The organism is Granulicella mallensis (assembly GCF_014203225.1).
Taxonomy (GTDB): domain Bacteria; phylum Acidobacteriota; class Terriglobia; order Terriglobales; family Acidobacteriaceae; genus Granulicella; species Granulicella mallensis_A.
In genome coordinates this window covers 1-57671 of the sequence record NZ_JACHIO010000013.1, presented here as the reverse complement: position 1 = coordinate 57671, position 57671 = coordinate 1, and the positions used below count along the sequence as shown (strand labels likewise).

Here is a 57671-nt window from a genome sequence, read left to right as displayed (position 1 = left end):
TCGTCCTGCTTGGCATCGCCAGCCTGCACGGCCAAGGCCAGAGCCTCGTCTACTCTGCCGCCAACAGACTGTGAGACGAACTCAATGAGGTCGTTGCGGTAGAGCTCGCTCTTCGCCAGTTGGGGAGCACAGGAAAGAAAGAGCTCGACCGCACGCTGGAAGGTAGGACCGGCGTCCACCGAGGCGGCGATGGGATGCACACTCGGCTCTGCCTGCCAGGCCTGCTGGGTGATCCAGATGTGCGAGCTGTAAGCACTCTTGAGCAGCAACTCCCAGGCCTGCTGCATTGCAGGAGGACAGTCGCCATAGCGCGAGCGGCAGTAGGCCGAAATCCACGTCGCAAGGTCGATAGCTTCCGACTGCCATCCGGCGTCGGTCATCAACTCGTAGACCACCTCATTGTTTTCGATGCCTTCGGGGCACATGCCCCAGCCGACGAGATTGCCGCGCTCCGAACTGGCAAGGACGGTCGAAGGCTCCGTCGCCATCAGCTTCAGGTTGCCCTTGATATTGTTGTTGCCGCCGAAGGTGTGGGCCATACCGTTGATCCACGGCTTGCCGAAGAACGCCTTCTGGAGCTTCCACTGACCGGGCAGATACTTCCCCTGAACCGACGGCGCAAGATCGTTGGCATAGTCGATGATCAGCATGCGGTCGTTCGGAATGCCGCGCAGCAGGGCCTCGACCGACTCGTTATTCCAGAATTCGGAGTCGTACACGAAGAGCCAACCCTGCATCACCCAGGTTCCCTTGGGATCGCCGGCCTGGATACTCTCGAAGACGGTTCGGCCAAAGCGCTCAAGGTCTTCGTAGCGATGATCCTCCCGCACCGGGACCTCGAGCTCATTGAAGGTGTCGGCCAGGTAGTACTCGACCTCGCCGTACTCCGCTTTGTACTCCTCGATAAACTTCTTCCCGATCTGGCGGTATAGCTCCTGCTGGCCCGGGTGGAGGATGAAGGTACGCGTACTGCGCGGGATGGTCTTGAACTCCTTGCGCAGCCAGAGCAGGGTGAAGGTCTCAACCTCCGGGTGGAGGCGCTTGAAGCCCTGCGGCACAAAGCCCGCGAAGGCAGGCGCTACCGGCTTCATGCCGAGCTCCCGCATCCGGTTCAGAACCTGGCGCTGGAGAATCCGCTTCTCTTCCATGAAATGCTGCGGCAGAGGACCGGCGAAATGATTGATATTGCCCATGCGATGCCACGGCAGCTGCGCCGGGCCCACGGAGAAGGTGTCGATCTCTGCCTCGGTAAGGCCGAGCGAGAGCCATACCCGGTTCCAGATGACCTCCTGGCCCTCCAGGGCCAGCGGCATCGTAATGCCGTGCAGCGCCATCCAGTCGAGCTCGCGTTCCCAGCGCGGCCAGTCCCAGAAGGCCATCGTGTACCCGTAGGTGCACGGGTTCAGATACTGGACGAACTTGTACGGGCAGACGACACGATGGTGCTCCACATCCGGGAGCCGGGCGGGCAGATCAAGGTGGTGACCGCTCCAGGAGATCATTGCCTGGCAATGCTCCCGCAGATAGGTATAGATCCCGCGACACAGGCTGACGCCGCTGCTGCCCGCAACGGTCACCCTGCCGCCGCTGGCGGAGAGCTCATAGACCTCGTGGCCGTCCACGGCGGGGAGCAGATGCAGGTCGAACTCCGCCGCTCGGGAACCAAGCTGGCGCTGCAGGACACCCCGGCAGGCTTCGATCGCCGTCTCAGCCGACGGTCTGGCCGCTCCTCTTGGAGGCTCCACGTTAGGAGGAGACGAGGGGGCCGGGGTCTCGCCAACCGCGGCAAGCCCTCCATGAGCCAGCGCGGCCCCTGCACACGAAAGCTCAATAAACTTACGCCGCGTCCACATTAGCTTCTCCGATTGCGAAACACTCGCACCCCGTGATGTGAAAGCTCAAGCGTTTTCACCGTACCGGCCCCGTTTTCACCGTGAAACGCGATATTTCCGCACATTCTAAAAGGGTTACGCCTCCTGGTCGAGGGAGCCAATGAACACAGTTCTGGCTGCTTTATGCGCGGAAAATGGCTTTTATGGTTAGGGTCGCTATGGTTTAGAAGGGCTCCCTTTGAGGGGTTTTCCAAATCCACCACAAAATTGTCATCTCGACCGGAGGCGGCGTTTTTTGCCGCCGCAGTGGAGAGACCTGCAGGCTGCTCGGGTTTGCAACAGACGCTCTAAACGCATCCGTCCGGTCAAGGACGGATGATTCTATACGCCACAACCCGAGCCTCGGGGGCGTTGCCACCGACGCTCGAGGTTTCGAGCAGCACTTCAAAGTACGGCATCTTGTCATGGGTGGCCCCGATCCGCTGGGCGAAGTCTCTAAACTCCGTCAGGCTGAAGGGGAAATCCGCGGCAGACTCCGTACCGGCCATCCCTGTTCCCTGGAACAGAAGAGCGTCGCCGTTCCCTTCGATCCCCGGCAGAAATGCCAGGACCCCGTAGCTGCGTCTCGCCCCGTCCGTGACGGTGTCCCGGTACAGCACAGATTCACCTGATTGGGGATGCTTATTGACGACATAGCCCTCCGAGGCCTTCCAGTCCCAGTTGACGTCGAAGTTGAGGCGGTCCTTGAACAGCCCGACCCAGGGATTTGCCGCGACGCCGCCAATCAGGATGACATTACGGCTCTTCAAATCGTCGATCCGGAGCACGCGAGCGTTACGGGTCTCAACATCAGCCTTGACCGCCTGTGGCAGTCTGGCCAACCGCAGCGCCAGGTTGAGGTCCGCCGAGCTCGTCAACTGGTGCGACGCAAACCACTCGGCACTGAGCGAGATTCCATTGACGCTCGGCAGGTTCGCCTTGCTCAAATAAGTGCCGCTGAGATACTCGTCCAACTGCACGGGACTCTTCGTAAAGTCCTGAAAGAGAACGAGTGCGTCGTCCGAAGGAACGATTAATGTTGGACTGGCCGAGGTGAAGAGCTCCGCCCAAAGGGCATCGGCGGCGGCTCCAGGCTGAGGGCTGCGTGGACGCAGGAAAAAGCCAACCACCCCAATCGCCACAGCAAGTGCCGTGAGCCCTGCCAAAAGGATCACGCGCCGCGGACCGCGCTTCTGCGCAGGAGCAGTGGCGGCCGGAGCGGCAGCCGAAGATTCAGCCGAAGCTGCTTCCGCATTTGGCTTCGGCTGGACGACTACCCCCTGCACCACCTCCCGGGGTTCGAAGACAGGCACATAGCCGCCCTTGGGAATCGTGACGATCAGCGCGCTGTGAGGACACTCGTGCTCGAAGTACTCTTCGAGGCGCTGGCGCAACAGGCGAGCCTGGCTCCGGACAATGCTGTCATCCGAGGCACTATAGGCAACCGACCGTCCAAAGACGTGGATCCCGATCTGCTGTTCGTTGATCTCCCGGGCGCGGCCTTCAAACAGCCACAGGCAGATGAATTCGAGGAACTTCGTAAGCCGGGGGGACTTGGCAAACGTCCGAGATGCGGCGATCTGCCGCAGTAACAGCATCCGCTCGTCGTCTTGATACCGTGAACGTTCGCCTGCCGACAAGGACTCAGGCTTCGAAGTGGAGTTGGTTACAATGTCTTAAATTTACCATCCGCCTCTAGCCGCAGGGGAGTTCGGCTATGTGCGAAGCGCAGCCCAACTTACTCCCTGTTTAAGGATTCACCACATAGAATGAATAGATTGCGGAATAAGGAACCCGCACCTCTGCGCTCTCGCGGCAGCTTCCGGAGGGCGCATTTCCACCGTGCGTCTCCGTGCGCTGGATGTATCGAACCGCCGCCAGGCTACCCTCACCACCGACAGATTCAAGCAACAGCCACGGCACAGACTTCGCCTCCGGCGAATCTTGCTTGACGACTGCTTTGCCTTTGACCCAACTGCCATCGTTGAGCTTCCAGGTAGGACCTGTAAAGTGTCGCCCGATCACCTCACCCGTCGGGTTCAGGAGGTTCGCATCCGGGCCCTGCAGCGTCCACGTCCCTGCAAGGCAGCTATAGACCTGCGCACCGACCCCTTTGGCCCTCAACACGAGCGAAGGGTGTCCAGGAACATCCACCGAATCTCCCGGGGTCTGAGCACCGGCCCCAGGTACAAAGCACAGCACAGCTCCAACGAGGAGAGAGAAACAACCTGTCCGCAGACTTGAGACAGAACAACATCGCTTGATTAAGCCAGACGACATCTGAAACCTCCATAGGCATCCGCAGGCTCTGCACTTCATCGCGGGAAGCCGGCAATTTGGATGCTCACCTGACACAACACCGCCCTTAGTCATTTATTCCGGGGATTAGCGAAAAATGACGAACGAAATATAGGCGACTGCCTTTAGGCGACCAACGTCACCCACACCTGCGTTTCTTCATGAGAAATCGCGTTGTTGCCTGCTGCCTGAGGGAATAATCGGGCCTCCGGTGTGTTTCATCACTGGAACCATGTGAGTGCCTCAGAGAGTGCAACCTGCGCACACACCTTCCCAGGAGATATTCCCCATGAAGTCAACCCTCTTTGTTCTTTGCTCCTCAGCCGTCCTCTGGGCCTTGCCCGTCGCCTCCGTGCCCTCCTCTGCCGCCACAGCCTCCGCAGCGGATAAGGTATTCGCCGCCAAAGTATCCCAGGGTGGCATGTATGAGGTCGTAGCCAGCAAAGTAGCCCAACAGAAGGCCACCACCCAGGACGTGCGTGATCTCGCCATCATGGAAGTCCATGACCACGATCTTGTAAACCGTGAGCTAAGAGAGATTGCAACCGCCGCGGGAATCAACCTGCCTCAGCCTTTGAATGACACCTTCCGGCAGCGCCTGCAAAAGCTGGAGGACCTCTCCGGCCCCGACTTCGATGAGGCCTATATCAGCGACATGGCACAGATCCACGACATGGACGAAAAGCTGTTTGCAAAAGAAGCCGTTGAAGGATCAGAGAAGTTCAAAGTATTTGCCGCAGGTACCGACAAGATCGTAAAGCGTCACATCGGTGCGATCCACGGAACCGATGAAAAAGAGGTATCTGGCATCAGCAATAACTCGAAATTTTACTCACTCCTGTAAACCTAAAAAAAGAAATAAATTGCCGTCTCTTGTTTGAAATAAATTGCCATCTCCCGTGTTTCTCAGACAGCAGTTTGATGTAACCCAAGGAGCACTTCCAATGGCAGGTAAGACACAGGCACCGGAGTTCGAGCAGATAACAGTCGAGCAGGCAAAAGCGATCCGCGCTGAGCGGACCCTAAACCGCAGAAGATTTATGACCGGGCTTAGTCTTGCTGGCGCTGCGGGAAGTATGGCACTTCTGGGCGGATGCGGCAACTCGCACTCGAACGGTTCCTCCACCGTGATGGCGGCCGGCCCTTCAGAGACCGACGTTCTGAACTTCGCACTGAATCTCGAGTACCTTGAGGCAACGTTCTATTCCTTTGCGACTCAAGGTACCGATCTCCCCTCCAACCTTACCGCGGGCAGCGGAGCCATCACTGGAGCTCCAAGCGCAAAGATTGCATTTCCTAACCAGCAGATCACCGATATCTTCAACGAGATCTTCTTCAACGAGATGTCTCATGTCGCCGATCTGCAATCGCTGATCGGCAGCGGCCATGTCTCACGACCGGCCCTGGACCTATCGGCGGCCGGAGCCGTCACCTCGGCCAACATCATCACCATCGCGCGCCAATTTGAGGATGTAGGCACAACAGCCTATGCGGGAGCCACCGCTCTGCTGACCGGAACGAACCTCGCCTATGCGGCGCAGATTCTGGCGGTAGAAGGCTTCCAGGCAGGCGCATTGCGTCTGATCTCCATCCAGCAGTCAGCCCCCTTTGCCGCAGCCGACTCTCTGGATGTTCCTACCAGCGATCCCGGCGCGGAGGTACTGGCAACTCAGGGTCCAACCGCAGCCGGTGGCTTCTTCGCTACCTCCGGCACAGCTACAGCAACTACCTCCGTGCCACTCGCGACTGCTTTCACACGTAGCACCTCGCAAGTGCTTCAGATCGTATATAACGCCGCTGGCAAGACCGGCGTATCCAAAGGCGGCTTCTTCCCCGCAGGCCTGAATGGGAATATTGCGACCAGCTAGTTATTTCCTCTTTATAGTTTTGCCTATCTCTATTAAAAATCGGTAATGGGCCACAGCGTAGCTACTCGGAGCTACGCTGTTTTTTTGCTAACTTGCGCTAGATGGAAAAACTCCCCGTAGCATTCTGGACCGCCACTGTACTAGTGTGGTGAGTGTTTAGTTCGTTGAAGAACCAGCGTTACCCACAGCGCGAAGAGCAAACCGTGACGCTTTAGCGTCGCGGGGCGGATGGAGCCGTAGCCTTTAGGCTACGGAACAAGGGTTAGGCAAGAATTGGGCTTCAGCCCCGGGCCTTTTGTTCGCAGCCGAAAGAAGGCCCGGGCCTAAAGGCCACATCTTTGCTAAGCCTCTATTTCCGTAGCCTAAAGGCTACGGCTCCCTCCGTCGCCCTGATGCTGAAGCATCAAGACGATGCGCTTCGCGCTGTGTCGAGATTGACCATTGTTCTTCAATGAACTAATGACTCACTACGCTAGAACGATTCCCATAGAGAACGGCTTTTGTCATTAGTTAAAAACTTAGCGGGAGGAATCCAAAGGATTCCTCCCGCTAAGATCACGTTATTTTTACTTAGTCGACAGTAAGTGCAACGGGGATCGTATGCGTTGTGCTTCCCGCCGTGGCATTGATCGTGATGTTGGTCGTCACGGGCGCAGCCGGGGGAGGCAGGCTCTGGTCCTTGCTCGAAGAACCACAGCCAATTACACCTGCGGACATCAGAACAAGTGCAAACGCCAGTGCTGTACCGCGCAGAAGCATCGAGCGACGGCGAATGCCGAGAAGCGCCAGTAGTCCCAGCGGCCCCATAAAGGCAAGCGTCAGGCCATAGCCAGTTCCATGCTGATTGAGCTGCGCCGTGCCGGTGCTCGTAGTAGCGGCTGTGGCTATGGATACTGCTACGGCTGTCGCCGTAGTGCCGGAGACAGAGACCGTCGCAGGGGTGAAGGTGCAGCTATCACCCGTCGGCAGACCGGAGCAGGAGAACGTCACCGGGCCACTAAACCCGTTTATTCCCGCCAGCGATACATTGACAGTGCCGCTCTTTCCATTCGAAACAGTCAGTGCCGTCGTGCCGGACTGGAACGTGAAATCCGGAGTTCCTACCGGAGGCCCTGAGAGCGAAATCTCTCCGAAGAGGCCATCCTTGGTGCCGTTGATGCCAGCCGAGAAGAACAAAGTATTCGGGTCGCCCACATTCTTGGCTCCGAAAACAATCTCCCAAAGACCGCTGTTCGTAATTGCATTACCATCCGCATCCTGCAACTGGCCCTTTAAGGCAAAGCTGCTTGGATCGAAGGCATTAATCGTTCCATCTCCGAAGTTACCCACAAGGAGATCGCCGCTGAAGCTGCCGAAACCAGCAGGAGCAATCGCCATGCCCCAAGGAGCATTCAGATTTCCCGCACTGATCGCTCTCTGAATAAGGTTTCCGTTGACGTCGAATACATCGACAAAACCAAGTCCCGCACCCACTACTCTCTTACCCGTGGCGGGATTGACCTCTGTGTAGTCGACATATACATTCCCCGCAAGGATGTGCACAGAGAAAGGAGAGAAATTGGCCGGCAACGTAGAATCCGCAAAGCTTCCTGCAAGATGGGCTGGAGCGAAGTTCTTATCGAATACATCGATCCCTCCCCCTGGGATCTGATTAGCGGCCAGCAGGAAGGTGCCCGTCGGATTCGTATCGATGGCAATGCCCGTATAGACGGCCTTTGCAGCCGAGTTATTGACGACTGTCACAGCCGCCGGCGTAGTCGAGTTCCAGGCAGCAATCGTACCGTCCAAGGTGGCAAAGATAAATTGCGCAGCCGTATTGCTGGGAATTTGAAATACAGTCGTATCGCCGTTGAAGACTACGCCCGTCGGCTCTCCATGGGTCGAAGAGGCAATAGCCGGAGGAACAGCGACCGTAAACTGCTGGTTGCCCTGAGAGTCATCGATCAAAGAGAGACCGCTTGTAGGTGAATCGATCCAGAAAGCCTTGCCAATGGCAATACCCCACGGATTGATAAGATTCGGATCCGTCTTATTGGCTGCAACAGCGCCGTCGGAGACGATATTAGTTTGCGTGTAAGTGCTCGTCTGCGCGAAAGAGCCGAGAGGGCACAATGCGGCGACCGCCGAGAACAACAAAGATAGGGCAAAACGAGTGGGGGATTTCGTTGCCACACTCGAAAAGGTGCGAAGGCGACGGCCTGTTAGCCGCAGCACTTCATTGCTATAGGTCATGAAAGCTCCTGAAGAGTAACTCGATTGTTTTGAAATAGAGCCACCCGGAAACTCACCGGTCGGCGTCTCGTATGTAGAAACAACGCAGCGAGTTATTTATTCCACTAAAAATCAGGAGCGGATTTCAAATAGATGAAGCTACCGTTTTATCTTGGCATAGAAGCGTCATCCCGAGGCTGACTCGCAGGGACGTTGCTTTTGCCTTTCTTGTTTGTCATTCCGAGCGCAGCGAGTGAATCTGCTTCCTCCCGTTCTTCGTTCGTACCACCTATAAAACGTGTGGTACGAACTAAAACGTATGGTTCTCGCTGAACGGTAAGATTTGTGGAGACACAGGCAAAAAGCGGGAGGAAGCAGATTCACTCGCTGCGCTCGGAATGACAAACAAGAAAGGCAAGAGCAGAGGCGGCAGGGGCCACCGGACAATAGAAGCCTCAGTTACGGCACCGCTACACGGGCGATCTATCGGGTGCTTCAATAGTCGCCCGGCGTTACAACACAACCTTTAGCTATCGGGGAATACCGATCGTCCGGCTCCCCAGAGACTTCGGCGTCATGGCCCTTACTCCGGAAACGGGCTCGAAATGCAGAGAGCTCTTCCTGCCCGAGGGGAGAATGAGATAGCTGGTCAAGGCCTGAGGCGAAAACTGCAGCACCCTGGCCGAGCTCGCGGGCACGACTACCGCTGACGTGCTTGCATTGATCACTTCGACACTCTCGCCAGGCCAGGGATTGCGAACCTTTAGCGGCGATGCGGAACCCGCATCGATCCCAACGGTAACAAGCTCGCCGTCATAAATCTGTACATGCACTCTATTGCGGTGCTGAACGAAAACCGTTCCGTCCGCATTCCAATCCTTCGGCCAAGCAGGAGCAATCCGGATCAGCCCATCGTAATCCTGGACGAGAGCCGTCTGAATGGCATCGGCGACCACACCGATCTGCTCCACGTAGAACTCAGGCCCCACAAGCGTCGCCAATCCTGAGGGGTAGATCTGGTATCTCTCCGTCAAGGCCAGCGCACTCGATTTGAATTCCTCCGCAAGCCCCAGGCGCGCAGCCTGAACAGGATCGGCGCTCCAATCGGCTTCATTCTTCTGGGGACGGTTGAGAAAGGTGCGCACGCCGAGAGCATGCAGTGGCCCTTCGTCTCCAATCAACCCATACGGCCACACCGGCTCCAGCCCGATATTTTCAGAGTTATGGCTCGGGGCTGCCGGATCGCCGCTGGCGGCAATCACAATGTCTTTTCCGTCTGCATCCGGCGCTGCCAGCACATTAGGAGAAGCCAAGCTGATCCTTGCGAGCGGCGACAGCTTAGGAACATCCTTCTTCAACTGTTCCACCACTGCATCGTCAATCTTCAACAAACCTGCCGCTTCGATGACCGCAGGGAAAAGAGCCTGCATCGCCGAGACGTCGGTCGTGGGGTCATGGACATCCCACTTCGTCTCATGCGCATTGGAGGGGAAGGTATGGAGAGACCCATCAGCGCTGTGCGTTCCATAGGCAAGATAAAAGCGCGCTGCCTCTCGCATCACAGGATAGTTCTCGCGCAGGAAATTCAAATCGTCCGTAAACAGGAATTGCTGCCAGATCCACAGCGATACCTCGGCGCCCGTCGAGATCGTGCGTGCGTTGTAGTACGGCTTGGAGTCTTCGCCGCAGTTGATCGCGGCGGCAGGAATCCAGGTCTCATTCTCAAAGCCCTGACCGTTAAACCGCATCGTTTCAGGCACGCAGATTCCAGCCCTGCCGCCCATATGCTTCTTCGTCCAGGCCAGCACTGCGTTGAGATTTTCCCGGTAGAGGTTGAAATAAGGATCGTTCAGATCAAGAACACCCGCGCCGAGATTCGCACTTACCTGCATGCGCAGATTCCAGTGCCAGTACGCAGAAGGCCCCCACTGGTGCTCATCGCGAATGGAAGAGAACAGATCTCCGATGCCAGCCTGCGCACCAGGCAGCTTGTCGCGGCTCTCGGCCGCAGCCGTATAGAGGTCGATCGTGCGCAGGTTGTTGAGGTACTCCGCAGTGTGATCGTGCGAGGAAACCTGGATCAACCCCACCCGCTCCCAGTACTGGTTCCACCAGGTACGATGCTCGCTCGGTGAAAGCTTTTCAACACCTGTAAGCAACTCCGACGCCGTGCTGAGCGCATCGCCGCCGCGCCAATGCGGCGCGCCTGCAAGAACACGAAATGATCCGTCCGCTCGCGGATGAAAGCTTACTTTAATCGCAAGACCATCCTGCTCGACGTGAAGGTCAATCCCATCGACAGTCACCGCCGACAAGGAGCCAAAGGTCTCGCCGCTGGCTCCAGCCTCCTCATTGTCCACCCAGGTCTCCGCGAGCACGCCGATGTTGCCCTTCCGCAGGACCTGCGGCTTACGCGGCGACCACAGCTTGAGCTCCACCGTCTGCAAGCTCTTGGGATCTGCGCCTTTCACCTCGACCACCAGCGCATCGAGCTTCTCCGTCACATACGTGACAGCGCTCATGCCTCCGCCCTGCTCCTGGAACTCTCCGTCATAGAGATCCAAACGTGCTGAGTAGTCGCTGGCCTGCGTCAGTCTCTGCAGCCCCGGAATCACAAGCTGTCCGGGAGACAGGCGATGCGGAAAGGTATCGCCTCGATTGAGCTGAGCGGTATAGCCGTCCTGCGCCCACACCGCAGCGCCGAGCCGCCCATTGCCCAGCGGCATCAACTCTCGAGGCAACAGATTCGGCCGCTGAAGAATGATGTCCGAGCTTCCGACAACGCTCTTCGTATCGACATGAAAACGACCGTCCTGCCACGCGGTTGTCGCCTCTTTCGTCTGTCCTGTAAGAGGAGCCGCAGTAAGAGCGGCCAAAGAAGAGACAAGGACCATGTGTCCGACAGCTCTCGGCAGTAGATCAAAAGACCACGAAAAGCGTCTGGAACTAGATTCTTTCAAGACGAGGCGGAACATGGACATGTCGAGCACAGTTGGATCTCCTTGTACCTTTTCAATCGTTGCTTCCTGATGCGAAAAGCCTGTGCCCTACCGTTTAGAGGCATCACTTATCGATACAGGCTTCCAGTCCGCAGCCCATCGTGAAGGCGTTGGCCCCATCACCATCTTCACCGAAACCCCAGCCTCGATATCGTCAAACCGAAGCACTGGCGTGGTCAATGGCTTACCGTTCAGAGTGACCGACTGGATATATACATTCTTCGCTGAATTGTTCTCGGTCGAAACCGAAAAGGTCTTTCCGTTTGCCAGCCGCAACGACATGCGCCGAAAGAGCGGGCTGCCGATCATGTAGTCGCCCGACGCGGGATTGACCGGATAAAAACCAAACGCGGTGAAGATATACCAGGCAGACATCTGCCCACAGTCATCGTCGCCGTCGATTCCTCCCGGAAGATTCGCGTACTCCGCCGCGGCAATCTCACGCACCTTCGCCTGCGTCTTCCAGGGCTGTCCGCTGTAGTCATAGAGATAGCCGTAGTGATGGCTTGGCTCGTTGCTGTGCACGTTGTGGTTTCCTGCAAAGTGCTCGTCCAGCCTGGCGTTATAGTTATCTCTTCCACCCATAAGATCGATCAGGCCAGGGATGTCGTGCATCACGGCCCAGGTGTAGACCCACGTATTTCCCTCCGTCCAGCCTTCGTCCGCGTTCGCCCACGACCCATCGGACCTCTTGCCCTGCATAAAGCCGGTCGTCTTATTAAAGAGGTTCTGGTAGTTTAAAGAACGGTGCAGGAAGTAGTCATACTCCTTGTTCTTTCCTAAAGCTTTGGCTAGCTGCGCCACGCACCAGTCGTCATAGGAATCCTCCAGAGTGCTCGACGCCGCCTCTGCCGTCTTATCGGTCGGAATATATCCCAGGGTCTTCAGATAGGTAAGTCCGGCCCGCGCCTCGTATGGAGTGTGCGGTTCCCTGTCGGCCCACCGCCTCGTCGTGTCTCCATCGGGCGGTGTCATCGCGTCTTTGTACACCGCGTCCCAGGCAAGCTGATAGTCGAAACCGTGAAAGTGCTTCTGCACTGCCTCTGCGACCAGCGAGTCGGCATGCGTGCCGATCATGATGTTGGTGTAGGAAGGGTTGGGCCACTTCGGCATCCATCCGCCCTCCTTGTAGTCCTGCAGAAGCGCCTGAATCATACCGTCAATTCGCTCAGGCGCGATCAGGGTCAGCAGGCTGTGCTCTGCCCGAAAGGTATCCCAGATGGAGTATGCGGTATACGACTCCCCGGCATGAACCGTGTCGTCGAATGCACTGTAGTAGTGGCCATGCTCCGAGAAGAGCCGCGGATAAAGCAGTGCGTGGTAAAGATCGGAGTAGATGATCTTTCGCTGATCTTCCGTGGCGCCTTCGATAGAAACACGCGCCAGCTTCTCATTCCACGTCTGTCGCAGTTTGAGTTGCACGGCCTTGAAATCCCAGTCCGGAATCTCGAGCTTCAGATTCTCACGTGCCTGCTCGACGCTGATGAAGGAGGTGCCCACCCGGGCTTCGACGATCTCCCCTTCTGCCGTTCTAAACTTCGCGTAAGCGCCGATCGCGGAACCCACCTGCCCGGGTTCCATCCCATAGGTGCCGGAGCCCTGAAACGCTTTGCGAAACTGCACAACAAAGTACCCTTTAAAGTGAGGCAGCTTCAAAGGCCCCAGATGCGCGTCCATTCGGTCGGGATTGTAGCCCGTGATCTCATTCGCAGCAGCATCTACATGGGCAAAACCGAGCACGCCAGGACGTGCCGCCTCCACCATGACGAGGGAAGATTCATTGGCCGGGAAGGTAAACCGCAGATAGGCGCAGTGGTCCGTGGCCGTCATCTCCGTGCGAATTCTTCGTGACTTCCCGGCCTGCATCGATACCGAGTAGTAGTCCGGATGAGCGATCTCATCCGCGTGAGTGAAGGGCAGCTTGCGCGCCTCAGGGCTGGTCTTTAACTCATCCAGTTCCGGCATCAACGTAACATAGCCATAGTCCCCCATCCAGATGGCAGGCTGGTGGGTTCCCATGAAACCGGAGATCGCCGGATCGCTATATTCGTAGGAGGTGACGCTGATCTTGTTCTGACGTGTCTGCGGAGTCCAATCCGTCATGCCGAAGGGCGGCGTGACAAAAGGCATCGTGCCTCCATAGCCGATAGCGCCCTTGCCGGTGCCAACGTAGACATTCACCTCATCGATCGCTGTCTTTTGCGCTCTCACCGAGAGAGCAGGCAGAAGCACGAACATCGCGACGAGCGCTTTCCGGACCGGAGACCGGAGAAGAAAAGAAGCTCTCTGCTGGAGGCGCATGAAATCACTTGCCGCTGCTGACAGTCTCATTGAACCCTTTCAATGCGGAAGGTTGTTCCCGAAATCACTCGACACATTGACAGCCCCGCAAGTGGCTTATAAGGTTTATCACGACGTAAGCGGTTACTAATTGCGATTCCGAGAGTAGCACAGGAGATTTCGACACATGGCTTTTCTGCGAAGCACCAGGACCGTCCTTACCGACAGCCATTTTCTCGTGCCGTTCGTCGTGCTTCTGGCCGGAATCGTTCTTTTGGTGGTACTGCACTAAGCACTCGTGCCTAAGCATAAATCTATCCATCCCACGAGGTCGAACGAGTGGCAGCTGAGATCCGGAAAGTGCGAAACGAAATCCACTCCCTGCATATCCTGGGAGTGATCTGCGGCCTGGTGGCCGGCGTCTGGCTCGGAGCCGCGGAAGCCCCAGTGAAGCTGGTGACCGCAGGATACTCTCCCTTTGCCATCTCCCTCTGCATGGTGGCCGGGGTCTTCACTGCCCGGTGGACCTTTCCTACCCTGCTCAAGGGAACCGGCTATGTCTTCGCCGACCTGATGGAGAAGAAACACCTCATCGTGTGGGCAATCCTGGCGGGTGCGCTCTGGGCGGTCGCCAACACCTTGACGGTCTTTGCGGTCCGCGATGTAGGCCTTGCCGTGGCCTTCCCTCTCTGGAATACGAACTCCCTCTTCGGGCTGCTATGGGGCCGGCTTCTCTTTCGTGAGTTGGAAGGAGCAAGCAACAGGAACACCGGCAAAGTCGTCCTCGGCGCGGTCGCCATCGTGATTGCAGCCATCATGCTGGGCTTCAGCACCCTTCACGGATCGGGGCCGCAGGCCGCGCACAGCATCCGGGGATTCGTTGCAGCTATCGGCGCAAGCCTCATGTGGGGGACGATGTATGTTCCCTATCGCAAAGCCTATCTCAGCGGCATGAATCCCCTGTCCTTCGTCACAGCCTTCACCATCGGCGAACTGGGAACCGTCCTCATCCTCACGCTCGCTCTCGATGGCGGAACGCACTCGACGGCCTTTCAGCTCTTTCATATTCGAGGCGTACTGTTCTGGCTCTTCCTTGGCGGCTTCGTCTGGGTCATCGGTGATCTCTTCCAACAGTTCGCAGCGAAGTATCTCGGCATCAGCCGTGGAATCCCTCTCTCCAACACGAATCAACTTTGGGGACTCGCATGGGGTGCTCTGGTCTTCGGAGAGTTGGCGACCGCCAACAGCGCCCATAAGCTTTTAGTGCTGGCCGGATCGGTGATCATGATCCTGGGAGCGCTCTCCATCAGCACCGCCGTATCCTCGGGACGGGAACACACCTCGCGGCACGAGGCCGTGATGCGCGAATGCGATCGCTACGGCCTGGATTACTACCGCACCCTGGCGGCGCTCGGAGGAGAGGAGTTTGGCAGAGAAGGTGACGAGCGGAAGCGCTGGTGGGATTACCTGATCGTCCTCGTGGCCACCGGCATCTTCGTCTGGCTGGGCCTTAGAGCCGTGGTGCCGCCCCTGAAGATGGACTTCGCGTGGGTCATAGGATTAAGCGTGATACTCTTGGCGTCGCTTGTTGTGGGAACCTGGAGTCTGTGGCGCTGGACACGCTTTTCCTAGAGGACGACTCGCGGCTTTGTCTCGCCCGTACAATCTAGTACTTTGGATGATTCGATATTTAGAACAAGGGGGCTGGGCATGGCTGTTCGACTGAAAGATATTGCGCAGGAGCTTGGCGTCTCCGTTGTAACCGTATCGAAGGTCCTGCGTGGCAACTCCGACATCGGCGATGCGACACGCAAGCGTGTGCTGAAGCGGATGAAGGAGCTGAACTATCGCCCCAACATGCTGGCTCGAGGGCTGGCTAACGGCCGCACCTACACGGTTGGCCTGGTCGTTCCCGATCTCGTCCACCCCTTCTTTGCCGAGTGCGCCAAAGCTCTGGGCGGCGTCCTCCGCAACAGCAATCGGGCATTGATTCTTGCCTCGTCGGAGGACGATCCCGAGATCGAGAAGCAGGAGATTCGGGCGCTGATCAGCCGTGGCGTCGATGTCCTGATCATCGCCTCCTGCCAGTCCGATCTGCGGAACTTTCGTCAATTGGGAGATGAAGTTACACCTTGCATCTTGTTCGACCGCAACTTCCCTCACCTGAAGGCCCACTTCGTCGGTTCCGATGACACGCGCGTAGGCGAACTAGCGACGGAACACCTCATCAAGATCGGACGCAAGCGCATTGCGCACATCGGAGCGAAGGATACGAGCCCCGCTCTCGATCGGCTTCGCGGATACCGAAACGCTCTGGCGAAGCACGACCTGCCCTCTCCTTCTAAATACGTGGTGATTCGCGATCGCCTGGAGGAGACGGGAGATATAGTCGGCTTTGAGGCCATGCAGCAACTGCTGCAGCTCAAGTCGGTACCGGATGCCGTCTTTTGCTACAACGATCTGACGGCGGTGGGAGCCACCGATGCGATTTTGCAGGCTGGCCTGCGCGTTCCTGAAGATATCGCGTTGATCGGATGCGGAAACTTTCGCTACGCCAAATACCTGCGCGTTCCGCTCAGCTCTATCGATCACGGCACCGCGGAGCTAGGCCGGATCACGGGAGAACTGGCACTTGACCTCTCTGAAAAGAAGGAAAGAAAGCCAAAGAGCATTCTTGTTCCGCCGACGCTGGTCGCACGGCACTCGACCGTGGGAGACGCGGCGCGCCCTAAGACAAAGAAGTAATAGCCAGGGCAATCGCAGTTGCCTTTGCTTTTGCCTTTCTGGTTGTCATTCCGAGCGGAGCGAGTGAATCTGCTTCCTCCCGTTCTTTGTTCGTGTCGTCTAGAAAACATATGAGATAGAACTGGAGCCAGGTTTGATCTGATGCACAACGTTCGTGGTGACATTTGGCAAAGAACGGGAGACAGCAGGTTCCTCGCTCCGCTCGGAATGACAACCAGAAAAGCAAAGGCAAAAACAACTGCCACATGAGGTCTCACTCTCCAGTTGCCAACATTTGCCCGTTCCCCCTATAGTTACCGGTAACGCAGTTTGCGAGGCGTCCAAGGGGGACACGATGGAAACGGTTGCCGATACAAAAATTTTTACCGATGCTCCATTGAAGGACATCGACGAATGGGATGAGTTTCTTGTCGGCCGTTACCAGGAAGGCAAGACGGAAGAGCAGTTCCGCCAGTACGACGCGCAGGCTAACCCCGGCGTCGCCGAGTTTTACCGTCTGAACCACCAACATCAAACGCTCGACTATGTCCTGGCCAAAGAGAAGCAGTACTTCGGCCTCGATAAGGGGATGAAGAGCATCTGGGAAGCCGCCGAGTTTCTCAACACCCTCGTGGATGACAGCGACCCGGACACGGACCTCACCCAGATCGAGCATCTCCTGCAGACCTCGGAAGCCATCCGCAAAGATGGCCATCCGCGCTGGTTTGTACTGACGGGATTCATCCACGATCTCGGCAAGGTGCTCTGCCTGTGGGGCGAACCGCAATGGGGCGTTGTGGGCGATACCTTCCCCGTCGGTTGCGCCTACTCGGATCAGATCGTCTATCCGGAGTACTTCAAGGCCAATCCTGACTTTCACAAGCCCGAGTACCAGACGAAGTACGGAATCTACGAACCGAACTGTGGACTCGAAAACGTACACATGTCGTTCGGTCACGACGGCTACATCGGCGAAGTGATGAAGAACTACATGCCCGAAGAGTCTCTCTACATGCTGCGCTATCACTCGTTCTACTCGGCGCATCGGCACGGCGCCTACAGGCACCTTATGAGCCAGCACGATATCGAGATGCTGGAGTGGGTGAATAAATTCAACGTGTACGACCTCTACTCCAAAGGTCACACAAAGCCTGACATAGCGGCGATCAAGCCTTACTACGACGACCTGTTCGCCGAGTTCTTTCCAGCCAAAATCGCCTGGTAGTCATAAAGGCCGCAGGGGCGTCTCCTATACGGGACGTCCCTGCGGCCTTATCTTGATTGATAGTCTCTTCTCTATAGGTCGACATCCTTTTATGCGCAGACGTGACTTCATCAAGACCAGCGGTGCTGTGCTTACCGCAGCCGCTTTCAAAAGTTCTTCCCTCCTGGCCTCTGAACCTTCCCAGTCCTCACGTGCGATTCTGCCTATCAACCGTGGCTGGCGCTACAAGGCCGCTGCGATTGACGGAGCGGAGTCTATTGGCTTTGACGACGCAGGCTTTGAACGCATCGTCGTTCCGCACACTACGGTACGGCTGCCCTGGCACAACTTCGATGACCGGGCCTACGAGTTCAAGTCCACCTATCGGCGTCGTTTTCAGTACCCGCCCAACGCCTCCGGCAAGCGTGTCTTCGTTGACTTTGAAGGCGTCATGACCGCCTCGACCGTGTGGATCAACGGCCACGCACTCGGAGAGTACAAGGGCGGCTTTACCCCTTTCTCCTTTGAACTCACGCCCTACCTGCGCACCTCGGGAGAGAACGTGATCGTCGTGCAGGTCGACTCGATCGAACGCAACGACATCCCTCCATTTGGCTATGAGATCGACTACATGACCTTTGGAGGCATCTATCGCGAGGTCTCGCTTCGTGTCGTCCCCGAGGTCTTCCTCGATAACATCTTCGCCAGGCCCAAGGACGTACTCAGCTCGTCTCCTTCTCTCGACGTCGACTGCTTTCTCGCCGGACCATCAGCGCAACGAGGCCCCCTCTCCCTTGAAGTCGAACTGCGGGATCAGGATCGTGTGGTCGCGAAAGGCACCCAGACCGTGCGGATCTCGGAGGCCGGCGATCCTGATACCTCAATGGATCCAACGACCAACGCACCAGTCCACCTGAGCACCGAAACAGCACACGACTCGGCTCGGCATACGGTAACGCTCACCAATCTAAAGGGCATCGAACTCTGGCAACTGGAACAGCCGAAGCTCTACACCGTCCACGTGAAGCTCCTGCAGGAGGGCCGCGTCGTCGATGAGGATACTCGGCGGATCGGATTCCGCGAAGCGGTCTTCACCGACCATGGCTTTTCGCTGAACGGCAAGATCGTAAAGCTCAGAGGCCTTGATCGCCACCAGACGTTCCCCTACGTCGGGCAGGCGATGCCGGCACGGGTGCAGCGTCAGGACGCAAAGATCCTTCGCCACCAGTTGCACTGCAACATCGTACGCACCTCGCACTATCCCCAGTCGCGACACTTTCTGGATTGCTGCGACGAGATTGGTCTGCTCGTGCTCGAAGAGATTCCCGGATGGCAGCACATCGGGCCGGAGCCGTGGAAAGAGATCGCGATCGATAACGTGGGGCGCATGATCCGCCGGGATTGGAACCACCCGTCCATCATCCTTTGGGGCGTTCGCATCAATGAGTCCAAAGACGATCACGATTTCTACACCCGCACCAACACGCTGGCCCACGCGCTCGACACCACGCGGCAGACCGGCGGGATTCGCGCCTTCAAGGAATCGGAGCTGCTCGAAGACGTCTTTACGATCAACGACTTCGACTTTCCCCTTCGCGAGCCCAATCATCCTCTGTACCTGAACACCGAGTTCGTAGGCCACACCTATCCCACCAAAACGACGGACGACGACGAACGCCAGCGCGAGCACACACTGCGCCATGCGCGGATCCACAACCAACTGGCCTCGAACCCCCAGTATGCGGGCGGCATCGGCTGGTGCGCCTTTGACTACAACACGCATGCCAACTTCGGCTCCGGCGATCGCATCTGCTACCACGGGGTGATGGACATCTTCCGCGAGCCTAAGGCCGCCGCAGGGTTTTATAAATCACAATGCGATCCCGCAGAAGAGATCGTCCTGGAGCCTGCCTTCCATTGGGCAAAGGGCGATGAGTCCGTCGGCTTCAAGAAAGCGGTCGTCAGCTCCAACTGCGACCATCTCAAATGCTACCTTCGGGAGAAAAGCGATCCCTCCAACCCGTGGAAGCTCATTGCGGAAGTCGATCCCGACCGCGCCGAGTTCGCCCATCTCAAGTACCCTCCGTTCGCGTTCGATCTGGACGTCCTCGACAACGAAAACCTCACTTTCCGTTGGGGCGATCTTCGCATCGACGGCTACATCAGCGGCAAGCAGGTGATCTCCCGCACGCTCTCCGGCAAAGGGATCGACAGTAAATTCATGTTGCTGCCCGACGATCACGTCCTATGGGCGGACGGTGCGGATGCCACACGAGTCGTCCTGCGCGTAACCGACGAGTTCGGCAACGTTCATCCCTCGGCAAACGATCCCATCACCTTCAGTCTGGAAGGCTCAGGCGAACTGATCGGGGACAATCCCATCGCTCTGGTCGGAGGGACCTGCGCCGTCTGGGTGCGGGCCCGGGAAGCGTCAGGAGTGGTCAGACTTACAGCGCAGCATCTGCGGCTCGGCTCCCAGACCGTCGAAATCAAGTTGAACCCCGCTGCCCCGGAAGCGGTGTAGTTAGAGCAAATCTCCTGTTGCTGGAGCGCACTCATCAAAATGGAGGATGCTCTCTTCAGTCGCCGTCTGTTACCGTTTTACCCGAGAGACTAGTCATACTCGGGTTGAACGGGAGAGATGATGAATCGCCGCCAATTTGCCACTCGTTCTCTGGCTGCCGCTGCGGGCACCGTGCTGCATCAGCCCTTTAGCCATGCCACGATGCTCCTTTCCGAAGACCAGGTCCCCGGATCGGTGCCCGATTCAGTCATACAGAAAGCACGCTTTCCGGAAGGCTTTTTGTGGGGGGTAGCCACGGCGTCCTATCAAAATGAAGGAGGCTGGAACGAGGACGGCAAGGGCGAATCGATCTGGGACAGGTTTACCCATACACCTGGGAAAGTAAGAGGAGGCGTGACAGGCGACGTCGCCTGCGATCAGTACCACCTCTACGCACAAGACATCGCGCTGGCGAAACGCCTTAATCAGAAGAGCTACCGATTTTCAATCTCCTGGCCACGGATTCAGCCAACAGGAACCGGCGCTCCGAACATGAAGGGACTGGATCACTACAGCCGCTTCGTCGACACTCTTCTCGCAGCCGGAATCCGTCCGTGGTGCACGCTCTACCATTGGGACCTCCCCCAGTCGCTGGAAGATCGTGGAGGCTGGCCAAACCGAGACCTGGCCAATTACTTTGCGGACTATGCCGGTATTCTCGCCAAACATCTTGGCGATCGAATTACGATGTGGGCGCCCTTCAACATGCCGTGGGCCATCGCGTTCATGGGATATGCCGCCGGCTCCTCTCCACCCTGCCGCAGCAGTTTCCCCGACTTTCTGAAGGCAGCCCATACGCTTGCACTGGCGCAGGCAGAGGCCCATCGTTCGATTAAAGCGGCCTCTGCGAAGGCAACCGTGGGGAGTGCCTATGAAATGGCGCCTGCCTACCCGAAGACGAACTCCGACGCGGATCGAGCAGCCGCCGCGCGCTACCACGCCATGAACAACGTGTTCTTTCTTGAAGCGGCCATGAAAGGCAAATACCCAAACGCATTTATGGGTGAGCCTCCCTACGAGATCATGGGGTTCAAGCCAGGCGACGAGAAGATATTATATGCGCCGCTGGACTGGGTGGGCCTTCATTACTACACACGCCGCATCGTCTCCGATGCCAGCCACGCGCATTGCTTTGGCGGTGGTTTCAGTGGAACTGAGATTGAATCTGACTCCGCCTGTGCGCGCGATCCCTACACCGGGCTTTCAGCAGTGATGCCCACGGAAGGTCCGTTGACAGAGGCTGGTTTGGAAGTGTGGCCACGTGGCATCTACGATCTGGTCACGCAGATCTCGAAAGAGTACAACCATCCCTTCATCGAGATAACGGAGAGCGGTTGCGGCTATCTCGATAGTCCAGACGAGGAGCATGGTCGAGTTCCCGATAGCCGCCGTATTAAGTGGTATCGTGAAACGCTTGCAGAGCTGGCTCGCGCCATTGCCGATGGAGCCAGAGTCCGTGCTTTTCATGCCTGGACACTGCTTGACAACTTCCAATGGGCAGAAGGTTACACCGAGCGTTATGGCTTGATCTATACCGATTTCCGCAATCAGAAGCGCACCATTAAGGATTCCGGCTATTGGTACGCTAAGGTTGCCGCCTCCAACAAATTGGAGGTCTGACCTCTGCTCTGAAAATCGGGAAACTGACTCTAACGAAGCAAGAGGAAGAGGCCGCCAAAACGCCTGGCGGTGTATCGTGAGAGTGTGCATTTCGGTATTGAGTCTCGCAGTCAGACTCAAACCGTCTTCGTGCCAGACATCCTTTCCGCTCGCTGCGCAGTTAGAGCTCACGACCTGCTTTCATCGTCCTACCGATTGACCGGGGATTTACAGCGATCGGCGACTGTTCCGTTTATGCTTTTTTGATAACCTTCATGCGCGTGTCTCGCCTTATCGTTCTTGCCCTTGCCCTTGCGGCTCCCGTGTCGTTGGCCCAGCGCCACAGCGGAAGCTCTTCGCCCCCTACAGCGCCTCCCGGCCCCCCCGCACACCCGGCAAACGGTCCTCAGGCGATTACGCCTGCCAGCTCGGGGATGGGAGCGATCCAGTTCGTCGCCGTCAACTATGGCGTACCGGCGCCGCAGTCCCTCACGCGCCAGCTCCGCTCCGACGACGACCGTACCCGTGCCGCCGCCCTCTCGGCAGTCGGAGTTCCCAGCCAATATCTGCAGCGCGGCCATACCGGCATGCCGCATTCCATCCAACTGGAGTTTGCCGATCTCGGCAGCAGCGACGATCTCGACGCCATGCTGACGGTCGAGATGGATCAGCACATCGTCACCGCCATCCTGATGCCCGATGGCGATAACTGGCGGCGCATCGCCACCGTCTTCGTCGCCGACACCTTCCAGGACCCCAGGACAACGCCTGCGACCTTTGTCCATACCACGCGCTCACTGTTACAGCAGGACCGCTACCAGGCCGTCTTCCGTGCGATTGCAACCGACAACAAGGGCAACTACACCGAGAACGAAGCGCACCTGCGCATCTTCAACAACCGCGCCGTCATCACCATGAACTTCGCTTCAGCCGCGCGTGATTGCACCTCGGCCTCCGTGGGCAAACGCACAGACCCCGCGGGAGGCTGCAATATCGTGCATCGCTGGCTCCAACCCGACCCCACGGATCCCGCCAAGCACTTCACCCTCGTCACCGCCACCGGCCACCTCTCCGCACATGAGGCTACCGACCCGTTGGGCACCTCGCGAGGCTACGAGGATGCCCACCTGCGCAACTTCTCCTGCCAGCCCTTCCTCTTCTCCGATGTCGCACTGCGGTTTGAGCCGACGGCGATCTCGGGCCCCTGTGTGAAGTAAAAGCCGGCGACCCAGTCCACCTTAGTCCCATCTAACCCCTCTGAATGAATCTCCTATCGAAACTTCTGATCCTCTCCGCCTGCATCCTGCCCCTGTCGCTACAGGCGCAGGCCCCATCTCATAGCATCCCGCACACCCTGACCTTTGCACCCGGCAAGTCGATCACCCTCTCGCTTCCGCAGGAGTTCGAGATCAACGTCGCAGCCAGCGGCCTGCATCGTGTGCGCTTCTTTGCGCAGGCTCCTGACGGCCGCATCTTCGCCACCGGCATGTACAACCTTGCCGATAACACGCAGGGCTCCGTCTTTATCCTCGACGGCTGGAACGAGAAAACCCACACCTTCACACACGTCACGCACTATCTCGACCATCTGCGCAATCCCAACAACCTGGCCTTCTGGACCGATCCCGCCACCCACCAGACCTGGCTCTATCTCCCGCTCACCGACCGCCTGCTGCGCTACAAGTACAACTCCGGCGACAACGCCCCAAGCTCTCCCCCGCAGATTCTCACGCACTATCCCGACTACGGCCTGAACTACAAGTACGGCGGCTGGCACCTGACCCGCACCGTCGCCATCGCTACGCTGCACGGGCAGACGCGTGTCTATATCGCCGCCGGCTCCTCCTGCGACTACTGCCGCGAGCACGAGGTCATCCGCGCCACCCTGAGCGTCATGGACCCCGACGGCTCCCACCAGCAGCTCCTGGCGCACGGCCTGCGCAACGCCGTGGACCTGCGCTTTATCCCGGGGCTCGACGGTGGCTCACTCTTCGCCAGCAACATGGGCGACGACCACCTAGGCGACACGCTGCCCGAAGACTCCTTCTTTGAGCTCGATTCGAACACCAAACCCGGTGTCGTTGCGAATGTTCGCCCCGGCACGCCTTCCAACGTGAACTACGGCTGGCCCACCTGCTACTTCGCCCACGGCAAGCCCACGTTAGACACCACTCCCCTGCCCGAGACACCCGGCCCCGACGATCCCCGCACCCTGGCGGACCGACCTGCGCTCGCCGAGGCTGGAACGCTGCTGGCAGCGGGAGGAGGACACTCCTTGTCGATCGACCCGAACGCCGACCTCGGAACCATCCCTCCGCCCCTGACCTCCTGCAAGGACGTCCCCGCGGCGTACACAACCTTTGCGGCACATAGCTCGCCACTCGGCATGGCCTACTTTGACGGGAACAACTCTCTGCTCCACGGCAGCTTCCTCGTCGCGCTGCACGGCGCGGGACATCCGCGCATCGCTACGGGTTACCGGCTCACGCGGTTTACGCCGGGCGATCACACACCGCACGACTTCATGACCGGGTTCCTCACGATGGAGAACGGCAAACCGGTCATCCACGGACGCCCCTGCGGCCTGTTACAGATCGGCCCGGACAGCTTCCTGTTGACCGACGACTATCTTGGCCTGGTGTATTTCATTCATCCGAAGAGCTAGGGCAAATTACCCAACGGCACAGAGGTTGTTTGGCCGATAGTCTAAGCCCCGAAGTGGCTACGCTATACCAGCCCAGGACTTCGCCCTGGGCTGGGGACATATAGAAGAGCTTTCCTAAAACGTAATCTTGACAGCCGCCTGAAGGACACGTGGCCCGCCAACACCATTGACGTTACCGACACCGCTGCTCAGGATTGAAGTAATCTTTCCCAGATTCGATCCCAGGCTGGAGTTAGGCAAACCGAATGCAGGGGTGTTGGTCAGGTTGAACGCATCCACACGCGCTTCCAAAAAGATTTCACGATGGATTGGGAAGCTCTTGAAGAGCGACAGGTTGTCTGAAAAATAGCCCGGCCCACGGAACTGATTGCGCTGCGTGTTGCCGACTGCGCACGGAACAGGGTTGGCCGCAGAGTAGGGAGTGCAGGCAGCAGGTGCAGAGAAAGAGGCCGGGTTAAACCAGGCAACACTGCCCTTTCCATTAACGCTATGGGTTACCTGGTAGGGACCCGTTTGATTCACCGTCTGGGTAGTTCCCGGCGTAACGCTGGAGGTTGTAATCGTGAAGGGCAGGCCGGAGAGCGCAGAGATAATGGCCGATGTCTTCCATCCTCCCAGGAGATACGATGCAACACCGGAGTTGAAGTAACGGTGGCCCTTTCCGGCGGGTAGTTCGTAGGTAATGGTCTGCTCGTAGTTAAGCCTGCGATCGAAGTCCGTCACACTGTAGTTGCGATGAGCAGGGCCACTATAAAAGAGCAGGTTTCCATCCTGAGGTCCTGTCTGATAGTTTTGCGACTTGCCCCAGGTCACGGCCGAGGTAAATCCAAAGCCTTTCGCAAAGCGGTGTTTAAGCTCTACCTGCAGCGACTCGTAATTCGTCGAATAGCCTAAAAAGTACTCCGTTACCGACGCGGTCTTACCGAAGGCGACATTGAGCGGATCGTAGGCCGCACCTTGCCCGTAGACACTGGGAACATTGATGTTCTGCGCAACATCGATCCTCGTACCGTGGTTGGCTACATACGCAATCTGCAACGAGGTTTCTCCCGGCAGCGCCTGCTCGACCACGGCGTTCCAGGACGAGACATAAGCATTCTTGAAGTTGAGCGGGATATAAAGGTTCCCCAACCCTATCGTGCCGTTGGCAGCACTCTCTGCGAGCGTTCCGTTCGATCCAAAGGCAACGGTCGGGGTAGCCGGAACTCCAGTAATAAAGTTAACGACACCGCCCGCCGGGTTAAGGGCAGACCCATAGATTGGCGTGTTGGTGTAATCGGTACTTGTCTTGATCGGATAGTTATAAGCGTAGCTGTTGTCTACAAAGGGAACATAACTCACACCAAAGCCGGCACGCACGACCGTAGTATCCGAAGCACGATAAGAAGCTCCGAGCCGTGGAGCGAAGTTTTTGTAGTCCGTCTGCATCCCCAGGTTGGAAGGATTTCCGTTCAGCCCAGCCACGACGAGTTGATTGTTAGAGGGGTTGTAGTTGACGAAGCCACCGGCTTTGCGCGGCGTCGCCGGGGGATAGAGTTCATAGCGAAGACCGATATCCAAAGTCAGTTTCGGCGTGGCCTGCCACTTGTCGGAGACGAAGAAAAATAGCCAGTTCTGACGGAAGGCGGGGAAGGTGCTGTTCGTGTCCTGGCCGACCTGATACGGAACATCAAACAGAACGCTGGCAACATCGTTGGCTAGCCCTGTGGTGGCGCCCGGTGCGGAGGTCTGGTTCTCGGAGAAGTAAAAAGTTCCCGCTGCGGCGTTGATATTTCCCTGCAGAAGATCGTCGCGGATGCGACGGACGTCGCCTCCGGCCTTCAACGTATGGTTGCCGAGCAGTTTGGTCCAGATATTGACGAAATCAATGTTCGACTCTGCACGGAGCCACGGCAGTGACTGCGAGTAGCCGATCAGCGGATTCCCTGTCCCGTTCTCTCCATTGCTGGCGAAGTTGCTGACTTGAAACGCTACCTGGCCGCTGCTCGTCGGCGTATTGTCCGTTCCATTCGGGCCGTTGCCGGGGATACCGAGGGTCGCCGCATCATTGCTGCCGTAGTCCGTCTGCTGTGCGGAGTTACGCAGGTGGGCTACGCCGACACGCGCTTCCGTGAATAGCTTCGGCGAAAAGATGTGATCGTAGTTGAAACCCGTGCTGTAAGCTGTCGCAACTCCGGTGGCTTCAAAACCGCCGCCCGTTGGACCGCCGAGAAAGGAACCGAAGAGAGGCGCCTGAAAGGTGTTTGTTGTCTGATGGCTAAACCGTCCGGTCAAGTGATCTTTTGCGGTGATGGCATAGTCCGACTTGATGTCATAGCTGATCGAGTCCTTACTGAAAGGGCTATTCTGCGAAAAGTTATTCGTCGTCTGGCCCCCGATGTAGGCTCCTGACGCAAGGTTCAGCTGCGGATTTCTCGCAATAGCGTCGAGGTCCTGCAGAACGGTCAGGCCGATCTTGCTGATTCCCGGGTTGGATAAAGGAATCAGGTTGCCGGCAAAGGGAGTTCGTCCGGTACCGCAGGTGTTAGAGGCCGCTGCACCGCTGCAGGTACCTGTAACTCCCGTATTCGGGTCATACACCTGACCGGTGTAACCGCTCAGATTGATGTTGCCGCCTGTCACGTTGTAGAACGGAATGGTCGTAGTGACAGTTGAAGATTCATGATCGGAGACGCGCAGGAAGTCGCCGAAGAAAAATAGTTTGTTCTTCAGGACAGGTCCCCCAATGGAACCGCCAGTGTAGTTGTAGACCAATCGCCCATTGGGGCCGGCGGCGAAGTAGCCGCGGGCGTTGACTCCGTTGTTCTCCATGTTCTGGAAAACCGACCCATGGAACTCGTTTGTTCCTGACTTCAGGGTGACGTTGACCACCGTACCCACAGCGCGGCCGAGCTCCGCCTCGAAGTTGTTCGTCGTGATATCCACGCTCTGAATCGAAGCTGCCGGCGGCACCAGGATGATGTGAATGCCGGTACGCTGATCGTCGTCGATACCCTCAATCTGATACAGGTTCACATAGGAGGACTGACCGTTCGCATTTTCAGAGAGATCGTTGTTGGCATTGAAGAATTGAGAGTTGTTGAAGACCACCGGAGCCATGCCCGGAACCGTATTAAGCAACGATTGAAAGCTGTTGCCGCTGCTCAGGGGAAGATTGCTGATCTGGTGCTGCTCAATCGTGGTCGAGATATCCGCGCGATCGGTCTGGAGTTCGGGTGGCGCTGTGGTCACCGTGATCGTCTCCGTCGTACTGCCAGTGGTCAAAGCGGCATCGACACGCACAGTGGTGTTGGGTTCAAGACCGATGTTCTCACGGACTTCATTCTTGAACCCCTTCATGGTGACAGCAACGGTATAAGTGCCGGAAGGGAGGTCAGGGACGGTATAGTTACCGCTGTCGTTGGTGAGCGACTCATGGACGACACCGGTTTGGGACTCGGTGACAACAATCTTTGCGTTGGCAATCGACGCCCCTGTGGGATCGGTAATCGTGCCAAGCAGCGTTCCATTGACGGCCTGCGCGTGCGCCGAGAGTGCAAAAAAGAGTGAAGTCAGCAGAATCGTGAGGATAGAAATCGATTTACGTGCGTTCATGGCATACCTCCGAAAGGAGCAACATTAGGACGCAGAACCAATTGTTGTTTGATGTACGCACGAAACACTATCAACACACTTCCAATGCGTCAATAAAAAGAATCAAACTAAGCGCTTTTATAAGCATCGTTCGCCGGCCGTCGCCCGGCAGGCCGATAACTCCGAGGCAAATTTAAACGCGGAAGTGCGCAGAGGTCTGGGACCTGCTTATCTAATTGGAAATGGAACAGGCCGTTGTTTTCGTTTTTCGGGTTTGTCATTCTGAGACAAAGCCGAAGAATAACAAACCAGAAAAGCAAATGCCTCTAGATTTTCGAGTTTGACGACACGTCCTAGGCCTTGGAACGAACCTTCAACACCCGTGTCGATTCGCGCTCGATCAGAGCCGGGTCGACAAGGATCTCCGAAAGCGGCCGCTCGCCTCTGTCGATGATCCCAATCAGGTGCCCGGCGGCAAGTTCTCCCATCAACTCCAACGGTTGACGAAGCGTAGTCAGGCTGGGAGTCAGGTAGCCCGCACTCTCAATGTCGTCGAACCCGATCACGGAGATGTCTTCAGGAACCCGCAAACCGGCTTCACGAAAGGCGCGGATAGCTCCAATCGCCGTCACATCGTTGAAGGCAATCAACGCGGTGAACGGAAGCTTCGTCGCCAGCAGAGCGAGCGCGCAGCGGTAGCCTTCTTCAGGCATCGAAGCCTCAGGAGGGGTATTTCCCGAGTGCAGTTCCTTGACCAGCCGTTCATCCAGCGTGATGCCGTGCTCCTTAGCGGCATCGGAGATACCCTGGAAACGTTGGCCCGTGGTTGCACGCCATCGATGGCCCTTGATGACTGCAATGCGCCGGTGTCCAAGCCCGGCGAGATATTCCATGGCATGCGCCCCGCCGCGATGATTGTTCAGCGCGAATCTCGGCACCCCTTCCACCTTGGGCGAACTGCCGACCATCACTACCGGTCTGCCGGGGTCGGAGGCCAGCTTCGTGTTGATCAGAAGAAAGCCCTCGACCGCACGCTCCAGGAGGCGCCGCGGATATTCGCGGATCAGATCCTCCTGGCCATAGTGGGTCGCCGTGAAGTAGAGGTACTTCTCCTGCGTCAGCTTGCGGTCAATGCCGGACAGAATGGCTGAAACATAGGGGTCGCGAATCTCCGGAAGCACCACGGCTGCAGTCAGGCTGCGTTTGGAGTAGAGATACTTTGCGTAGAAGTCAGGACGGTAGTCGAACTTTGCCGCCGCGTCGGTGATCCGTTGCCGCGTTGCTTCAGGGATCAGCTTCGCGCGCGGGGCGTCGTTCATCACGAGAGAGACCGTACTCGGCGAAAGCTTTAAATACTCCGCCAGGGCCTTCTGGCTGATGGGCTTCTTCACTACATGTTTCTTCTCTTCCGGCATTCCGCACCAACTCCTGTATCGCCAACCAAGATATACGTTTAACGACCGATCTGCCGAGCTTTTAGACAGGAACGAAGCAACAGGACTCAGAAAAACTCCTCAGCGCCCTCCGCGAAACCTCCGTGCCCCTCTGCGCTAAATCTTTTGCCTTCCCGCTGACGCCCCTGCAACCTCCGTCCATTTACACTGAGTCCAATGATCGACGAAATTGCTTTCCGCCACGAATCCGACCGGGCTCTCGAAGCTCTGAAACAAGCCCTCATCCGTGCCGAAGAAGACGGCGGCTTTGAGGCCGAGGAGAAGAATGGCGTCCTCAACGTGCTCTTCGAGGACGACAGCGCGAAGTTCGTCTTTACCCCCAACACACCCGTCCGGCAGGTCTGGATCTCCGCGCAGTCGACCTCCTTCAAGCTGGAATGGAACGAAACGGCCAAGGCCTTCACCCTTCCCAAAACAGGCGAAGACCTGCGCACTCTGACCGAGCGACTGCTGCGCGAGCACCTGAACAATCCTTCCATCTCTCTCACCTAAGGCGCCATGCTCGTCTCCGTTGCCATCGTCACCCTGAACGAAGAAGAAAATCTGCCCCGCACGCTCACCAGCGTGCGCTGGGCCGACGAGATCGTCGTCGTCGATTCCGGGTCAACCGATCGCACTGTAGAGATCGCCCACACCCTGGGCGCTCGTGTGATCGAGCGCGCCTGGCCAGGTTTCGCGGCGCAGAAGAACTTTGCCATCTCCCAATGCACGGGCACATGGATTCTCTCCCTCGACGCCGACGAAGAGCTTACCCCTGAGCTGCAGACACAGATACGCACGATGCTGGCCTCGGATCCACCGATTGACGCCTACTACCTGCGCCGGCGCAACCTGTTTTTAGGCCGCTGGATCAAGCACGGCGGATTCTATCCCGACTCGAAGCTGCGCCTCTTCCGCCGCAGCGCCGCGAACTTCGCGCTGACACCGCAGTTTGAAGAACGCCCTGTCCACGAGACCATCGCCTTCGACGGCGCCGCCGGTACGCTGGACTACGATCTCGTCCATAACGCCTACCCGGCGCTCTCCACCTACATCGAGCACATGGATCGCTACAGTGGCCTAGGCGCGGACCTGCTCGTAGCCAAGGGCCGGATCAGCCGTTCCCTGCCCAGCTTTCTGCTCAATATCTTCGTCGTTCCGCAAATCATGTTTCTGTGGAACTACTTCTTCCGCCTGGGCTTCCTTGATGGCCGCGAGGGCCTGCTGCTGCACCTCTACCACGCCACCTACACCAGTTGGAAGTACGCGAAGGCCTGGGAGAAGGCCCGCAAGGTTTAGGTGTTGCCAACCTGTCTTTCGTCGTCATCCTGAGCCAACGGCGAAGGACCCCCCGCATTTTGCTCGTGCAGACCACGACTTCTGTGGCACCACGAATGCGGGGGTCCTTCAGCTTCGCTTCAGGATGACGACGAAAGACAACTATCTACCAGGCAATCTCTTTGCCCAGGTGGAAGAACCCACCCGTCGGCCCATCTTCCGGCAGCGTCGCAAGCTGGACTTCGGTCTTAGCGCCTTCCACCACGTTCATCGGCGCCGCGCTGCCGCCCATGTCCGTATGCACCCAACCGGGGTGCGCTGAGTTCACCTTGATCTTTGTCCCAAGCAGCTCATGCGCCAGATGAATCGTAAAGACATTCAGAGCCGCCTTCGACGAGTTATACGCAAACAGCTTGGTGTCGTAGGTCGGCGAGCCCTTCGTCGCCTGCAGACTCACCGAGCCGAGGATGCTGGAAACATTCACGATCCGCGCCGCCTCCGCCTTCTTTAACAACGGCAGCAACGCCTGCGTCAACGCCAGAACTGCGAACAGGTTCGTCTCGAACGTCGCGCGAAGATCGGCAATCTTCGTCTCGCTGGTGCTGTTCTTCGTCCAGCTCTTTTCGATCATGGCACCCGCGTTGTTCACCAGTACGTCGAGCTTGCCGAACTCGCTTGCAATCAGCTTCGCCACCGCATCAATGTCTGCCTGGCGGACAACATCGAGCTTTACCACCCGCGCGTCCACACCGTCATCGCGCAACTGCCGCGCCGCCACCTCGCCCTTCAGGGCATCGCGCGAACCCAGCAGAATCGTATATCCGAGCTTGCCGAGTTGGCGCCCCGTCTCAAGACCGATCCCCTTGTTCGCCCCGCTAATCAGCGCAACCTTCTTCTCACTCATCTTTCGCTCCTCGTTCCGACACTACCTGCGCACACTGATCCGGCACAACCTGCTTCGTTCGATGCAGCATCGCCGCAAAACGCTCCGCGAATCTCGTCGGCATCTCGCGTCGCTTCATATCGCGGCCGACGACGATATGCACCGTTTCGCCCTCGCACAATAACACCTCATCTGCAGCGCGCACAATCGCATAACGCAGCCGCAGAAGCGGGCCGCGCATGCCCACCAGCCACGTCCGCACAATCAGCTCGTCATCGTAGCGCGCAGGAGACTTGTAGCGAGCGGTAGCTTCGACCACGGCGATCATCGCACCGTCCTCGGACTCGAAGCTCTTGTAGTCCATACCCATCTGCCGGATGAACTCGACGCGGCCCACCTCAAACCAGACCAGGTAGTTCGCGTGATACACGACACCCATCTGGTCGGTCTCGGCATACCGCACACGCACGCGCGTCTCGCCAAAACCACGTTCCAACATCTGTTCCATCTCACTCATAGCAACAGTTTAGCGAGTTACTTAGAAGATGCCAGCCTGTGTTTCATTGGTATAAATATCCACGCCGTTTTGTACCCGCTCTATTTCCACACCGGTTTCCGTTTCTCCAGGAACGCCGCCACACCTTCGCGAAAATCCGCCGTCTGCCGCGAGGCCGCATTGGCCTCCATCGCGAGGGCCAGTGCCCGATCCAGCCGCTCCGCCTGCTGCGCACGCAACAGCCGCTTGGTCGCCCGCAGGCTCTCTGGCGAGTTGGCCATCAGTTGTGTCGCCAGCTCGATCGCCCGCGTTTGGAGCTGCCCACGTTCAACGACCTCGCTTACAAGCCCCAGACGCAATGCCTCGTCCGCGCCGAAGATCCGGGCACTCAAGAGCAGGCCGCGAGCCGCCTTGTCCCCCAACTGCAGTGCCAGATACGCACTCACCAGCGCCGGCACAAAGCCGATGCGCGCCTCGGTATAGCCAAACCTGGCCTCAGGAGAAGCCAGGGTAAAGTCGCAGATCGTCGCCAGGCCGGTTCCACCGGCAACCGCCGCGCCCTGCACAACGGCCAGCGTCGGTAGATCACACTCCCACAGCGCACGAAACATCCGCCCGATGCGCTCAGCGTCGACGCGATGCTCCTCAGCAGATTGCCCAGCCATCCCCTGCAAAGCCGACAGATCGAGTCCCGCACAGAACGCCTCCCCCGCACCCGCCAGCACAACAACCCGAGCACCGGCAGACTCCGCACCCTTCAGGGCAGCGATCAACTCCTCCTGCATCTCCGGCACAAGCGCATTCCGCCGCTCCGGACGATTCAACGTAATCGTCCGAATTCCGAGTTCGTCTTCAATGCGTACCGTAGACATCGCTACCTCACAAAGCAGTGATAAGTGGCAAGTGATAAGTGAACAAATCCACTTGTCACTTCTCACTTGCCACTTATCACTGTCTTACTGCAGTACTGCTCCATACTTCTTCGCAATCTCCGCACTCGCTGTGACCAGGCCGTCGAGGGGCCGCAGTTCCGGCAATTTGGCTCCCAGCTCCGCCAGCGTCGCCAGCAATACCTCCGTGGGAAGATTGCCGACCAGGGTGTCCTGCGCAAACGGGCATCCGCCCAATCCGCCGATCGCACCGTCAAATCTCCGGCAACCCGCCTCGTACGCGGCCCTTACCTTCGCCGCAGCCTCGTCCGGCCGCGCATGCAGGTGGACCCCGATCTCCAGTCCCTCATGCACGCCCATCACACAGCCCACGACACTCCGTATCAGCTCCGGCGAAGCCACGCCCACCGTGTCGGAGAGCGACACCTGCAGCACGCCTGCATCCACCATCAGGTCGACCGCGCTAACCACCTCGTCGATGTCCCATGGGTCACCATAGGGATTGCCAAACGCCATCGAGATGTACGCCACCAGATCGAGCCCGGCCTTGTAGGCCAGTTCGCCGATCTGCTCCAACTGGTCGAGCGCCTCCTCCGGCGTCTGCCGTTGGTTGCGGTCGAGAAACTGCGTCGAGATGGAGTACGGAAATCCCAGCGTCTGCACCGCCCCGGTCTTTACGGCGCGCTCCGCACCCTTCGCGTTCACAACGATGCCGATGATCTCAACATCGTCGGGCGGATCGAGGTAATCGAGCACGAGTTCGGAGTCGGCCATCTGGGGTACAGCCTTCTCTGACACAAAACTCACCGCATCGATATGCGAAAACCCGCTCTCGATCAGCGCACGCAGATACCGCGCCTTCACCTCGGCCGGCATTACTTTCGGTAGCCCCTGCCACGCATCGCGCGGGCATTCAACAATCTTCACCACGTCCTAAACTCCTTCGACCTCTACGCTACACCCGGCAACTTAACTCTTACGTCTGCAAAACGCCGGGATTAAACTTCGGTACCTCTGGATTCATCGCACACGCTTCCAGCGCCGTCATCAGCACCTCGCGCGTCTTTACCGGGTCAATGATCGCATCGATCCACAATCGCGCCGCGCCATACCTGGGATCAGCCTGCGCATCATACGTCGCCTTGATCTCATCGTAGATACCCGCCTTCTCCTCCGCCGACAGGACCTTGCCCGTCCGCTCCAGCTGCTTCACCCGCACCTCGACCAGCGTATTCGCCGCCGACGCCCCGCTCATCACCGCATAACGTGCCGTAGGCCACGCAAACAGAAACCGCGGATCGTAAGCCTTACCGCACATCGCATAGTGCCCCGCACCGAACGAGCCGCCAAGAATCACCGTGATCTTGGGTACCACCGACGTCGATACCGCCGACACCATCTTCGCGCCCGCACGGATGATGCCGCTCCATTCCGCGTCCTTGCCCACCATGAAGCCGTTGACATCGTGCAGAAACACCAGCGGCACAAGCTGCTGGTTGCAGTCCATGATGAACCGCGCCGCCTTCTGCGCGCTCTCCGTGTAGATGACGCCGCCAAACTCCGTGCGCTTCGTTCCCGCCTGCGGCCCCATCGCAACCGTCTGCTGCTGATGCTGTTTCTGGTTGGCGACGATCCCTATCGCCCGTCCGCCGATCCGGGCATAGCCACACACCAGCGTCCGCCCAAACTCCGCCTTGTATTCGTCAAACTCCGAGCGATCAACCACCCGCGCAATCACCTCACGCACATCGTAGCTGTTGGTCGAAGCCTTCGCCGGATCAGGGTCCATCAACCCATACAAATCTTCCACTGCAAAACGAGGCTTATCACGCTCCGCATCGAATGCGATCCGCGAAAACACACTCCCTCGCAGCTCATCTCCTCGCAGCTCGTCGCTCGACAAAATACCCGAACCACCCCGCCTCCCTAACTTCCCTACAAGGCTCCGCAACCGCGCTATACACAGATGATCGTTCGGCTCCTTGAAGTCCACGGTGCCGGAGATCTCCGCATGCATCTGCGCCCCGCCCAGCTCCTCCGCCGGAGTCTTCTGCCCAATCGCCGCCTGCACCAGTGCAGGCCCGGCAAGGAACAACCCCGAGCCCTCCGTCATCAACACGGTATCGGTCATCACCGGCAGATACGCTCCGCCCGCAACGCACATCCCCATGATGGCCGTGATCTGCGGCACACCCAGTGAGCTCATCACCGCGTTGTTGCGGAAGACGCGGCCAAAGTCGTCCTGATCGGGAAAGACATCCTCCTGCAGCGGCAGAAAGACACCCGAGGAGTCCACCAAATACAACGTCGGGATACGGTTCTCCAGCGCGATCGTCTGCGCGCGCAGCACCTTCTTCGCCGTCATCGGAAAGAACGCGCCAGCCTTCACTGTCGCATCGTTGGCGACGATCATGCACAACCGCCCCTCGACGCGTCCCAGCCCCGTGACAACACCTGCTCCCGGAGCGCCGCCAAACTCCGCATACATTCCATGCGCGGCCCACAGCCCCAGCTCGGTCCACTCCGAATCCCGGTCGAGCAGCAGCGCCAGCCGCTCGCGCACGGTCAACCGGCCCTTGGCACGCTGGGCTTCGGCAGCCTGCTCACCGCCTCCCTGGCGGATGATGTCTTCTTCAGCGCGCATTCCACCAAGCAGCGCCACCATCGCCGCACGGTTCGCTCCAGCCCGCACAGACCCACCATCCAGCTTCGACTCCAACCTGTTTGCCGCCTTCAAATCATCCGCCATCGCACCATCCCAAGCACTCGTCCGCAGAACTCGCAAGGATAGCACCCCCAACGGGAGTGCATCGCAGGCGTTCCTGTTCGTACAATCGTTCCATGAGCCTCGCCCTCCGCCCCACCGACGCGCTCCTCGTGATCGACATGCAGCTCGACTTCCTGCCCGGCGGACCCCTGGCCGTCCAGGACGGCGACGCCATCATTCCCGGCATCAATGCGCTGTCCGCAAAGTTCGACCACGTCATCCTCACGCAGGACTGGCATCCGGCAGGCCACATCTCCTTCGCCAGCACGCACGGCAAACAACCCTACGAAACGGTAGAGACACCCTACGGCACCCAGACCCTCTGGCCCGACCACTGCCTCCAGGGCTCGCGCGGCGCGGAGATCCACCCCGATCTCGCGATCCCCCACACCGAACTCATCCTGCGAAAAGGGTTCCGCAAGGACATCGACAGCTACTCCGCCTTCACCGAAAACGATGGCGCTACACCCACCGGCCTCGCAGGCTACCTGCGCGAGCGTGGACTGAAGCGGCTCTTCTTCGCCGGCCTCGCCTACGACTTCTGCGTTGGCTTCTCTGCGCTGGCTGCGGCCAGACTCGGCTTCGAGGCTCTCGTCGTCGAAGACCTCAGCCGAGCGGTCGGCCTGCCCGGCACGATCGACGCCGCCAACCAGGCCTTCGCCAGCCTGAGCATTCAGCGCCTCGCGTCCTCGACGCTACTGTCTTGAAGCCTCAATCCACGACCGAAGCGTGGCCGGAGGCAATGGCCACCGTCACCGCCTGCAAGTACGAATTCGGCGCAGGGCGCGCCCTCGCGTTTGGAGTGCCAACCACCAAGCACTTCCTCATCTCGTTCAACTACTGGGCCAACGGCGAGATCCACACGGGCGAGTACACCTCAAAGACAGCGGTTCCACAGGGCACACTCTTCCCCCTCCACTACAACCCGGAAGCCCCGCACGAACACAGTAAATCCGGTTCCGTGCCTCTCGCACGTAATCCCGTGATCGCTATCGGGATTATTGGCTCCATCATCCTCTCGTTGGCCTGGCTCGCCATCCTGCGGGGTTGTCGATAGTGGGACGAGGCTTTAGTTCGTTGAATGTCTGATGGCCCGTTCAACACAGCGCGTAGCGCTAACCGTGACGCTTTAGCGTCGCGGGACGGAGGGTAAGGGAGGCAATCGCCTTTAGGCTACGGAATAAGGACCAGGCAAGAATCGGGCTTTAGCCCCGGGCCTTTTGTTCGCAGCCGAAAGAAGGCCCAGGCCTAAAGGCCATATTTTGCCTAAACCAGAATTCCGTAGCCTAAAGGCGATTGCCTCCCTTACCCTCCGTCTCCCTGATGATGAAACGTCAGGAAACTCGCTTCGCGCTGTCGTAGACAAGCCGTCATGATTCAAAGGACTTAAGACTCAGGGCCCTAACCTTCCGACGCAACTCCCACCAGCCCCAAAGCTCCCGCCTGCTCTTGCATCGCACGAAGACAGTTCCCAATATGCTCCTCTACGGGAAGTCCTAACAGCTCCGCGCCATGCGTAATGTCTTCACGCTTCACGGCCCGGGCGAACCCTTTGTCCTTCATCTTCTTCCGCACCCCTGCCACCTCGACATCGGCAATCGACTTCGTCGGCTTCACCAGCGCGCAGGCGGTCAAAAAACCAGCCAGTTCATCGCACGCAAACAACGCACGATCCAGATGCGTCTCCGGCAGCAGTCCCGAGTAGTCTGCATGGGCCAGGATCGCGTACAGCATCTCCTCCGGCCAGCCCTGCTCGCGCAGGAACTTTACCCCAACAAAAGGATGCTCCTCCGGCGTCGGGTGCCTGTCGTAGTCAAAGTCGTGCAGCAGACCAGCACAGCGATACTGCTCCGCAAACCGTGCTGCCGCCTCACCCTCAAGCTCCAGCCGAGCCGCCTCGCGAACCCCATAGGACTCCGTACAGCAAGCCACCGCCAATCCATGCTTGACCAGCGACTCGCTCGCCGTCCACTCCCGCAGCAACGCCTCTGCGCGCTCCGCTGTAAACTCTTCGTTCATTCCAAAACCCCTTGAGCGATTTCTGCCGCCAGCAACGCTCTTGCTGTTGCCTGCTTTTCGTCGTCATCCTGAAGCGTAGCTGAAGGACCCCCGCATTTCGAAGTGGCACCAAAGCCGGGGGTGCTTCGTCATTCGGCGTGAGATGCGGTGAAACAAGCAATAGCCGCCTCTAACCTTCACAACTGCCATGTTTCCTGTTCGCTGTTTCCTACTTCCTGTTAACTACCTTGGTTCTCTTCCCTCTTTTTTCATTTTTCTTAGGAGTATCTTCGGCAGTACCCCTTGACTCTTTCGGCACCTGGTGTCAATCTAGGCACATCGCTCGCTTCTTATCGGACGTGAGCGTACGGTGCCCGCTCTGGCAGCCGTCCGCAACAGACAATTTATGGCAACCATGATGGCGCCTATCAGCGCAATGGAGGCTCAGCCCCAGGCTGTGTCATCCACTGAGCGTGAGGTCCTTCGTTGTGACCACTGCAAGCTGGTGCAATTCCGCACCTCTGCAGACACCTGCCGACGCTGCAAAAAGTCTTTGCTGCCGGAGCTTCCCACAGTTCAACCCGCGATCTCCCTGGTTCCTGAGCCTGCGCCCAAGTCCGCCGAGGGTGGTCTTCAGGTAGCCAGCGCCGTGCGCGATCTGCGCCACGTTCGCAATCTCTCGCAGCGCCAGCTGGCTGCGCGTATGAACGTGCCGCGTACCTACATCTCGAAGATCGAGAACGGCAAGGCCATGCCGACGCTGTCCTCCCTCGACCGCCTCGCCCGGGCGCTCCAGGTGGACATCTCAGCCCTGCTGCGCGATGCTCCCACCCGCCACCAGGACGAGACCGCCGTACTCATGGCCGATCCCTTCCTGGCCGAGATCGCCAAGTACTCTGCTCACTTGAACTCGACGCAGAAGTCGATCTTCCTCAACCATGTCCGCGAGATAGCTCAGGGCCGCACGCGCCGTACGGCGTAGGCCCCTCGCCTCTCCGCAAGACCTCCTTCCGGCGCCGCATCTCCCGTTCTTACGAACGAAGGGTGCGGCGCTTCTCCAATTCTGAAGGTCCTGTCAGAAATCAATTTGAAAACTGACGCACTTATCCTTCATCCCCCTGTTCCCTAATCCCCTTCTTTCAGCTAACCTCATCAGAGCGAGTCCTTGTGCGCGAATCATCCTCCAGCCGCGTCTACCAACGTTCCAATCGTGTCCACGAACTGACGTGTGAAGAACGCGCAGTCTACGACATGCTTGAGCCCAGCCGTATCCCGCAGCATGTTGCCATCATCATGGATGGCAACGGCCGCTGGGCCGGCAAGCGCGCCCTCAAGCGTTTCCTCGGCCATCAGCAGGGTGCGGAGTCCGTACAGCACGTCGTTGAGACTGCCTCGCGCATCGACCTCCCGTGGCTCACGCTCTACGCCTTTTCACTGGAAAACAATCTGCGCCGGCCGAAGTCCGAGGTCAGCTTCCTGATGAAGCTGCTCAAGAGCTATCTCGTCTCCAACGTGAAGCGGATGAACGACAACAACGTCCGCATGGCCTACATCGGCCGCACCTGCGAGCTGCCTGCCGACGTGCAGGACACGATGCAGTGGGCCGCCGAGCAGACCGCCAAAAATACCGGCACCACGCTGACTCTCGCCCTCAACTACGGGGCCCGGTCCGAGATCGTCGACTCCGCCCGCAGCATCGTTCACGCGATGATCGCCGAAGCCGCGAAGCGCGGCGTCTCGCTGGAGGACATGCTCGCAGCCGAGGGTGTCGACGACGCCATCAAGGCGCGCATCGATGAGCCGCAGCTTTCGGCCAACCTCTACACCGGCCACATGCCCGATCCCGACCTGCTCATCCGCACCAGCGGCGAGCAGCGCATCTCGAACTTCCTGCTATGGCAGATCGCCTATGCGGAGATCTTCGTCACCGAGCGCCTCTGGCCCGACTTCCGCGGCCTGCACCTGCTTGAAGCCATCGCCGATTACCAGCAGCGCGAGCGCCGCTTCGGAGGCCTCGGCGAATCGAGCGACGAAGACCTGAGCGATGTGCTCCCTACCGAAGCCGAGCTTGCACCCCGGTAGGGTCTCCTGCCACTAGTTACTTCGCCAGAACAGTCTGTCCAAGGTGATAGGCGAGATGGTTGGTCCGTCCCAATAAGATCGCGAAGCGATTGCGATGGGGCTCCTTCACGAAGTCTTCTTCCGAAACAGAAGCATGGCGCTCCAGCCACTCCGCCGCCGAGAGCTTCGCCAGCTCCACCTGCAAACGTTCGTGCACCACAACCCACGCAGCTTTCAGCTCCTCCGCCGAGGCAATCGGAGTGACAGCCCGATCGGAGCTTTTGAGGAACATCGCGTCGTACTCCGGATGCAGTCTTTCCCCGAGACGCAGAGTCGCGTACATGGTGTCGCTTACAGCCAACAGATGGCCGAACAGATAGATCAGGCGGTTCTTCCCCGGAGCCACTTCCCGCTCCAGCACCTCGTCCGAGGCTCCTCCAAATAACTTGCTGGCCCGGTCAACGCCGGTCTGCCACTGTTTCAAGGCTGCGTCGACCAGTAGTTTCTCGTTCGAAACCTGAGTTTCCATCGTTGCGATATTCCCTTCAGTTTTAGATCTGGATGTGCCACACAAGAGATGAGACCCAGCACTCAAACGGTTCACTCTTTGCGCAGCGACACAAAGACTCAAGTCTGCCGCCTAAGATCTGTCATCAAAGTTGTTATTGAAGACTCAGATTGAACAGTGCAAACAACATCCCGTGGCAAAAACCCGGAAGGGCACGGTTTCAACCGTGCCGTAAAGATGGGGCACAACCCCTTTCCACTCTGCCGAAGGCCGGAGTGAAGGCGTAGCCGCAGCGACTGAATTGCTTTCCTTCGTGCGGTCTAGATGGCACAGGGACAACCGAGACGCATTCGTAGATGTAACCACCCGTTTAGCTGCAACCAAAGAAGGCAATTCAGTCGTTACACTCGCGGGCTTCACTCCAGCCTTCGGCAGAGCGGTACTGTCCCTCAATCCAGCCCTTGCGGCAGGGTTGAAACCCTGCCCTTCCGATCTCTGCCTCAACGAACTATTTGCACGGCCCCATTGTCGTCTCGAAGAACAGTCTGATGACAGCCCCAAAGCCATCCAAAATATTCTTTTACTTCACCGCAACAAAATAATTCCCGAAAGCCGCGCATCTTCTTCAATGATTTCCCGTTAGCTCCCATCAGGTGGGCAGGCACGTTTCTCGCCGCCGAACCAGAGGGTCGTCTCATGAAGAACGCACTCCGCAGCATCGCCGCAGTCCTTTCGTTTGCCACTCTGTTCAACCAATTCGCCCATGCAGCCAGAATGCAAAACTCAACCGCTGCGCCTGACACCACAGCTCAATCCGCTCCCATTGAACAATCTTCGCCAATCCCTCCGCCACCTGGGTCCACTGTTCCCGTGCAACAGATCGTCTCGGCCCACACGGTATTTCTAACCAACTCCGGATCCGATCCCAACTTCCCCATCGACCCCACCACCAGCTACAACGACGTCTCTACCGCGTTGCAGGCCTGGGGCCGCTTTCAGCTTGTCAACTCCCCTGAGCAGGCCGACCTCATCTTCCAACTCCGCGGCGTTGCTCCCATCACTGATGTCACCGGAGGTCGCGGCGGCGTCTATTCGATCACCAGCCCGGCCTTTCAGCTCACTCTTGTCGATCCCAAAACAAACGTAGCTCTGTGGACGATCACCTCCCCCGTCAATCTCGCCGGCGGGGGGCAGGTCCTTGAACGCTGGACGTCGCTCTCCATTACCAACCTGATCAGCCGCATCAAGGTCCTCAGCAACGAGCCCCTCTCCGATGTCGAAGCAGCGAACCTCACCACGGCTCCTCCAGACCATCGTCGCAGGACCTTTTTGATCCTTGGAGGTGTCATCCTCGGTGCAGGCCTAGTCGGAGCGGTCGTCATTCATCACGAGTTTGAAAACTCTCTCTCAAGCCAGAAGGCCTCACAAGACCAGTTCTGCCAGGCACATAACATTCCCCTCTCTATGTGTGCCGGCGGCTAGGGTATGTCATCCGACTGCGCGAAGCGCACACCGTGACGCTTTAGCGTCGCGGGACGGAGGGAGCCGTGGCCTTTAGGCCACGGAATTCAGGCCCTACGAGAATTGGCCTTTAGGCCCGGGCCTTCTTTCGGCTGCGGACAAAAAGCCCGGGGCTAAAGCCCAATTTTGCCTGGCCCCTTTTCCGTAGCCTAAAGGCTACGGCTCCCTCCGTTCCCCCCCCGATGCTGAAGCATCGGGGAACGCGCTTCGCGCAATCGAATGACACACCCCGCTCTATCCCCTATCCACCGCGAAACAGCACCATCGCAGGGATGGCGTTTTTGCTGGCGATTCGATTCGCCATGCCCCCTCCATGTATCCTCAACCAGACCACATGAAGCGTATTCTCACCGCAATCGTTCTTATCGCTCTGGTCATCGCGCTTGTCTTCTTCGGCAAGCCCTGGATGATCACCGTATGCTCCGCCGTCGTCGCCGGACTAGCCGCCCTGGAGTTCCGAAGCCTCGCCGCCGCCGGCGACAGCCCTGTGCCGCTCTGGTGGACCCTCGGCTCCATCGCCCTGTTCTTTCTGGCGACCTTCCTGCGTCCGCAGGACACCATCGTCGCCGTCGCGTTCGCCACCCTGGTGCTCTTCACCTGGAACGCCCTGCGTTCGCCGCTCAACCGCGTGCTCTCCGAGACCGCCGCAGGCCTGCTGATGCTGGTCTATATCGCCTATCCGCTGACCCTGATCCCTCAGATCTGGAACACGGTCAACGGCACAGCGCTGCTGCTCTTCCTCTTCCTCTGTGTCTGGTCGGGAGACATCGCCGCGCTGTACGTCGGCAAAAACTTCGGCCGCAGCAAGCTCGCCCCGCAACTTTCGCCCAACAAGACCTGGGCAGGCGCGCTGGCCTCGGTCGCCGCCAGCGTGCTCTTCGGCATGGGCCTCGTCCTCGGGGGCGACTGGCTCGCCGCACATGGTTCCAACTTCACCAAGCTGCACACCACCGAACCGTGGTGGGAGTTCCTGCTGCTGGCGATCCTGCTGAACGTCGCCGCGCAGTTCGGCGACCTCCTGGAGTCAGCCCTGAAGCGCGGCGCTAACGTAAAGGATTCAGGCACTTTGCTGCCCGGCCACGGCGGCATCCTCGACCGCATCGACGCACTGCTCGTCGCAGCCCCGGTACTGTGGTTTGTCCTGGTAATCCGGGAATTCTTCTCCCCGGGAAGCTTCTAAGCCTCGTTGTATCCTCGACTCATGGCGTTCTGGAAGATCATGTACCGTGACCTTGGCCTGCCAATCGACCCCTATGGCATTTGAGAACGAAGAGGGTTTACCTTGGACCGCATCGATCCATGCCAGATGGATTGTCCTGATCGTTGCCCTTAGCTCCGGTACTGCTCTCATTGCTTTGGGCATTTATCTATCCCTCTGGATTCGCAGCAAAGGCCGTTCGCTTGCACCTTTGATAGCTTTCTCGCTCACCGCCCTCTGCGCCCTGTTGGATGTTGCAATAATCCACTGGGAACCGAGGTCCCAGTGGGGGGATTACCTCGGGATGATTGATTCATTACTCTTCCTTGTCGCACCCTTCCTGCTTCGGCACGAGATACAGGTGCATTTCCGGGAAACCGAAGGTTGGGAGCCCAACATCAGCCCCTTCTTTACGTTTTTGCTTTCGGCGCTTTACATCAACTACCGCCTCAACCCAATCAGCCTCGCTCAAGAGAACCCCTTGACCACGCTGAATCTCTCCAATCCCACCAATTCTGCGAAAATAGACTAGTGAAAAAGATCGCTCTTCTCGGCTCGACCGGCTCCATCGGCCAAAGCACCCTCAGCATCTGCGAGTCCCACCCGGACCGCTTCCATCCCATCGCCCTCGCCGCCGGATCGAACCTCGAAGTGGCCTTCGCTCAGTGCCAGCGCTGGCGGCCCCAGGTCGTCTCCATCGCCACCGAAGCGCTGGCCGATGAGCTCTCCGCGCGCCTCAAGGCCACTGGAATCAACGGCATCGAAGTCGTCTACGGCACAGCCGGAACCGTCCGCGTGGCGACGCTGCCCGAGGCCGACTTCGTCGTCTCGGCCATCGTCGGCGTCGCGGGGCTCGAAGCCACCTATGCGGCTGTGCTCGCCGGCAAGACCGTCGGACTGGCCAACAAGGAGTGCCTCGTCGCCGCCGGAGACCTCATCCTCGCCGCCGCCCGTGAGCACAGCGTCGACCTGCTGCCCATCGACTCCGAGCACAACGCTATCCACCAATGCCTGCGCGGAGGCTCGGCCAGCGAGGTTAAGCAGATCTGGCTCACCGCCTCGGGCGGCCCGTTCCGCAACACACCGCTCGCGGACTTCGAGCACATCACGCCCGCCCAGGCGCTCAAGCATCCCACCTGGGTCATGGGCCAGCGCATCACCATCGACTCCGCGACGATGCTCAACAAGGGCCTCGAGATCATCGAAGCCTGCCGCCTCTTCAACCTGCCGCCCGCCCAGGTGCGCGTCACCGTGCATCCGCAGTCGACGATCCACTCCCTCGTCGAGTACGTGGACGGCTCCATCCTCGCGCAGATCTCGGTCACCGACATGCGCCTGCCGATCCTCTACGCCCTCGCCTGGCCGGAGCGCGTGCCAAGCGACCTGACCTTCGACATGGCCGCCCTGTCACACCTCGACTTCCAGCAGCCCGACTTCGAGCGCTTCCCCTGCCTGCGCCTCGCCTATGAGGCCGCAGCCGCCTCGCAGAACCATTGCATCGCCCTGAACGCCGCCGACGAGATCGCGGTCGAGGCCTTCCTGGCCGGGAAGCTGCCGTTTCTGGGCATCCCACGTACAATCGAACAAGTGCTCGCGCTCACCACCAGCGGTTCTCCAGCGTCCATCCCTGAGGTGCTCGCCGCGGATCGCGCTGCACGCGAACTTGCAAGAGAGCTCGTCGCCCGGTAAATCTGCCATTCTGTCCCCTTGGTGAAGCGCCTGGGGTACAGATTCGCTTTTGTCCTTCTTGCTGTCATTCCCGCGGGGAAACTGCTTCCCTCGCTAAGGTCACCCACACTTCTCATGCACATTCTTTCCGTCATCGTCGAATTTGCCATCGTCCTCGGCATTATGGTGCTCGTCCACGAGTTCGGCCACTTCGCCGTCGCCAAGCTCTGCGGCGTGCGCGTAGAGGCCTTCTCGATCGGCTTCGGTCCCCGCCTCTTCGGCGTGCGGCACAACGGCACCGACTACAAGGTCTGCCTGCTGCCTCTGGGCGGCTACGTCAAGATGGCGGGCGAGTACAACGGCGACCCCAACGTAACCACCACCGGTGCCCCCGACGAGTTCACCTCGAAGACCCGCTGGCAGCGCATCCTCATCGCGCTCGCAGGCCCCTTCGCCAACTTCGTCCTGTCGTTCTTCCTGCTCGCCATGGTGGCCCACTATCACCACGAGACGGACCAGTACCTGAACGGCCCCGCTGTCGTCGACTACGTTCCCCTGAACACTCCCGCGGCACATAGCGGCCTTACCACCGGGGACACGATCGTAGGCTTCAACAACGTCAGCAACCCGACCTGGGAGCAGATTCTCGAAGAAGTCGAGGTCAATCTCAGCAATCACGCTATCCCGTTCAAGTTCCTGCACAACGGCAGCACGGTCTCAGCGAGTCTCGACGTTGCCAGCGTCAACAATGGCGATTTCTCGCCCGACAAACTAGGCCTGATCCCGCGCATGCAGGTTGGCCCGCTGGGCATGCAGCATATCTCTGCCGGATCACCTGCCGAACGCGCGGGTCTTGTAGACGGCGACGCCCTCGCGCGCGTCGATTCTGTTGAGATCCACTCCGTCCAAACGCTGCTCGCCTACCTGAAAGACCGTAACGGCGCCCCTGCGACCCTGCTCGTGGTTCACAAGGGCCAGACGCGGACCGTACAGCTTCAGCCCGAATGGCGCGATAACGGCATTGGCAGCATGAGCTTCCAGGTCGGATTCAAACCGCTCCCCGTTCCTACAGATGTGGAGCAACTCCCCCTGGGCAGCTCCCTCAAGCAGTCGCTGATCGATAACGGCAAAGATTCGACCCTGATCCTGCGCGTCCTCAAGGGCCTGTTCACAAGGCACGTCTCGGTGAAGCAGATGAGCGGCCCGGTCGGCATCGCACAGCAGATCGATATCGCCACACAGATGGGGCCCTGGTCCGTGGTGCAGTTGATGAGCGCGATCTCGCTCAACCTCGGCATCATGAACCTGCTGCCGTTCCCCATTCTTGACGGCGGCATGATCCTCTTCCTGATTATCGAAAGCATCATGCGGCGCGATGTCGACATGGCCATCAAGGAACGCGTCTACCAGGTCGCGTTCGTCTGCATCATCCTCTTCGCCTGCTTCGTGATGTTCAACGACATCACGAAGCTGCATTTCGGCAAGCCATAGGCGAAGCACAGAACCGCGACACCTATTCGGCAAGCACAGTCTAGAGAATCGCCCCAAAGCCAAGCCCCAAAGGGGCGACATATCCCAGCCCAGGGCGTAGCCCTGGGTTACGAACCCAATAAAAACTCTGAGGGCTGAAGGCCCGACCTATCGGCAGCACAACCAATAGATCGGGCCTTCAGCCCTCAGAGTTTTCGCAGGACAAGTCCTTACACGAGACCTTCAGCAGAACTATTCTGTCCTCATGAGCCTTCAGACCGTCACTTTTAAAGTCTCCGAAGAGTCCATCGCGGCGATCGATGAGATCGCGGCGAGCCGTCAGGTTGACCGCACGGAAATCCTACGTGATGCTCTATCCATGTATCTGGCGGACCACGAAGACCTGCTCGCAGACCTCGAAGAAGCTGATCGGCAGATTGAAGCTGGCGACTTCGTTACGCATGAAGAGATCGTTGCTCGCTACGAAGCGCGCCTACGCGGGGCGAAAGCCGCGTAATGCAAATTCGCTGGTCCCGGCGTGCTTCCGATGAATTAGACATTCTCTGCAACTATCTAGCCCTAGCCGCAGAGAATGCTCAGGCTGCAGTTCGCTAGCTCCATCTAATCCTTGACGCGGTCAAACAACTCGGCAAATTTCCTATCTCTGGAAGGCTTGGCAATGTACAGCGTACCCGGGAGTTGGTCGTGCCCGGAACGCCGTACATCATCTATTACCGCCGTACTGAGATAGTCGTGAAACTACTCTCCATTCGGCACGGTGCCATGCGCAAGCCGCGTCGCTTCCGGGAGTAGCAACTACCCCCGCCCCCGCAACTCCGCCACAATCTCCGCCGCAGCCTCACGCGCTTCCTCTTCCTTCTCCACCGGAAAGCTGATCGCACCGACGCGCGCGTGCCCGCCACCGCCATACCGCTCGCAGATCGCCGCGAGATTCACCAACTCACTCGCAGGCTTCGGCGTCCAGGGATTCGTGCCGACAGAGACCTTCGTCCTGAAGCTCGACTTCGACAACCCGACGTTATACGTCCCCTCTGGATGCAAATAGTAAGGGATGAACTTGTTGTAGCCCTCGGTAGGCTGGTCGGTAATGTCGAAGGTGATTACGCCGCCCTCACACTGCGCTCGCTGGCGGATGAGCTCCAGCCCCGCCCAGTGCCGCTCCATCAGCGGCCCCAGCAGCTCCTGCACGAACGGCTGATCGAGCACCTGCTGCAACGGCATGGCCGTCAGCAAAGGGATAATGCGCTGCACCAGCGCACTCTCCTGCGCACTCTCGATCACCATCGTGAGCTTCATCGCGGGCGCGGCCATCTCCACGGCAGCCTGTGCACTCTCATACTTCGCGCCATCCACGATATCGGCCCAGTGGATCAGCTCAGCCAGGGGAGAGATGTCCATGCCAAACTTTGTGCTGGCAATATGCGCGATCCAGCTCGCGCAGCTCGTGTAGTTCGGATCGAAGAACTGCCGTCTCGCCAGCGGCCCCGGCGTGCCGTCGGGATTCGTCTGTCCCCGGTAGAAGTTCGCTTCGTCCTCCGGCAAGAGAAACGCCGAGAGATGATGATCGAACCACCACGAGACGCGCGGCGAGGGCGAATACTTGAAGTCCACGATCGCGTTTTCGCCTTCCGTCGCGAACCAGCTCTCGTCGTACAGCGCACCGGCGCGATGCACCAGACCGTGATAGTCGAAGCTCAACGCCGTGCCGATGCACTCGCGATGAAACCGGGTAAACAGCGAAGCCGAACAGGCTCCATCAAAGCATTTGTCGTGATAAAAAACGCGGCAGTTCAAACGAAAACGACCCTCTGGCACGAGCGGCTCAACAGTGGCTGAGTTCCGTTCAAAATGCCTGTAAGAATACAACCAGCATATCTGAGCTTTCAGGAACTATCGCCTGCATGCCTGCGTATTCTTAGCAACGAAACGGAGATCAACTTGGATAACCCGCAGGAGTTCATGGTTCCATCCCCCCTACCCGACGCACCGATCAGCAGCCCCGTGCCTCCTCCTTCGGAAGGCATCTTTTTTGGCCGCTTTGGCCTGCGTTCCGGCTGGGGCATCGCCATCTTCGTCGTACTCTTTCTCGTCTTCTCTTCGGTGATCAGCATCGCTACACTCGCCGCTACCGGTCGCCTGCAGAAGGCCATCGCGCAGCGCAAGGCTCAGACCACCAGCCAAAAGACCTCGGCCCCCTCCAAACCTGCGACGCAGACCCTTACGCTGGACGAGACCCTCATCAGTGAAAGCCTTGGCCTGGCAGGTGTAGGCCTCGCAACATGGCTTCTTTCGCTCATCGAGCGCCGCCGTTTGGCCGCCTATGGAATCGGCAGCGCTCGCCGTCTCGACTTCTTTGCCGGAGCCTTCTGGGGCCTAGCCGCACTCTCACTGCTGGTCGGCGTCCTGCGAGCAGGCCATCTCCTGGTCTTCGACGCACGCCTGCTCCATGGCTCTGACGTCCCCCTCTACGGCCTGCTCTGGCTATTGGCATTTCTGCTCGTCGGCCTGCTTGAGGAGTACCTCACACGCGGCTATCTCCAGTACACACTCACACGCGGCCTCTTCGGCCTGGCCGAGAAGATCTCATCCACTCACGCCCGCGCCGTCGCCTTCTGGATTGCCGCCGCCATCATGTCGATCCTCTTCGGAGCCGGACACCTGGGCAACAAGGGTGAAACCGCCTGGGGAATCTGCGCGGTCTTTCTCGCCGGCATCACCTTCTGCTACGCGCTCTGGCACACCGGCTCGCTCTGGTGGGCCATTGGCTTCCACATGGCATGGGACTGGGCCCAGAGCTTCCTCTACGGCGTTCCCGATAGCGGCGGCCTCAGCGCGGGACGCCTCTTCCAGACGCATCCCACCGGCACCGTTCTCCTGTCCGGCGGCCCCGACGGCCCTGAAGGCAGCCTCTTCGTCATTCCCACGCTTCTGCTGGTCGTGCTGATTATTCACTTCACCACGCGTGCCGGCACGCAGCCTCCGCTGGAACCAATCCCTGCACCCCACAGCCTTCCACCGGAGACGCACACCCTCATCCCCTAAAATTGGGATAACACATGCCTCTTCTTCCCCCTGACTTACCTACTCCCGGCTCGCCCACTCCTCACGACAGCAACGACACCGGGCAGGCCGAACCTCGTCTCTATACTCGCCAGGACCACACCGGCGAGCCGGCCCCGCATCACGAACGCCCCTCCTCCTTTGCAAAGCTCGCCGAAAGGCTGCGCATTCAGCGCCGTGGAGACTCACAGCGCACCCAGCGCCGCCTCTCTCTGCGCAGAGTTGCCATCGTGCTCTGTACCCTGGCAGTCATCGCCCTGCTGGGACTGTTCACAGTCAGTATCTGGCTGCGGCACTCCATGCACGCCGCTCTGCCTCAGATCGACGGCACGCTGCATATCGCAGGCCTTAGCCAGCCGGTCACCATCACGCGCAACGCGCAGGGCGTGCCCTCTATTCAAGCCTCCAGTCTCGACGACCTGCTCTTCGCGCAGGGCTTCGTCACCGCGCAGGATCGCCTGTGGCAGATGGACATGCTGCGCCGCCACGCCGCCGGAGAGCTCGCCGAGGTCCTCGGCTCGAGCCTCGTCGAACACGACCGCACCCAGCGCACGCTGCAGATCCGTGCCGCCGCCGACCGCGCCGTCGCGGCCCTGCCCGCCGACCAGCTCCATCAGCTTGAAGCGTACGCACGCGGCGTAAACGCCTTTCTGGAGCAGAACAGCGACCATCTGCCGGTAGAGTTCCACCTGCTGCACTACACGCCTGCCCAGTGGCAGCCTCGCGACACGCTGCTCGTCTCACTCTCGATGTTCCAGGACCTCGGCACCGAATTTCCGACCAAGATGCGTCGCGAGGCCCTCGCGGCCCACCTGCCTCCGCAGCTTCTGGCTGACCTCTACCCTGTCGGCTCCTGGAGAGATCATCCGCCCTCGCAGCCTGCGCCGGACCTGATAACGCCTAAGCCGGAGATCGAGCAGATTCCACTCGACCGCTCGCAGTCGCTGCTGGCAACACCGCACGACATCCTCCAGGTAGCCCACGAACTTCCCGGCCAGCGCTGCGCAGACTGCCGCTCCGGCTCGAACAACTGGGCAGTCGCCGCATCGCGCTCCGCCTCGGGTGGTGCGCTGGTCTCCAATGACATGCACCTTGGGCTGAGCGTGCCGGACATCTGGTATGAAGCCAGCCTGCACGGGGCCAACCTCGATGTCACAGGCTTCACCCTGCCCGGAGTGCCCTTCATCATCGTGGGCCGCAACGCGCACGTCGCCTGGAGCTTCACCAACCTCGGCGCGGACGTGCAGGATGTTCGCATCGAACATCTCCGCGGCTCCGGCCAGGACACCGAATACCAGCACACCGACGGCACCTGGTCGCCGGTCGCTCACCACAGCGAGATCATTCGCGTAAAGCGTGGCCGCGATATCAAGCTCGATGTGCTCACCACCACGGAGACCGTCGGAAACGTCGAGTACGCGACGCCGATCATCTCTCCGCTATTTCCCACCGAGCGGCGCGCCCTCTCACTGGCCTGGACCATCTACGATCCAGCCAACGTCACCTCGCCCTTCCTCAACATCAACGCCGCAGGCGATGGTGGCTCCCTGGTCGCGGCCTTCGCCAGCTTCGGCGGGCCGTCGCTCAATCTTGTCTACGCCGACGACAACAAACACATCGGCTATCACGCCATAGGCCGCATCCCCGTACGAGGACCTGCGGTGCACTACCAACGCGAGGTCCAGCAGCCCATCCCCGATGGCCCTACTCCTTCCGATGAAGACGACTCGGACTCCGAGACTCCGCAAGCAAGCCTCCTCCTGCCTGAGACCTCGGAACAACCCCATCTTCTCGACACGGCATACCATCCCGTACGCCGCAGGCAGCGCGTCCAGCCTAGCGCTGCAAAGCCCAAACGTGCGCCCCGCCCCAAAGCCGCACCCAGGCTCGACGAGCCACCGATCGCCGCCGCACCAGTGATCGACTACACCATCGGTTCGCCCATCTCGCCCCTGCCCGTAGAGGCCCGAGACACCTCGCAACAGTGGTCGGGCTACATCCCCTACAACGAACTTCCCGCCGTCATCGACCCGCCCAACGGCTTTGTCGCGACAGCCAATGCGCGCATTACGCCGAACGACTACCCCTACGCCATCACCCTCGACTGGGCTGCGCCGTACCGCGTGGAGCGCATCAACAAGCTGCTGGCAGGACGCACCAATCTGACCCCGGCCGATATGCTCGCCATCCAGAACGATGCGCACTCCGAGTTCGATCGTGTCCTCGCTCATCGCGTCGCCTATGCCATCGACCATGCCTCCGCCGCCGCGCTCGCGCATGACACCAAACGCCTGCATCAGACCGCGGATATCCTGCGCTCCTGGAACGGCGAGATCCTGCCCAACGCCGCCGCACCGGCCATCGTGAATGCCACCCGCACCGCATTGTGGTCGGCGCTCCTGTTGCCGCAGATTGCGGCACACGATAAAGCGACCGGACAGAAGGCCCATCCGCAGGACCTGCTCGCCCTCTACGTGTGGGGAGAGCAGGCCGACGCGCTCGAAAATCTGCTTCAGCACACGCCCGCGCGCTGGCTGCCGCCGGGAGTTGCCAACTGGGACGATCTGCTCACGGAGACCGTCGCCCAGGCCCTGCACGATGCCCATGCGCCCTCAAATATCTCGTCCTGGCGCTATGGCACAGTGCATCCTGTCGAGATCGACCATCCTCTCTTCTCCCAATCTCCGTTGTTCGACCGGCTGCTGGGCAGAGCGACGGGATCGGGATCGCACATGACACCGGGCGATGGAACGACCATCCGCGCCATCAGCCGTCACTTCGGCCCCAGCGAACGTTTCACCGCCGACCTCGCCAACCCGGAGACAAACCAGGGCAACATCACCACGGGCGAGTCCGGCAACCCCGCAAGCCCGTGGTATCTCGATCAGTTCGAGCCCTGGTTGAACGGAACCACCTTCGCGCTGCCACTGCACGATACGCAGTCCACTCACACGCTTACGCTTTTGCCTTAGCTAACAAAGAGCTTTAACGCAGCGGTCGCAGAGGTTTCGCGGAGGCCGCCACGAAACTCTCTGCGACCTTTGCGCAACCTCCGCGACCTTTGCGTTAAAGCTGTTGCTTGTTTTCCGCTGTAGCGCGTTACGCTAACAAGATGCGGCGTCACCACATCCTGCTTCCGCTCGCCGCCCTGCTGGCAACTCTGCCACTCCTCCTGCACGGCTGTTCCTGCGGGCACGACTTCGGCTTCCACCTGCAGAGCTGGCTCGAAGCGGCACAGCAGCTTCGCCACGGCACGCTCTATCCGCACTGGGCCTGGACCGCCGCCTACAACGCGGGAGAGCCGCGCTTTGTCTACTATCCGCCGCTGTCCTGGATGCTCGGCGCGCTCCTGACGCTCCTCTTCCCTATCAGCGCAACGCCCGCGATCTACACGTGGATCGCATTCACCGCCGCGGGGTTTGCGATGCACCATCTCGCGCGGCAGTACACCTCGCCGAACGCCGCCCTGCTCGCCGCCGCACTCTACATGGCGAATCCCTACATGCTCTTCAACGCCTTCGAGCGCACAGCCTATGCCGAGCTTCTCGCCGCCGCGTGGATACCGCTGCTCCTGCTGGCCGTCCTGCGGAAACATCCTACCGTGCAAGGAATCGCCATTCCAGTCGCGCTGCTGTGGCTGACCAACGCGCCCGCCGCCGTGATGGCTTGCTACATGCTGGCGCTGCTGGCTGCGGTGCGTCTCATCGCTGCCTATCGCGTTTCCAAGAAGACCTTTTCTCCTAAGCCTTTTCCCCTGCTGCTAACGATAAGCACCGGCACAGTGCTGGGGCTCGCCCTACCCGCGTTTTATCTCGTCCCCGCCGCCTACGAACGCCGCTACGTACAGATCGCCATGGCGATCATCCCGAACATGCGCTTCGAGGACAACTTCCTCTTCGGCCACACCGCGGACGTTCCCCACAACGTCGTTCTACACACGATCAGCCTGCTTGCCGTCGTGCTGTTGCTCTTGACCCTGGGAACTATAGCCGTTCTCCTCTATCGAGCCCCAAAAGCCGGGTGCGCCCAGGAGGCCCGCGCCTCTGCATCACATCAGGAACCTGGAACACCTGGACCGTATCTGGCCCTGCTCACAGTAGTGATCGTCTTCCTGCTCGTCCCAATCTCCACCCCACTCTGGCGATATCTCCCAGACCTCGCCTTCCTGCAATTCCCCTGGCGTCTTCTCACGATTCTCTCCGCCGTACTCGTCTTCGCAATTGCCCTGCTGCTACCTCGCGGAGACAGAAGCCGCAAGCCGATGCTGATCGCAGCGCCGGTATGCGTTCTTGCGCTCTCTCTGCTGGGCATCACCCTCTACCGACAAGCCTGCGAAGCCACAGGCCTCCCCTCCGCCACAGCGGCACTCTTCAGCACCCATCACGGGGTTCCCCCGACGGACGAGTACACCCCGAACGAAGCCGACAACGACGTCCTGCGTAGTAACGATCCCGGCTATTGGCTCACTCCCAACCCTGCGGCCTTCGCTCCCGGCACAATCCCCAACCCCGCTGCCACCGACCCTAACTTCTCCGGCGAGCTTCCAGTCGAACAGACGGTATCGGCCCAGGCGCCACGACATCTCGTCCTGAATCTCGCGCAACCGGAGACGCTCGTCCTCAACCTGCGCGACTTCCCGGACTGGCGTCTCACCCGCAACGGCACAGAGCTTCCAGCGCACCTCCAGCGCGACGACGGACTCCTCGCCATCGCCCTTCCCAGCGGGCCCTCCACGATCGACATCGCCTGGCACTATACCCTCGACCAGCAGCTCGGCATAGCCATCAGCGCCTGTGCCCTGGCCCTGCTGGGACTTACCTTTCTCCGCTCGCGTAAAATCAAAGATTGCCGATGACAACCGACGTTCAATCCCTTCTAAAAACCGGTGCCACAACGACCGACGCCGCACTCGAACACCTGCTGCCCGCGGCCACGGTCGAGCCCCATTCGATTCACCGCGCCATGCGCCACTCCACCTTCGCAGGAGGCAAGCGCCTGCGGCCCATCCTCTGCATGGAGGCCGCACGCTGCGTCGCCGGCACGCTGCCCGCAGGAGCGGCCAACCTTGGCGCAGCCCTCGAGATGGTGCACACCTACTCGCTGATCCACGACGATCTGCCTGCGCTGGACAATGACGACCTGCGCCGCGGCAAGCCGACGTGCCACGTCGTCTTTGGCGAAGCCCTCGCCATCCTCGCTGGCGACGCCCTGCAGACCCTCGCCTTTCAGACCATCGCCCAGCTTCCCGCACCCGCTGCAACGGTCGTTGAGATTCTGCGCGAGTTCTCGTTCGCCATCGGCACCGGTGTCGGCCCCGTTCCCGGCTCACAGATCGCCGCGGACCTGCCCCCCGGCATGATCGGCGGCCAGGTCATGGACATCGAAGGCGAAGGCCACAAACCGACCGCCGAACTCGTCGAACGCATCCACAGAGCCAAGACCGGCGCGCTCATTACCACCTCCATCGTCTGCGGCGGCCTGCTGGGCCTCGGCCACTGCCTCGCAAACGGCGATGCGGCCAAACTCGCCTGCACGGCCGAAGATGCCATCGCGCGTCTCCGCATCTTCGGCGAAAAAGCCGGCCTCGCCTTCCAGATCGTCGACGATGTTCTCGACATGACGCAGTCCTCCGAAGAGCTCGGCAAGACCGCCGGCAAGGACACCGCCACCGACAAGGCCACATGGCCCGCGGTCTTCGGGATCGAGCAGTCGAAGCACGACGCCGCGGAACTCATCGCCGACGCCTTCGCCGCACTCGAGCCGTTTGGCGACGCCGCCACCCCGCTCAAGTCGCTCGCACAGTACCTCGTCGAACGCACGCACTAACGCGTTGCGTTCGCCGTTGCCTCAGCAGTTGCTTTTGCCGTTGTTTGTTTTTCGTCGTCATCCTGAGCCGTACCGGGGTCCCTGGAGAGCGCGCACTTTGCGCTTGCTGGGGTGGTTTGGCGAAGGACCCCCGCATTCGTACCACCTCAAACGCGTGGGTCACGCAGCTTCGATTGCCAGCCGCCACTAAACCGCAGGAGTCTTCATGCGCTTTCACCCCCGCCACTACATCCTGATCATCGTTATCCTCGCGCTCGGAGTCTTCAACTTTTATCGCAGCCGCCACCTGCGCCCGCAACCAGCATCCTCCCAGCCCGGCCTGTCCGTTACGCACACCGTCCCACCCGAAAGTGCTGCCGCATGGAACGCCTTCGACAAGGTTGCCGCTCTCCGCGACGCGCCCGACGCCCAGTTCCAGCCCGCCCTGCAGGCCCTGCAACAACAAATCGAGACAACCCAGCCGCCCTCAGCCGCCGCCGATGTCGACGGCTGCAAGACCTGGCTGATGTTCTATCGCCAGAGCGTCCTCCACCCCTCGTCCGACCCCACCTGGCACACGCGCAGCACGCAGCACCTGAACGCCTGCATGAAGACCCACCAGGACAGCGGCCAGTGACCCAGAACGACCTGGTAGCCGCCTTGCGCGACTGCTACGACCCGCTGCTGCGGCGCAATATCGTAGAGCTGAATCTAGTGCGCTCAGCCACGCTGACGCGCGACGTAGATGCCCCCGGCGCCACCATCCCGGGCGTTCCGCCGCGCTACATCGCCCACGTCGTCCTGACGGCTCCAGGCTCGGACGAGACGGCCAACGCACAACTCATCGCGCAGATTGAAAATCGCCTCGCCGGTCTTCCGGAGATCTCGCACTCTACGGTCAGACTCCTCGCCCCAGCGTTCCCCATCCTGAACACCCGGCGAAACTAGGTTGTTGAAGAATGATGGTCTGTTCAGCACAGCGCGAAGCGCAAACCGTGACGCTTTAGCGTCGCGGGACGGAGGGAGCCGTAGCCTTTAGGCTACGGAATGAGAGCTAGGCAAGAATTGGGCTTCAGCCCCGGGCCTTTTGTTCGCAGCCGAAAGAAGGCCCGGGCCTAAAGGCCACATCTTTGCCAGCCCACTTATTTCGTAGCCTAAAGGCTACGGCTCCCTCCGTCTCCCTGACGCTGAAGCATCAGGGAACGCGCTTCGCGCTATGGGATAACCCCTTGGTTCTTCAACGAACTAAAGACTCACCACACTAGCGAGTCATTACGTAGTTTCCCTCAGAAAAATCTCCCGCCCATTGTTTGCATTGCCCCACACCAGGGCAACGCATCTAGACTTACCGAGATGCCTCGCAAAAAAGCTTCGCCCGTTATCCACCCCTTCGACCAGCTTCACGGCACCGACACCTCCGGTCTGATCCCGGGGACGACCATCGTGCGCGGAACCAACGCCAGGGTCGAAGAGCTGACGGCATACTACGGCGTCGCGCCCAGCATCCTGCACTCCCTGCTCGACCACTGGCTGCAGCACCTGGAACCCAACGCGCCCATCGAAAACACGGTCTTTATGGACATCGGCGCAGGCAAAGGCCGGGCGCTTCTGCTGGCCTCGCAGTATCCGTTTCAGCGGGTCGAAGGTATCGAACTGAACCAGGACCTGGCCGGAATCGCGCAGGCCAATATCGATCTATGGGCCAAGGACCCGCAGGCCGAAGCCCTCGCGCCGATCGCCCTGCACCATGCTGACGCCACGGTCCATCCCCTGCCCGATGCCCCGGTCCTCGCCTTTCTCTTCCACCCGTTCGAGCTCCCGCTCCTGAAGCGGTATGTGGCTCATGTGGAGCAGTCGCTCACCCGGCGCCCCCACGCCTTCGACCTGGCCTATGCCAACGCTGAACACGACTCCCTGCTCGACCGCCATCCTGCCTTTCGCCGGATCTGGATGGGCCGCGTCGCCATGTCGACGGACGACCACATCGCCGACCTGGCCGCCATCGCGGAGCAAAAGGAGTATGGCTCTACCGGCGACGAACTCTGCGCGATCTACCGCTATACTGGCCGGTCTTCTTAGTCCGAAAAAGGCTTGAGAATATAGCATTTTAAGAAAATAACTGACAATAGAAAACTTTCATGGAACTTTTCTCGCGGCTCTGCGTATCAATAAGTGTGAGTTTACTGGGAAAAACAGCAGTGAGCGAGCAAGGGGCTTGTGCGAATAGCGGCTTATTAGTTCGATAAAAATGCATCGAATAGAACAAATCGAGTATCCTATCCGTAGTAGGTCCTGTGAACAGTGATTGGGAGCGCAGCCAAACAAGGGCGAGCCTCCTTCCACCGGGTCCGAAATATTTATGCCAGTGACCGTGACGGCTGGGTCAAGATCCCAGTACCGCCTGCACTGAAGACACACCACGAACAACCCCACTTTTGGGTTCAGCGCCGCCTCCGTGCGCGCTAAGGAGATCCACGCATGTACTACGCCGTTACCGCCACCTTCCTCGCTCTTACCGTCTTCGTTCCTTCCTTCATCGGCCTGCGCGCCCGCAGCAATGCCAACTGGCGCCGGATGTACGAGAGCCAGCAGTAAGAACTAACGAAAGACAAAGCAAAGGCCGCGACAAAATGTCGCGGCCTTTGCTTTGTCTTTCGCCTTTGCTTTTCGTCGTCATCCTTCTATGAAGAGAGGCGTAGTTGTCCAGGGGTATTTTGCGAACAGATTGCGTACAGACTTCTATTCGTGCTCATGGCACA

General features: G+C 59.3%; 44 protein-coding genes (1 of these 44 running past the window's edge). 28 read left to right on the top strand and 16 right to left on the bottom strand.

Features of this window, described 5'->3' with window-relative positions; genetic code table 11:
* From HDF15_RS15500 to HDF15_RS15490, 3 genes are all read right to left on the bottom strand, one after another.
* Nucleotides 1-1853 carry the 5' portion of an alpha-N-acetylglucosaminidase gene (locus tag HDF15_RS15500; protein ID WP_184257110.1) on the bottom strand. 412 nt of this gene lie to the left of the window's left edge, so only the first 1853 of its 2265 coding nucleotides appear in the window; the start codon lies at nucleotides 1851-1853; its stop codon lies off the left edge, out of view.
* A 344-nt stretch (nucleotides 1854-2197) separates the two neighbouring features.
* Nucleotides 2198-3469 (bottom strand): hypothetical protein, encoded by a 1272-nt coding sequence (locus HDF15_RS15495; RefSeq protein WP_260331117.1) that lies wholly within the window; start codon nucleotides 3467-3469, stop codon nucleotides 2198-2200.
* A 151-nt stretch (nucleotides 3470-3620) separates the two neighbouring features.
* Nucleotides 3621-4151, bottom strand: a complete 531-nt coding sequence (locus tag HDF15_RS15490) for a DUF3455 domain-containing protein (protein ID WP_184257106.1) — start codon at nucleotides 4149-4151, stop codon at nucleotides 3621-3623.
* A gap of 307 nt (nucleotides 4152-4458) precedes the next feature.
* Between HDF15_RS15490 and HDF15_RS15485 the strand changes: the two genes are divergently transcribed.
* Together HDF15_RS15485 and HDF15_RS15480 are read left to right on the top strand one after the other, a co-directional pair.
* Nucleotides 4459-5013, top strand: coding sequence for a DUF4142 domain-containing protein (locus HDF15_RS15485; RefSeq protein ID WP_184257104.1), 555 nt, complete (start codon nucleotides 4459-4461; stop codon nucleotides 5011-5013).
* Between the two features lie 100 nt (nucleotides 5014-5113).
* Nucleotides 5114-6037 (top strand): ferritin-like domain-containing protein, encoded by a 924-nt coding sequence (locus HDF15_RS15480; RefSeq protein WP_184257102.1) that lies wholly within the window; start codon nucleotides 5114-5116, stop codon nucleotides 6035-6037.
* 570 nt (nucleotides 6038-6607) lie between these two features.
* On the opposite strand, the gene HDF15_RS15475 is transcribed toward HDF15_RS15480, so the two are convergent.
* The 3 genes from HDF15_RS15475 to HDF15_RS15465 form a co-directional block, all read right to left on the bottom strand.
* Entirely contained in the window at nucleotides 6608-8269 is a 1662-nt protein-coding gene (locus HDF15_RS15475) for a TIGR03118 family protein (protein ID WP_184257100.1), read from the bottom strand.
* A gap of 509 nt (nucleotides 8270-8778) precedes the next feature.
* Nucleotides 8779-11142: a glycosyl hydrolase family 95 catalytic domain-containing protein gene (locus HDF15_RS15470; RefSeq protein WP_260331116.1), complete on the bottom strand. Its 2364-nt coding sequence runs from the start codon at nucleotides 11140-11142 to the stop codon at nucleotides 8779-8781.
* 153 nt (nucleotides 11143-11295) lie between these two features.
* On the bottom strand, nucleotides 11296-13485 hold the full coding sequence (locus HDF15_RS15465) for a GH92 family glycosyl hydrolase (protein WP_260331115.1): 2190 nt from the start codon (nucleotides 13483-13485) through the stop codon (nucleotides 11296-11298).
* 402 nt (nucleotides 13486-13887) lie between these two features.
* Between HDF15_RS15465 and HDF15_RS15460 the strand changes: the two genes are divergently transcribed.
* From HDF15_RS15460 to HDF15_RS15430, 7 genes are all read left to right on the top strand, one after another.
* Nucleotides 13888-15159, top strand: a complete 1272-nt coding sequence (locus HDF15_RS15460) for a GRP family sugar transporter (RefSeq protein WP_311733120.1) — start codon at nucleotides 13888-13890, stop codon at nucleotides 15157-15159.
* A gap of 78 nt (nucleotides 15160-15237) precedes the next feature.
* A complete protein-coding gene (locus HDF15_RS15455; RefSeq protein ID WP_184257092.1) occupies nucleotides 15238-16272 on the top strand; it encodes a LacI family DNA-binding transcriptional regulator in 1035 nt (344 codons plus the stop codon).
* A gap of 334 nt (nucleotides 16273-16606) precedes the next feature.
* Nucleotides 16607-17476 carry an inositol oxygenase family protein gene (locus tag HDF15_RS15450; protein WP_184257090.1) on the top strand — a complete coding sequence of 290 codons (870 nt, stop codon included), beginning with the start codon at nucleotides 16607-16609 and terminating at the stop codon, nucleotides 17474-17476.
* 91 nt (nucleotides 17477-17567) lie between these two features.
* The gene (locus HDF15_RS15445) at nucleotides 17568-19979 is read left to right on the top strand and encodes a glycoside hydrolase family 2 protein (protein ID WP_184257088.1); all 2412 of its coding nucleotides are present in this window, start codon (nucleotides 17568-17570) and stop codon (nucleotides 19977-19979) included.
* A 117-nt stretch (nucleotides 19980-20096) separates the two neighbouring features.
* On the top strand, nucleotides 20097-21638 hold the full coding sequence (locus HDF15_RS15440) for a GH1 family beta-glucosidase (protein ID WP_260331114.1): 1542 nt from the start codon (nucleotides 20097-20099) through the stop codon (nucleotides 21636-21638).
* A 254-nt stretch (nucleotides 21639-21892) separates the two neighbouring features.
* A complete protein-coding gene (locus tag HDF15_RS15435) occupies nucleotides 21893-22834 on the top strand; it encodes a hypothetical protein (RefSeq protein ID WP_184257086.1) in 942 nt (313 codons plus the stop codon).
* Nucleotides 22835-22878: 44 nt separating this feature from the next.
* Nucleotides 22879-24282: a sorbosone dehydrogenase family protein gene (locus tag HDF15_RS15430; RefSeq protein WP_184257084.1), complete on the top strand. Its 1404-nt coding sequence runs from the start codon at nucleotides 22879-22881 to the stop codon at nucleotides 24280-24282.
* A gap of 114 nt (nucleotides 24283-24396) precedes the next feature.
* On the opposite strand, the gene HDF15_RS15425 is transcribed toward HDF15_RS15430, so the two are convergent.
* Complete coding sequence (locus HDF15_RS15425) at nucleotides 24397-27876, bottom strand: carboxypeptidase regulatory-like domain-containing protein (RefSeq protein ID WP_184257082.1); 3480 nt, start codon at nucleotides 27874-27876, stop codon at nucleotides 24397-24399.
* Between the two features lie 332 nt (nucleotides 27877-28208).
* Nucleotides 28209-29270, bottom strand: a complete 1062-nt coding sequence (locus tag HDF15_RS15420) for a LacI family DNA-binding transcriptional regulator (protein WP_014266989.1) — start codon at nucleotides 29268-29270, stop codon at nucleotides 28209-28211.
* A 195-nt stretch (nucleotides 29271-29465) separates the two neighbouring features.
* Here HDF15_RS15420 and cyaY point away from each other — a divergent pair, with 195 nt between their 5' ends.
* Both cyaY and HDF15_RS15410 read left to right on the top strand, forming a co-directional pair.
* A complete protein-coding gene (gene cyaY, locus HDF15_RS15415; protein ID WP_184257080.1) occupies nucleotides 29466-29801 on the top strand; it encodes an iron donor protein CyaY in 336 nt (111 codons plus the stop codon).
* Between the two features lie 6 nt (nucleotides 29802-29807).
* On the top strand, nucleotides 29808-30587 hold the full coding sequence (locus tag HDF15_RS15410) for a glycosyltransferase family 2 protein (RefSeq protein ID WP_184257078.1): 780 nt from the start codon (nucleotides 29808-29810) through the stop codon (nucleotides 30585-30587).
* Nucleotides 30588-30732: 145 nt separating this feature from the next.
* On the opposite strand, the gene HDF15_RS15405 is transcribed toward HDF15_RS15410, so the two are convergent.
* From HDF15_RS15405 to HDF15_RS15385, 5 genes are all read right to left on the bottom strand, one after another.
* A complete protein-coding gene (locus tag HDF15_RS15405) occupies nucleotides 30733-31470 on the bottom strand; it encodes an SDR family oxidoreductase (protein ID WP_184257076.1) in 738 nt (245 codons plus the stop codon).
* Nucleotides 31463-31957: a thioesterase family protein gene (locus HDF15_RS15400; protein ID WP_311733117.1), complete on the bottom strand. Its 495-nt coding sequence runs from the start codon at nucleotides 31955-31957 to the stop codon at nucleotides 31463-31465. The genes HDF15_RS15405 and HDF15_RS15400 overlap by 8 nt, the downstream gene beginning before the upstream one ends.
* An 89-nt stretch (nucleotides 31958-32046) precedes the next feature.
* A complete protein-coding gene (locus tag HDF15_RS15395; RefSeq protein ID WP_184257072.1) occupies nucleotides 32047-32817 on the bottom strand; it encodes an enoyl-CoA hydratase/isomerase family protein in 771 nt (256 codons plus the stop codon).
* Between the two features lie 84 nt (nucleotides 32818-32901).
* Nucleotides 32902-33762: a hydroxymethylglutaryl-CoA lyase gene (locus HDF15_RS15390; RefSeq protein WP_223295387.1), complete on the bottom strand. Its 861-nt coding sequence runs from the start codon at nucleotides 33760-33762 to the stop codon at nucleotides 32902-32904.
* 49 nt (nucleotides 33763-33811) lie between these two features.
* Nucleotides 33812-35584 carry an acyl-CoA carboxylase subunit beta gene (locus tag HDF15_RS15385; protein ID WP_184257070.1) on the bottom strand — a complete coding sequence of 591 codons (1773 nt, stop codon included), beginning with the start codon at nucleotides 35582-35584 and terminating at the stop codon, nucleotides 33812-33814.
* 92 nt (nucleotides 35585-35676) lie between these two features.
* Here HDF15_RS15385 and pncA point away from each other — a divergent pair, with 92 nt between their 5' ends.
* Both pncA and HDF15_RS15375 read left to right on the top strand, forming a co-directional pair.
* The gene (gene pncA / locus HDF15_RS15380) at nucleotides 35677-36309 is read left to right on the top strand and encodes a bifunctional nicotinamidase/pyrazinamidase (RefSeq protein ID WP_184257068.1); all 633 of its coding nucleotides are present in this window, start codon (nucleotides 35677-35679) and stop codon (nucleotides 36307-36309) included.
* A gap of 35 nt (nucleotides 36310-36344) precedes the next feature.
* Nucleotides 36345-36659, top strand: coding sequence for a hypothetical protein (locus HDF15_RS15375; protein WP_184257066.1), 315 nt, complete (start codon nucleotides 36345-36347; stop codon nucleotides 36657-36659).
* A gap of 344 nt (nucleotides 36660-37003) precedes the next feature.
* Here HDF15_RS15375 and HDF15_RS15370 read toward each other — a convergent pair whose 3' ends face one another.
* On the bottom strand, nucleotides 37004-37621 hold the full coding sequence (locus tag HDF15_RS15370; RefSeq protein ID WP_184257064.1) for an HD domain-containing protein: 618 nt from the start codon (nucleotides 37619-37621) through the stop codon (nucleotides 37004-37006).
* Nucleotides 37622-38006: 385 nt separating this feature from the next.
* Between HDF15_RS15370 and HDF15_RS15365 the strand changes: the two genes are divergently transcribed.
* Nucleotides 38007-38582, top strand: a complete 576-nt coding sequence (locus tag HDF15_RS15365; RefSeq protein WP_260331113.1) for a helix-turn-helix domain-containing protein — start codon at nucleotides 38007-38009, stop codon at nucleotides 38580-38582.
* A 185-nt stretch (nucleotides 38583-38767) separates the two neighbouring features.
* The gene (gene uppS / locus HDF15_RS15360) at nucleotides 38768-39682 is read left to right on the top strand and encodes a polyprenyl diphosphate synthase (protein WP_184257062.1); all 915 of its coding nucleotides are present in this window, start codon (nucleotides 38768-38770) and stop codon (nucleotides 39680-39682) included.
* 16 nt (nucleotides 39683-39698) lie between these two features.
* Here the strand turns inward: uppS and HDF15_RS15355 are convergent, their stop codons facing one another.
* Nucleotides 39699-40190, bottom strand: a complete 492-nt coding sequence (locus HDF15_RS15355; protein ID WP_184257060.1) for a DinB family protein — start codon at nucleotides 40188-40190, stop codon at nucleotides 39699-39701.
* Nucleotides 40191-40865: 675 nt separating this feature from the next.
* Here HDF15_RS15355 and HDF15_RS15350 point away from each other — a divergent pair.
* The 6 genes from HDF15_RS15350 to HDF15_RS26465 all read left to right on the top strand — a co-directional run bounded on the left by HDF15_RS15350 (nucleotide 40866) and on the right by HDF15_RS26465 (nucleotide 46839).
* Complete coding sequence (locus HDF15_RS15350) at nucleotides 40866-41651, top strand: hypothetical protein (protein WP_184257058.1); 786 nt, start codon at nucleotides 40866-40868, stop codon at nucleotides 41649-41651.
* A gap of 373 nt (nucleotides 41652-42024) precedes the next feature.
* A complete protein-coding gene (locus HDF15_RS15345) occupies nucleotides 42025-42870 on the top strand; it encodes a phosphatidate cytidylyltransferase (protein WP_184257056.1) in 846 nt (281 codons plus the stop codon).
* Between the two features lie 549 nt (nucleotides 42871-43419).
* The gene (locus HDF15_RS15340; protein ID WP_184257331.1) at nucleotides 43420-44577 is read left to right on the top strand and encodes a 1-deoxy-D-xylulose-5-phosphate reductoisomerase; all 1158 of its coding nucleotides are present in this window, start codon (nucleotides 43420-43422) and stop codon (nucleotides 44575-44577) included.
* Nucleotides 44578-44691: 114 nt separating this feature from the next.
* Nucleotides 44692-46047, top strand: a complete 1356-nt coding sequence (gene rseP / locus HDF15_RS15335; RefSeq protein ID WP_184257054.1) for an RIP metalloprotease RseP — start codon at nucleotides 44692-44694, stop codon at nucleotides 46045-46047.
* A gap of 244 nt (nucleotides 46048-46291) precedes the next feature.
* Nucleotides 46292-46543, top strand: coding sequence for a CopG family ribbon-helix-helix protein (locus HDF15_RS15330; RefSeq protein WP_184257052.1), 252 nt, complete (start codon nucleotides 46292-46294; stop codon nucleotides 46541-46543).
* A gap of 107 nt (nucleotides 46544-46650) precedes the next feature.
* Nucleotides 46651-46839, top strand: coding sequence for a type II toxin-antitoxin system RelE/ParE family toxin (locus HDF15_RS26465; protein WP_184257329.1), 189 nt, complete (start codon nucleotides 46651-46653; stop codon nucleotides 46837-46839).
* A 3-nt stretch (nucleotides 46840-46842) separates the two neighbouring features.
* Here the strand turns inward: HDF15_RS26465 and HDF15_RS15320 are convergent, their stop codons facing one another.
* Entirely contained in the window at nucleotides 46843-47841 is a 999-nt protein-coding gene (locus tag HDF15_RS15320) for a phosphoesterase (RefSeq protein WP_184257050.1), read from the bottom strand.
* A 144-nt stretch (nucleotides 47842-47985) separates the two neighbouring features.
* Between HDF15_RS15320 and HDF15_RS15315 the strand changes: the two genes are divergently transcribed.
* From HDF15_RS15315 to HDF15_RS15285, 7 genes are all read left to right on the top strand, one after another.
* A complete protein-coding gene (locus HDF15_RS15315; RefSeq protein WP_221314448.1) occupies nucleotides 47986-49089 on the top strand; it encodes a CPBP family intramembrane glutamic endopeptidase in 1104 nt (367 codons plus the stop codon).
* Between the two features lie 14 nt (nucleotides 49090-49103).
* Nucleotides 49104-52079: a penicillin acylase family protein gene (locus HDF15_RS15310; protein WP_184257048.1), complete on the top strand. Its 2976-nt coding sequence runs from the start codon at nucleotides 49104-49106 to the stop codon at nucleotides 52077-52079.
* A 107-nt stretch (nucleotides 52080-52186) separates the two neighbouring features.
* On the top strand, nucleotides 52187-53962 hold the full coding sequence (locus HDF15_RS15305) for a hypothetical protein (RefSeq protein ID WP_184257046.1): 1776 nt from the start codon (nucleotides 52187-52189) through the stop codon (nucleotides 53960-53962).
* Nucleotides 53959-54933: a polyprenyl synthetase family protein gene (locus HDF15_RS15300; protein ID WP_184257043.1), complete on the top strand. Its 975-nt coding sequence runs from the start codon at nucleotides 53959-53961 to the stop codon at nucleotides 54931-54933. The genes HDF15_RS15305 and HDF15_RS15300 overlap by 4 nt, the downstream gene beginning before the upstream one ends.
* A gap of 205 nt (nucleotides 54934-55138) precedes the next feature.
* On the top strand, nucleotides 55139-55549 hold the full coding sequence (locus HDF15_RS15295; protein ID WP_184257041.1) for a hypothetical protein: 411 nt from the start codon (nucleotides 55139-55141) through the stop codon (nucleotides 55547-55549).
* A complete protein-coding gene (locus tag HDF15_RS15290; protein ID WP_184257039.1) occupies nucleotides 55546-55860 on the top strand; it encodes a DUF59 domain-containing protein in 315 nt (104 codons plus the stop codon). Before HDF15_RS15295 ends, HDF15_RS15290 begins: the two co-directional genes overlap by 4 nt.
* 405 nt (nucleotides 55861-56265) lie before the next feature.
* Nucleotides 56266-56991 carry a class I SAM-dependent methyltransferase gene (locus HDF15_RS15285; RefSeq protein ID WP_184257037.1) on the top strand — a complete coding sequence of 242 codons (726 nt, stop codon included), beginning with the start codon at nucleotides 56266-56268 and terminating at the stop codon, nucleotides 56989-56991.
* The last annotated feature ends 680 nt before the right edge of the window (nucleotides 56992-57671 follow it).

Excerpts from the sequence above, each read along its gene's own strand:
- HDF15_RS15355 (WP_184257060.1), bottom strand. The coding sequence starts at position 40,190 with ATGGAAACTCAGGTTTCGAACGAGAAACTACTGGTCGACGCAGCCTTG.
- HDF15_RS15420 (WP_014266989.1), bottom strand. The coding sequence starts at position 29,270 with ATGCCGGAAGAGAAGAAACATGTAGTGAAGAAGCCCATCAGCCAGAAG.
- HDF15_RS15295 (WP_184257041.1), top strand. The coding sequence starts at position 55,139 with ATGCGCTTTCACCCCCGCCACTACATCCTGATCATCGTTATCCTCGCG.
- HDF15_RS15425 (WP_184257082.1), bottom strand. The coding sequence starts at position 27,876 with ATGAACGCACGTAAATCGATTTCTATCCTCACGATTCTGCTGACTTCA.
- HDF15_RS15480 (WP_184257102.1), top strand. The coding sequence starts at position 5,114 with ATGGCAGGTAAGACACAGGCACCGGAGTTCGAGCAGATAACAGTCGAG.
- HDF15_RS15450 (WP_184257090.1), top strand. The coding sequence starts at position 16,607 with ATGGAAACGGTTGCCGATACAAAAATTTTTACCGATGCTCCATTGAAG.
- HDF15_RS15285 (WP_184257037.1), top strand. The coding sequence starts at position 56,266 with ATGCCTCGCAAAAAAGCTTCGCCCGTTATCCACCCCTTCGACCAGCTT.
- HDF15_RS15375 (WP_184257066.1), top strand. The coding sequence starts at position 36,345 with ATGGCCACCGTCACCGCCTGCAAGTACGAATTCGGCGCAGGGCGCGCC.
- cyaY (WP_184257080.1), top strand. The coding sequence starts at position 29,466 with ATGATCGACGAAATTGCTTTCCGCCACGAATCCGACCGGGCTCTCGAA.
- HDF15_RS15475 (WP_184257100.1), bottom strand. The coding sequence starts at position 8,269 with ATGACCTATAGCAATGAAGTGCTGCGGCTAACAGGCCGTCGCCTTCGC.
- HDF15_RS15490 (WP_184257106.1), bottom strand. The coding sequence starts at position 4,151 with ATGTCGTCTGGCTTAATCAAGCGATGTTGTTCTGTCTCAAGTCTGCGG.
- HDF15_RS15440 (WP_260331114.1), top strand. The coding sequence starts at position 20,097 with ATGATGAATCGCCGCCAATTTGCCACTCGTTCTCTGGCTGCCGCTGCG.
- HDF15_RS15365 (WP_260331113.1), top strand. The coding sequence starts at position 38,007 with ATGGCAACCATGATGGCGCCTATCAGCGCAATGGAGGCTCAGCCCCAG.
- HDF15_RS15410 (WP_184257078.1), top strand. The coding sequence starts at position 29,808 with ATGCTCGTCTCCGTTGCCATCGTCACCCTGAACGAAGAAGAAAATCTG.
- HDF15_RS15370 (WP_184257064.1), bottom strand. The coding sequence starts at position 37,621 with ATGAACGAAGAGTTTACAGCGGAGCGCGCAGAGGCGTTGCTGCGGGAG.
- HDF15_RS15310 (WP_184257048.1), top strand. The coding sequence starts at position 49,104 with ATGCCTCTTCTTCCCCCTGACTTACCTACTCCCGGCTCGCCCACTCCT.
- pncA (WP_184257068.1), top strand. The coding sequence starts at position 35,677 with ATGAGCCTCGCCCTCCGCCCCACCGACGCGCTCCTCGTGATCGACATG.
- HDF15_RS15345 (WP_184257056.1), top strand. The coding sequence starts at position 42,025 with ATGAAGCGTATTCTCACCGCAATCGTTCTTATCGCTCTGGTCATCGCG.
- HDF15_RS15430 (WP_184257084.1), top strand. The coding sequence starts at position 22,879 with ATGAATCTCCTATCGAAACTTCTGATCCTCTCCGCCTGCATCCTGCCC.
- HDF15_RS15465 (WP_260331115.1), bottom strand. The coding sequence starts at position 13,485 with ATGTTCGTGCTTCTGCCTGCTCTCTCGGTGAGAGCGCAAAAGACAGCG.
- HDF15_RS15445 (WP_184257088.1), top strand. The coding sequence starts at position 17,568 with ATGCGCAGACGTGACTTCATCAAGACCAGCGGTGCTGTGCTTACCGCA.
- HDF15_RS15330 (WP_184257052.1), top strand. The coding sequence starts at position 46,292 with ATGAGCCTTCAGACCGTCACTTTTAAAGTCTCCGAAGAGTCCATCGCG.
- HDF15_RS15405 (WP_184257076.1), bottom strand. The coding sequence starts at position 31,470 with ATGAGTGAGAAGAAGGTTGCGCTGATTAGCGGGGCGAACAAGGGGATC.
- rseP (WP_184257054.1), top strand. The coding sequence starts at position 44,692 with ATGCACATTCTTTCCGTCATCGTCGAATTTGCCATCGTCCTCGGCATT.
- HDF15_RS15350 (WP_184257058.1), top strand. The coding sequence starts at position 40,866 with ATGAAGAACGCACTCCGCAGCATCGCCGCAGTCCTTTCGTTTGCCACT.
- HDF15_RS15435 (WP_184257086.1), top strand. The coding sequence starts at position 21,893 with ATGCGCGTGTCTCGCCTTATCGTTCTTGCCCTTGCCCTTGCGGCTCCC.
- HDF15_RS15395 (WP_184257072.1), bottom strand. The coding sequence starts at position 32,817 with ATGTCTACGGTACGCATTGAAGACGAACTCGGAATTCGGACGATTACG.
- HDF15_RS15485 (WP_184257104.1), top strand. The coding sequence starts at position 4,459 with ATGAAGTCAACCCTCTTTGTTCTTTGCTCCTCAGCCGTCCTCTGGGCC.
- HDF15_RS15470 (WP_260331116.1), bottom strand. The coding sequence starts at position 11,142 with ATGGTCCTTGTCTCTTCTTTGGCCGCTCTTACTGCGGCTCCTCTTACA.
- HDF15_RS15385 (WP_184257070.1), bottom strand. The coding sequence starts at position 35,584 with ATGGCGGATGATTTGAAGGCGGCAAACAGGTTGGAGTCGAAGCTGGAT.
- HDF15_RS15400 (WP_311733117.1), bottom strand. The coding sequence starts at position 31,957 with ATGGAACAGATGTTGGAACGTGGTTTTGGCGAGACGCGCGTGCGTGTG.
- HDF15_RS15455 (WP_184257092.1), top strand. The coding sequence starts at position 15,238 with ATGGCTGTTCGACTGAAAGATATTGCGCAGGAGCTTGGCGTCTCCGTT.
- HDF15_RS15300 (WP_184257043.1), top strand. The coding sequence starts at position 53,959 with ATGACAACCGACGTTCAATCCCTTCTAAAAACCGGTGCCACAACGACC.
- HDF15_RS15495 (WP_260331117.1), bottom strand. The coding sequence starts at position 3,469 with ATGCTGTTACTGCGGCAGATCGCCGCATCTCGGACGTTTGCCAAGTCC.